Annotated in this window: 51 protein-coding genes and 1 pseudogene (2 of these 52 only partly in view); 37 read left to right on the top strand and 15 right to left on the bottom strand. The window is 62.5% G+C overall.

Going from position 1 to position 56,756, the window contains the following annotated elements; translation table 11 throughout:
• The 4 genes from FLQ44_RS04470 to gap all read left to right on the top strand — a co-directional run.
• Positions 1-996, top strand: the 3' portion of a protein-coding gene (locus FLQ44_RS04470; RefSeq protein WP_240801179.1) for an SIS domain-containing protein. It extends 27 nt beyond the left edge of the window; 996 of the gene's 1,023 nt are visible here — the last part of the coding sequence; its start codon lies beyond the left edge, outside the window; its stop codon occupies positions 994-996.
• Positions 997-1,145: 149 nt separating this feature from the next.
• Complete coding sequence (gene ptsP / locus FLQ44_RS04475; protein WP_147693251.1) at positions 1,146-3,647, top strand: phosphoenolpyruvate--protein phosphotransferase; 2,502 nt, start codon at positions 1,146-1,148, stop codon at positions 3,645-3,647.
• Positions 3,648-3,710: 63 nt separating this feature from the next.
• A complete protein-coding gene (gene nagE / locus FLQ44_RS04480) occupies positions 3,711-5,348 on the top strand; it encodes an N-acetylglucosamine-specific PTS transporter subunit IIBC (protein WP_147693252.1) in 1,638 nt (545 codons plus the stop codon).
• 391 nt (positions 5,349-5,739) lie between these two features.
• On the top strand, positions 5,740-6,750 hold the full coding sequence (gap, locus tag FLQ44_RS04485) for a type I glyceraldehyde-3-phosphate dehydrogenase (RefSeq protein ID WP_147693253.1): 1,011 nt from the start codon (positions 5,740-5,742) through the stop codon (positions 6,748-6,750).
• Positions 6,751-7,044: 294 nt separating this feature from the next.
• On the opposite strand, the gene FLQ44_RS04490 is transcribed toward gap, so the two are convergent.
• From FLQ44_RS04490 to FLQ44_RS04500, 3 genes are all read right to left on the bottom strand, one after another.
• Positions 7,045-7,974, bottom strand: a complete 930-nt coding sequence (locus FLQ44_RS04490) for an alpha/beta hydrolase (RefSeq protein ID WP_170252789.1) — start codon at positions 7,972-7,974, stop codon at positions 7,045-7,047.
• Between the two features lie 168 nt (positions 7,975-8,142).
• A complete protein-coding gene (locus FLQ44_RS04495) occupies positions 8,143-8,586 on the bottom strand; it encodes an Lrp/AsnC family transcriptional regulator (protein WP_147693255.1) in 444 nt (147 codons plus the stop codon).
• A gap of 319 nt (positions 8,587-8,905) precedes the next feature.
• Positions 8,906-9,334, bottom strand: coding sequence for an Lrp/AsnC family transcriptional regulator (locus tag FLQ44_RS04500; RefSeq protein ID WP_147693256.1), 429 nt, complete (start codon positions 9,332-9,334; stop codon positions 8,906-8,908).
• A 118-nt stretch (positions 9,335-9,452) separates the two neighbouring features.
• On the opposite strand from FLQ44_RS04500, the gene ctlX reads away from it, so the two are divergent.
• Positions 9,453-10,418 (top strand): citrulline utilization hydrolase CtlX, encoded by a 966-nt coding sequence (ctlX, locus tag FLQ44_RS04505; RefSeq protein ID WP_147693257.1) that lies wholly within the window; start codon positions 9,453-9,455, stop codon positions 10,416-10,418.
• Here the strand turns inward: ctlX and FLQ44_RS04510 are convergent.
• A complete protein-coding gene (locus tag FLQ44_RS04510) occupies positions 10,363-12,354 on the bottom strand; it encodes a BCCT family transporter (RefSeq protein ID WP_147693258.1) in 1,992 nt (663 codons plus the stop codon). The two genes, ctlX and FLQ44_RS04510, sit on opposite strands and share 56 nt — an antisense overlap.
• A gap of 368 nt (positions 12,355-12,722) precedes the next feature.
• Between FLQ44_RS04510 and phoB the strand changes: the two genes are divergently transcribed.
• The 5 genes from phoB to FLQ44_RS04535 all read left to right on the top strand — a co-directional run bounded on the left by phoB (position 12,723) and on the right by FLQ44_RS04535 (position 16,976).
• Positions 12,723-13,412 (top strand): phosphate regulon transcriptional regulator PhoB, encoded by a 690-nt coding sequence (phoB, locus tag FLQ44_RS04515; RefSeq protein WP_017507884.1) that lies wholly within the window; start codon positions 12,723-12,725, stop codon positions 13,410-13,412.
• A gap of 3 nt (positions 13,413-13,415) precedes the next feature.
• Positions 13,416-14,720 (top strand): phosphate regulon sensor histidine kinase PhoR, encoded by a 1,305-nt coding sequence (phoR, locus tag FLQ44_RS04520; protein WP_147693259.1) that lies wholly within the window; start codon positions 13,416-13,418, stop codon positions 14,718-14,720.
• Positions 14,713-15,018: a Dabb family protein gene (locus FLQ44_RS04525; RefSeq protein WP_147693260.1), complete on the top strand. Its 306-nt coding sequence runs from the start codon at positions 14,713-14,715 to the stop codon at positions 15,016-15,018. Before phoR ends, FLQ44_RS04525 begins: the two co-directional genes overlap by 8 nt.
• Before the next feature lie 243 nt (positions 15,019-15,261).
• Positions 15,262-16,323: a transaldolase gene (tal, locus tag FLQ44_RS04530; RefSeq protein WP_147693261.1), complete on the top strand. Its 1,062-nt coding sequence runs from the start codon at positions 15,262-15,264 to the stop codon at positions 16,321-16,323.
• Positions 16,324-16,448: 125 nt separating this feature from the next.
• Positions 16,449-16,976 (top strand): porin family protein, encoded by a 528-nt coding sequence (locus FLQ44_RS04535; protein WP_147693262.1) that lies wholly within the window; start codon positions 16,449-16,451, stop codon positions 16,974-16,976.
• 73 nt (positions 16,977-17,049) lie between these two features.
• On the opposite strand, the gene FLQ44_RS04540 is transcribed toward FLQ44_RS04535, so the two are convergent.
• A complete protein-coding gene (locus tag FLQ44_RS04540) occupies positions 17,050-17,589 on the bottom strand; it encodes a hemerythrin domain-containing protein (RefSeq protein WP_147693263.1) in 540 nt (179 codons plus the stop codon).
• Positions 17,590-17,737: 148 nt separating this feature from the next.
• On the opposite strand from FLQ44_RS04540, the pseudogene FLQ44_RS25205 reads away from it, so the two are divergent.
• The 4 genes and pseudogenes from FLQ44_RS25205 to FLQ44_RS04555 form a co-directional block, all read left to right on the top strand.
• Positions 17,738-18,169 (top strand): annotated as a pseudogene (locus FLQ44_RS25205) (GNAT family N-acetyltransferase); the annotation flags it as partial.
• Between the two features lie 45 nt (positions 18,170-18,214).
• The gene (gene ampD, locus FLQ44_RS25210) at positions 18,215-18,772 is read left to right on the top strand and encodes a 1,6-anhydro-N-acetylmuramyl-L-alanine amidase AmpD (RefSeq protein ID WP_439144897.1); all 558 of its coding nucleotides are present in this window, start codon (positions 18,215-18,217) and stop codon (positions 18,770-18,772) included.
• A gap of 79 nt (positions 18,773-18,851) precedes the next feature.
• Positions 18,852-19,763 carry a bestrophin family protein gene (locus tag FLQ44_RS04550; protein ID WP_206208653.1) on the top strand — a complete coding sequence of 304 codons (912 nt, stop codon included), beginning with the start codon at positions 18,852-18,854 and terminating at the stop codon, positions 19,761-19,763.
• Positions 19,764-19,841: 78 nt separating this feature from the next.
• A complete protein-coding gene (locus FLQ44_RS04555; RefSeq protein ID WP_147693266.1) occupies positions 19,842-20,732 on the top strand; it encodes a DMT family transporter in 891 nt (296 codons plus the stop codon).
• Between the two features lie 57 nt (positions 20,733-20,789).
• Here FLQ44_RS04555 and kup read toward each other — a convergent pair whose 3' ends face one another.
• Positions 20,790-22,655, bottom strand: coding sequence for a low affinity potassium transporter Kup (kup, locus tag FLQ44_RS04560; RefSeq protein ID WP_147693267.1), 1,866 nt, complete (start codon positions 22,653-22,655; stop codon positions 20,790-20,792).
• Between the two features lie 427 nt (positions 22,656-23,082).
• Here kup and FLQ44_RS04565 point away from each other — a divergent pair, with 427 nt between their 5' ends.
• Entirely contained in the window at positions 23,083-23,739 is a 657-nt protein-coding gene (locus FLQ44_RS04565) for a substrate-binding periplasmic protein (protein ID WP_170252790.1), read from the top strand.
• Here FLQ44_RS04565 and nagK read toward each other — a convergent pair.
• The 7 genes from nagK to FLQ44_RS04600 all read right to left on the bottom strand — a co-directional run bounded on the left by nagK (position 23,726) and on the right by FLQ44_RS04600 (position 31,736).
• The gene (gene nagK / locus FLQ44_RS04570; protein WP_147693269.1) at positions 23,726-24,655 is read right to left on the bottom strand and encodes an N-acetylglucosamine kinase; all 930 of its coding nucleotides are present in this window, start codon (positions 24,653-24,655) and stop codon (positions 23,726-23,728) included. The two genes, FLQ44_RS04565 and nagK, sit on opposite strands and share 14 nt — an antisense overlap.
• A 227-nt stretch (positions 24,656-24,882) precedes the next feature.
• Positions 24,883-25,911: a porin gene (locus FLQ44_RS04575; RefSeq protein WP_147693270.1), complete on the bottom strand. Its 1,029-nt coding sequence runs from the start codon at positions 25,909-25,911 to the stop codon at positions 24,883-24,885.
• 103 nt (positions 25,912-26,014) lie between these two features.
• Positions 26,015-27,100 (bottom strand): ABC transporter ATP-binding protein, encoded by a 1,086-nt coding sequence (locus FLQ44_RS04580; RefSeq protein WP_147693271.1) that lies wholly within the window; start codon positions 27,098-27,100, stop codon positions 26,015-26,017.
• Between the two features lie 20 nt (positions 27,101-27,120).
• Complete coding sequence (gene nagZ / locus FLQ44_RS04585) at positions 27,121-28,605, bottom strand: beta-N-acetylhexosaminidase (protein ID WP_147693272.1); 1,485 nt, start codon at positions 28,603-28,605, stop codon at positions 27,121-27,123.
• Positions 28,602-29,468: a carbohydrate ABC transporter permease gene (locus FLQ44_RS04590; protein WP_147693273.1), complete on the bottom strand. Its 867-nt coding sequence runs from the start codon at positions 29,466-29,468 to the stop codon at positions 28,602-28,604. The genes nagZ and FLQ44_RS04590 overlap by 4 nt, the downstream gene beginning before the upstream one ends.
• An 8-nt stretch (positions 29,469-29,476) precedes the next feature.
• Positions 29,477-30,343 carry a carbohydrate ABC transporter permease gene (locus FLQ44_RS04595; protein ID WP_147693274.1) on the bottom strand — a complete coding sequence of 289 codons (867 nt, stop codon included), beginning with the start codon at positions 30,341-30,343 and terminating at the stop codon, positions 29,477-29,479.
• 139 nt (positions 30,344-30,482) lie between these two features.
• Entirely contained in the window at positions 30,483-31,736 is a 1,254-nt protein-coding gene (locus FLQ44_RS04600) for an ABC transporter substrate-binding protein (protein WP_147693275.1), read from the bottom strand.
• A 586-nt stretch (positions 31,737-32,322) separates the two neighbouring features.
• Between FLQ44_RS04600 and FLQ44_RS04605 the strand changes: the two genes are divergently transcribed.
• The 4 genes from FLQ44_RS04605 to FLQ44_RS04620 all read left to right on the top strand — a co-directional run bounded on the left by FLQ44_RS04605 (position 32,323) and on the right by FLQ44_RS04620 (position 36,873).
• Positions 32,323-33,651: a KAP family P-loop NTPase fold protein gene (locus tag FLQ44_RS04605; RefSeq protein WP_147693276.1), complete on the top strand. Its 1,329-nt coding sequence runs from the start codon at positions 32,323-32,325 to the stop codon at positions 33,649-33,651.
• Between the two features lie 23 nt (positions 33,652-33,674).
• A complete protein-coding gene (locus FLQ44_RS04610; RefSeq protein WP_147693277.1) occupies positions 33,675-34,421 on the top strand; it encodes a hypothetical protein in 747 nt (248 codons plus the stop codon).
• A 98-nt stretch (positions 34,422-34,519) separates the two neighbouring features.
• Positions 34,520-36,226 (top strand): proline--tRNA ligase, encoded by a 1,707-nt coding sequence (locus tag FLQ44_RS04615; protein ID WP_147693278.1) that lies wholly within the window; start codon positions 34,520-34,522, stop codon positions 36,224-36,226.
• Positions 36,227-36,234: 8 nt separating this feature from the next.
• A complete protein-coding gene (locus FLQ44_RS04620) occupies positions 36,235-36,873 on the top strand; it encodes a lytic transglycosylase domain-containing protein (protein ID WP_147693279.1) in 639 nt (212 codons plus the stop codon).
• A gap of 66 nt (positions 36,874-36,939) precedes the next feature.
• Here FLQ44_RS04620 and FLQ44_RS04625 read toward each other — a convergent pair whose 3' ends face one another.
• Positions 36,940-37,455: an RDD family protein gene (locus FLQ44_RS04625; protein ID WP_147693280.1), complete on the bottom strand. Its 516-nt coding sequence runs from the start codon at positions 37,453-37,455 to the stop codon at positions 36,940-36,942.
• Positions 37,456-37,669: 214 nt separating this feature from the next.
• Here FLQ44_RS04625 and ilvB point away from each other — a divergent pair, with 214 nt between their 5' ends.
• The 4 genes from ilvB (at position 37,670) to pssA (ending at position 41,913) form a co-directional block, all read left to right on the top strand.
• The gene (ilvB, locus tag FLQ44_RS04630) at positions 37,670-39,436 is read left to right on the top strand and encodes a biosynthetic-type acetolactate synthase large subunit (protein ID WP_147693281.1); all 1,767 of its coding nucleotides are present in this window, start codon (positions 37,670-37,672) and stop codon (positions 39,434-39,436) included.
• Positions 39,437-39,447: 11 nt separating this feature from the next.
• Entirely contained in the window at positions 39,448-39,939 is a 492-nt protein-coding gene (ilvN, locus tag FLQ44_RS04635; protein ID WP_147686159.1) for an acetolactate synthase small subunit, read from the top strand.
• Positions 39,940-39,987: 48 nt separating this feature from the next.
• Entirely contained in the window at positions 39,988-41,004 is a 1,017-nt protein-coding gene (gene ilvC / locus FLQ44_RS04640) for a ketol-acid reductoisomerase (protein WP_147693282.1), read from the top strand.
• Positions 41,005-41,154: 150 nt separating this feature from the next.
• The gene (pssA, locus tag FLQ44_RS04645) at positions 41,155-41,913 is read left to right on the top strand and encodes a CDP-diacylglycerol--serine O-phosphatidyltransferase (RefSeq protein WP_147693283.1); all 759 of its coding nucleotides are present in this window, start codon (positions 41,155-41,157) and stop codon (positions 41,911-41,913) included.
• Positions 41,914-41,966: 53 nt separating this feature from the next.
• Here pssA and FLQ44_RS04650 read toward each other — a convergent pair whose 3' ends face one another.
• Positions 41,967-42,851, bottom strand: coding sequence for a helix-turn-helix transcriptional regulator (locus tag FLQ44_RS04650; protein ID WP_147693284.1), 885 nt, complete (start codon positions 42,849-42,851; stop codon positions 41,967-41,969).
• Between the two features lie 138 nt (positions 42,852-42,989).
• Between FLQ44_RS04650 and FLQ44_RS04655 the strand changes: the two genes are divergently transcribed.
• The 14 genes from FLQ44_RS04655 to hisC all read left to right on the top strand — a co-directional run.
• Positions 42,990-43,919, top strand: a complete 930-nt coding sequence (locus FLQ44_RS04655; protein ID WP_147693285.1) for an alpha/beta hydrolase — start codon at positions 42,990-42,992, stop codon at positions 43,917-43,919.
• Between the two features lie 48 nt (positions 43,920-43,967).
• Positions 43,968-45,989, top strand: coding sequence for a TonB-dependent receptor (locus FLQ44_RS04660; RefSeq protein ID WP_170252792.1), 2,022 nt, complete (start codon positions 43,968-43,970; stop codon positions 45,987-45,989).
• 206 nt (positions 45,990-46,195) lie between these two features.
• Positions 46,196-47,986 carry a 2-isopropylmalate synthase gene (locus tag FLQ44_RS04665; protein ID WP_147693287.1) on the top strand — a complete coding sequence of 597 codons (1,791 nt, stop codon included), beginning with the start codon at positions 46,196-46,198 and terminating at the stop codon, positions 47,984-47,986.
• Between the two features lie 314 nt (positions 47,987-48,300).
• Positions 48,301-49,083 carry a DUF2242 domain-containing protein gene (locus tag FLQ44_RS04670; protein WP_147693288.1) on the top strand — a complete coding sequence of 261 codons (783 nt, stop codon included), beginning with the start codon at positions 48,301-48,303 and terminating at the stop codon, positions 49,081-49,083.
• Positions 49,084-49,205: 122 nt separating this feature from the next.
• Positions 49,206-49,835: a dethiobiotin synthase gene (gene bioD, locus FLQ44_RS04675; RefSeq protein WP_147693289.1), complete on the top strand. Its 630-nt coding sequence runs from the start codon at positions 49,206-49,208 to the stop codon at positions 49,833-49,835.
• Between the two features lie 207 nt (positions 49,836-50,042).
• Positions 50,043-50,555, top strand: a complete 513-nt coding sequence (locus FLQ44_RS04680) for a cytochrome c oxidase assembly protein (RefSeq protein WP_147693290.1) — start codon at positions 50,043-50,045, stop codon at positions 50,553-50,555.
• Positions 50,552-50,695 carry a hypothetical protein gene (locus tag FLQ44_RS23525; RefSeq protein WP_170252794.1) on the top strand — a complete coding sequence of 48 codons (144 nt, stop codon included), beginning with the start codon at positions 50,552-50,554 and terminating at the stop codon, positions 50,693-50,695. The genes FLQ44_RS04680 and FLQ44_RS23525 overlap by 4 nt, the downstream gene beginning before the upstream one ends.
• A 76-nt stretch (positions 50,696-50,771) precedes the next feature.
• The gene (locus FLQ44_RS04685) at positions 50,772-51,446 is read left to right on the top strand and encodes an SURF1 family cytochrome oxidase biogenesis protein (RefSeq protein WP_147693291.1); all 675 of its coding nucleotides are present in this window, start codon (positions 50,772-50,774) and stop codon (positions 51,444-51,446) included.
• Positions 51,447-51,555: 109 nt separating this feature from the next.
• Positions 51,556-52,140, top strand: a complete 585-nt coding sequence (locus FLQ44_RS04690) for an SCO family protein (protein ID WP_147693292.1) — start codon at positions 51,556-51,558, stop codon at positions 52,138-52,140.
• Between the two features lie 47 nt (positions 52,141-52,187).
• Positions 52,188-52,937: a flagellar brake protein gene (locus tag FLQ44_RS04695; protein WP_147693293.1), complete on the top strand. Its 750-nt coding sequence runs from the start codon at positions 52,188-52,190 to the stop codon at positions 52,935-52,937.
• Positions 52,938-52,967: 30 nt separating this feature from the next.
• The gene (hisG, locus tag FLQ44_RS04700) at positions 52,968-53,609 is read left to right on the top strand and encodes an ATP phosphoribosyltransferase (protein WP_147686138.1); all 642 of its coding nucleotides are present in this window, start codon (positions 52,968-52,970) and stop codon (positions 53,607-53,609) included.
• A gap of 54 nt (positions 53,610-53,663) precedes the next feature.
• Positions 53,664-54,956 carry a histidinol dehydrogenase gene (gene hisD / locus FLQ44_RS04705; protein ID WP_147693294.1) on the top strand — a complete coding sequence of 431 codons (1,293 nt, stop codon included), beginning with the start codon at positions 53,664-53,666 and terminating at the stop codon, positions 54,954-54,956.
• A 50-nt stretch (positions 54,957-55,006) separates the two neighbouring features.
• Positions 55,007-55,987 carry an ABC transporter substrate-binding protein gene (locus FLQ44_RS04710; protein ID WP_147693295.1) on the top strand — a complete coding sequence of 327 codons (981 nt, stop codon included), beginning with the start codon at positions 55,007-55,009 and terminating at the stop codon, positions 55,985-55,987.
• A gap of 104 nt (positions 55,988-56,091) precedes the next feature.
• A protein-coding gene (gene hisC / locus FLQ44_RS04715; protein ID WP_206208654.1) for a histidinol-phosphate transaminase crosses the window boundary here: on the top strand, positions 56,092-56,756 show its 5' portion. The gene runs 397 nt beyond the window's last position; the window shows 665 of its 1,062 coding nt (coding positions 1-665); its start codon is at positions 56,092-56,094; the stop codon falls past the right edge of the window.

A 56,756-nucleotide genomic window follows, 5' to 3' on the forward strand; every position in this document is an offset into this window, starting at 1 on the left:
CTGTTTGCCGCCCAGGCGGTAGCTGCCCAGCACATGTATGCCGATGAAGGGCTGGCTGTCCTGGCGCGCGAACTGGCCAAAGCGCCGCCACAGCTGGCACTGACTGTGGCGCGCGGCAGCTCGGACCATGCGGCCAACTATTTCGCCTACCTGGCGATGCAGCGCACCGGCACCCCGGTGGTATCGCTGCCCATGTCGCTGCTCACGCTGCATCAAGCACCGCTCAATGTAAAAGGCCAGCTGGCCGTGGCCCTGTCGCAATCCGGCCGCAGCCCTGACCTGATCGACACCATGACCGCCCTTGGCCAGGCCGGTGCCCGTACCGTGGCGCTGGTCAATAAGCCCGATTCCCCGCTGGCCGCCGCCTGCGAATGGTCGGTGCCACTATGCGCCGGCGAAGAAAAAAGCGTGGCTGCCACCAAAAGCTATATTGCCACCCTGTCTGCGGTAGCCCGCCTGGTGGCGCACTGGCAGCAAGACACCGCCCTGCTGGCCGCGCTGAACGACCTGCCCGAGCACCTGACCGACGCTACCCGCCAGGACTGGAGCAGCGCGCTGGACGTGCTGGTACCGGCCGAACGCATCATGGTGGTAGGCCGTGGCCTGGGCTTTGCCGTGGCGCTGGAAGCCGCGCTGAAGTTCAAGGAAACCTGCGTCATCCAGGCCGAAGCGTTCTCTGGTGCCGAAATCAAGCACGGCCCGATGGCGCTGGTGGACGATGGCTACCCGCTGCTGATTTTCGCCCCGCGTGGCCCCGAGCAAGCCGGCCTGGTAGCTCTGGCCGACGAAATGCGCGGCCGTGGTGCCAATGTACTGTTGGCCGCACCGGCCAACGTGGCCAGCCGCAACCTCACCCTGGCCACTGCCGGTGACGAAGCGCTGGACCCGCTGCTGGCCATCCAGAGCTTCTACCTGATGGCAGCCCGCCTGTCGGTAGCGCGTGGCCTGAACCCGGACACGCCGCGCCACCTGAAAAAAGAAACCCTCACGGTATAAACCGTGCCAGCCGGGCGGCCGCCCGGCCGGTTTGGCCACACCCATAACACGATCCCGATGCCCAGGCCATGACCCGCGGCACGTATACAGCATGACTTACGCGCATGGCTGCGGGGCAGCGTGCGCGCTTTCAGAGAGAAGGAAACCCGATGTCTGCAACCGTTACCCTGCAAGCGCCGCTGTCCGGCGTGGTATTGCCACTGTCCGCCGTGCCCGACCCGGTGTTTGCCGGTGGCCTGATGGGCCAGGGCCTGGCCATTGAGCCGCTGTCTTCCACCCTGCTGGCGCCGTGCGATGGCGAAATCAGCCAGGTATCCAGTACCGGCCACGCCGTTACCGTGCGTGCGGCCAACGGTGCCGAGGTGCTGATGCATATCGGCATCGACACCGTGAAACTGGGCGGCAGCGGTTTTGTTACCCGCGTGCAAAAAGGCCAGCAGGTTAGCGCCGGCCAGCCGCTGGTAGAGATCGACATCGATAGCGTGGCCCGCCGCGCGCCCTCGCTTATTACCGTCGTTGTGGTCACCAACAGCGACGACATGGCTCTCTCCCTCGACGCGTCCGGACTTGTGGAAGCCGGCGCGTCGTGTTTTCTGACCGTGACGGCTCAGGGTGCTCTCTCCCGCCCTGATGCCGTCCACGGCGCAGAACTGTCCGTTACCGCCGTGGTAGCGCACGAAGGCGGGCTGCATGCGCGCCCGTGTGCGCTGGTGCAGTCGGTAGCCCGCCGCTATCTGAGCCATCTCGAGATCGGTTTTGCCGGCCAGCGCGCCAATGCGCGCAGCGTGGTCAGCATCATGGGTCTGGGGGTGGGCGAACACGATACGGTTACCCTGTATGCCAAAGGTGACGATGCCGACACAGCCCTGGCCGCCCTGGTCGAGGCGCTGCAAACGCATACCCACGCCGGGCATGCACCGGCGCCTGCTGCGGTAGTGGCTACCCGCGACGACGGCAAGCTGGGCGGCGTGTGCGCCGCACCCGGCCTGGCAGTCGGTACGCTGGTATTGCTGGCCGAGCAGGCGCGCCCGGTGCCCGAGCGCGGCCATGGTGTGGAGCCAGAGTTGGCCGCACTGAACGCTGCCCTGCAAAAAGTGCGCGATGCGGTGGCCGCCGACGTGGCCCATGCCGACAAGCGCGGCGCGCACGCCGAAAGCGAGATCTTTGGCGCCCACCTGGCGCTGCTGGACGACCCCGAGCTGGCGCAGGCCGCCGAACGCTACATTCTGGATGGCCGCAGCGCCGCTTACGCCTACCGCAGCGCCATCAGCGCGCAAAGCGCGGTGCTGCTGGGCCTGGGCAATGCCCTGCTGGCCGAACGCGTAGCCGACCTGAAAGACCTGGAGCGCCGCGTGCTGGACGTGCTGCTGGGCGGCGAGCAAGCCGCGCCTGAGTTGCCGGCGCAAGCCATTGTGGTAGCCGACGACCTGACCCCGTCGCAGCTTACCCGCCTGCCGCGCGAGCAGCTGGCCGGTGTGGTGCTGGCCCGTGGCGGCGCCACCAACCACGTGGCCATCCTGTGCCGTGCGCTGGCTATCCCCGCGCTGGTAGCCTGCGGCCCGGCCGCGCTGGCGCTGGCCGCCGGTAGCGAGGCGCTGCTGAACGCCGGTGAAGGCTGGCTGGATGCCCAGCCCGATGCTAGCGAGCTGGCCACCGCCCGCCAGGACATCAGCCAGCGCGAACAGCGCCGCCGCACCCTGCGCGAGCAGTCTGCCGGCCAGGCACGTACCCGCGATGGCCTGGCGATCGAGGTAGCGGCCAACATTGCTAACGCTGCCGAAGCGCGCGACGCGGTGCTGAACGGCGCCGACGGCGTGGGCCTGCTGCGTACCGAATTCCTCTTCATCGACCGACACGACGCCCCCAGCGAAGACGAACAGCGCGCCGCCTGCCAGGACGTGCTGGACGCGCTGGAAGGCCGCCCGGCCATTATTCGCACGCTGGATGCCGGTGGCGACAAAGATGTGCCCTACCTGCCGCTGCCCGCCGAAGACAACCCGGCGCTGGGCCTGCGCGGTATCCGCACCGGCTTTGCCATGCCCGCGGTGCTGGACACCCAGCTGCGCGCCCTGCTGCAAGTGAAGCCGCTGTCGCGCCTGCGCATCCTGCTGCCCATGGTGGCCGACCTGGCCGACCTGCAGCGCGTGCGCCAGCGCCTGGACGAGCTGGCCGCCGAGCTGGGCGTGGCCGAGCGCCCGCAGCTGGGCGTGATGATCGAAGTACCGTCGGCCGCCTTGCTGGCCGACCAGCTGGCCCAGCACGCCGATTTTCTGTCCATCGGTACCAATGACCTCACCCAGTACACCCTGGCCATGGACCGCTGCCACCCGGCACTGGCGGCCAACCTTGACGCCCTGCACCCGGCGCTGCTGCGCCTGATCGCGCTCACCGTGCACGGCGCGGCCAAGCACGGCAAGTGGGTGGGTGTGTGCGGTGCGCTGGCGTCCGACCCGCAGGCCACGCCGGTGCTGGTAGGCCTGGGCGTGACCGAGCTGTCGGTGAGCCCGCAGCTGGTACCGGAAATCAAGGACACGGTACGCCGCCTGGACAGCACCGCCTGCCAGCAGCTGGCACTGGACCTGCAGGCACTGAATTCGGCGCAACAAGTGCGGGCGCGGTTACAAGCCGACGCCGCCGCCTTGCTGCGCTGACCTGGTCAGGCCGCCGCATCCTCCCGCCAGGCGGCCTGCATTAAAACGAAGAGGAGACACACAGTGAGTACTTCAAGCAAGTTTGCCGGCGTACAGCAGCTGGGCCGCGCCCTGATGCTGCCGATCGCCGTCCTGCCGGTGGCAGGTCTGCTACTGCGCCTGGGTCAGCCCGACCTGATGGGCATACCCGTGATGGCGCAGGCCGGTGATGCCATTTTCGGCAACCTGGCACTGCTGTTCGCCATCGGGGTGGCCGTGGGTTTTGCCAAGGACAACAACGGCGCCTCCGGCCTGGCCGGTGCCATTGGCTACCTGGTACTGACCGCCGTGCTGAAAGTGATCGACGCCAAGATCAATATGGGCGTGCTGGCCGGCATTACCGCCGGTATCAGCGCCGGCCTGCTGTACAACCGCTACAAAGATATCGCGCTGCCGTCCTACCTGGCGTTTTTTGGCGGGCGCCGTTTTGTGCCGATCGTCACCGGCTTTGCCATGCTGCTGGCCGGCGTGGTGCTGGGCTATATCTGGCCACCTATCCAGCAGGGTATCGACGCGGTGGGCCACTGGGTCATCGGCGCGGGCGAGTTCGGCCTGTTTGTGTATGGCGTGCTGAACCGCATCCTGATCGTCACCGGCCTGCACCACATCATCAATACCTTTGCCTGGTTCCAGCTGGGCGACTTTACCGACGCTGCCGGCAAGGTGGTACACGGTGACCTGACCCGCTTTTTTGCCGGTGACAAAACCGCCGGCATGTTCATGTCCGGCTTCTTCCCGGTGATGATGTTCGGCCTGCCGGCTGCCTGCCTGGCCATGTACCGTGCCGCGCGCCCGGAAAACAAGGCTGCCGTGGGCGGCGTGCTGCTGTCCATGGGCCTGACCGCCGCGCTGACCGGTGTCACCGAGCCGGTAGAGTTTGCCTTCATGTTCCTGGCCCCGGCGCTGTACGCCATCCACGCGGTGCTCACCGGCATCTCGATGGCGCTGATGCACACCCTGGGCGTGAAGCTGGGCTTTGGCTTCTCGGCTGGCCTGTTCGACTATGTGCTGAACTTCGGTATCGCGCAGAAACCGCTGCTGCTGATCCCCATCGGCCTGGCGTACTTTGCCGTGTACTACGTGCTGTTCACCTTCTTCATCAAGAAATTCAACCTGATGACCATGGGCCGCGAAGAAGCGGTAGCCGGTGCCCCCGCCGCCGCCAGCCTGGGTAGCAAAGGCAGCGACCGTGCGCGCGGTTTCATCGGCGCGCTGGGCGGTGCGGCCAACCTGAAAAGCGTTGACGCCTGCACCACCCGCCTGCGCTTGCAGGTAGTGAGCAACGACGCCATCGACGAAGCCGCGCTGAAAGCGCTGGGTTCGCGCGGCATGATCAAGCCGGCAGCCGGTAGCGTACAAGTGGTCCTGGGGCCGGAAGCCGAGCTGGTAGCAGACGAGATCCGCGCCGCGCTGGCCAACCCGCAAGCCGTGGCAGCCGATGGCGGCGCATTGAAAGCTGCGCTGGGCGGTGCGGCCAACATTCGCGCCGTGGAAGTGGTCGCCGGCAGCCGCCTGCGCGTGGAGCTGGCCGACGCCAGCCGCGTGAACGAAGGCAGCCTGAAAGCCCTGGGCGTGAGCGGCATCATGGCCATGCCAGGCAACCTGGTACACCTGGTGGTAGAAGGCGGCGACCCCGCCGCGCTGGCCAGCCAGCTGCAGTAAGTACGTAGTTCGCCCCGGTGCCTGCATGGCGCCGGTGCATGACAAGACAGGCAGGTGTTTGCCGCCCAGCGGCAGGCGCCGCCCCGTGGTAAGCCTGGGTATCCTGACCCGTGGCTTTGCTCTCCTTCCACCCCGGCGCTGCCGGGGTGTTTTTTTGCGCTATAGTGAAATCGATTCCAATTGGCGGCGGCGGTAGCTTATGCTGCAGCGCAAGGCAAGCCATGTTGGCCGCAAATAGCGTGCGGCAAGGCATGCAGGGCAGCAAAGTGTTGGTAGTACGCCCACTACAGAATTGTAAGGGATTGAGTACAAGCCCGATTGGGACAAGGATGTACCCATAGCAAGCGTGCAGCTGGCACGCAGGATTCACCCGATAATCAGGAGATACAATATGGCACTGAAACTCGCCATCAACGGGTACGGCCGTATCGGCCGCATGGTATTGCGCGCCTGGCAAGAACGTTTTGCCGACAAGGATATTGAAATCGTTGCCATCAACGATCTGGGCAACCCGGAACTGCACGCCCACCTGACCAAATACGACTCCATCCACGGCCCGTTCCCTGGCACCGTGGCGCTGGAAGGCGACAAGCTGGTGATCAACGGCAAGCCTATCCAGCTGCTGTCGGTACGCAACCCGGCCGAGCTGCCGTGGGGCGACATGGGCGTGGACATCGTGCTGGAATGTACCGGCATCTTCACCAAACGCGACAAAGCTGGCCTGCACCTGCAAGCCGGTGCCAAGAAAGTGCTGATCTCTGCCCCGGCAGACGACGCTGACGCCACCATCGTGTACGGCGTAAACCACGACACCCTGCGCGCCGACATGAGCATCGTGTCCAACGCCAGCTGCACCACCAACTGCCTGGCGCCGCTGGTGAAACCGCTGCACGACGCCATCGGCGTCGCGCACGGCCTGATGACTACCGTGCACTCCTACACCAACGACCAGGTGCTGCTGGACACCGAGCACAGCGACCTGCGCCGTGCCCGCTCGGCCGCGCTGTCGATGATCCCTACCAAAACCGGCGCTGCCGCTGCCGTGGGCCTGGTGCTGCCAGAGCTGAAAGGCAAGCTGGATGGCTTTGCCGTGCGCGTGCCAACCGCCAATGTATCGCTGGTAGACCTCACCTTCACCGCCAAACGTGACACCACCGTGGCCGAAGTGAACGAGCTGGTCACCGCTGCGGCCAACGGCGCGCTGCAAGGCGTACTGGCGGTGAATACCCTGCCGCTGGTGTCCATCGACTTCATGCACAACCCGGCGTCCAGCGTGTTTGACGCCACCCTGACCCGCGTGATCGAAGGCCGTCAGGTGAAAGTGCTGTCGTGGTACGACAACGAATGGGGCTTCTCCAACCGCATGCTGGATACCGCCCAGGCCTGGATGGCTGCCAAGTAAGAACCGGCGCGCGGTCTGCTGGTGCGGTGATGTTGGCCGCAAAGCCGGATCGGTGGCGTGTTCTGAAGGCTGCGGCGGCATGGCCCGCCGCACCGATTGCCCGGTGCCCGTGTGGAGACGGGCACCTTGTTCTTTAGGTGTTTTCTGTTGCTTCTTTGTGCATAGTTCCGGCCTGCCCCTGCTAGGGCAGGCCTTTTTTTGTCTGTCACGCGACAAGGTTGGCCGCAGGCGGGGCGTGTTGATCTGTATCAGGTAGGGGGCAGCTACATCGCACAGGGCGATGTAGTGCCGGTATTACACGCGCGCTAAATGCGTGGTGATGAACGCCGCCATCAGCGCCATGGCGTCGTCTGCCGCCTGTAGCAGGCCGGTGGTATTGGGAAACACGTGTGGCATGCCATCCCACACATGCAGCGCCACCGCCACGCCAGCGTCTGCGGCGCGCTCGGCATAGCGCAGGCTGTCGTCCAGCAGGATTTCATCGCGGCCAACGTGCAGCTGCAGCGGCGGCAGGCCGTGCAGGCTGGCGTAGAGCGGCGAGGCGCCGGGGTCCTGCGCGCTCGTGTGGCCCAGATACATGGCGGCACAGGCATCTACCATGGCTTTACTCAGGTATACCTCGGCATCGTGCTGTGTCTGGTGGCTGTGGCCACTATTGCTCAGGTCGGTCCACGGCGACAGGGCGATGGCGGCTACCGGCTGGGTGGTGTCGGCCATGGCTTGCAGCCGTGACAGCAGCGACAGCGTCAGGCCGCCCCCGGCAGAATCGCCGATCAGCAATACGCGCTGACGGCCACTGGCCAGCAGGCCTTGATACACCGCCACGGCATCGTCCAGCGCGGCCGGGTAGGGGTGTTCCGGTGCCAGCCGGTAGTCGGCCACAAACACGGCCTGGCCGCTCAGGCGGGCAAAATGGCCGGCAAAATGGCAGTAGGCTTTGGCCGAGCCCATCACATAGCCGCCGCCGTGCAAAAACAGCAGGGCGCTGTCTGTGGCAGGCTGTGCCGGCAGGCACCAGTAGCCGCTGACCCCGCCAATCGTATCGGCTTGGTAGTGCACGCCGTCCGGCGCGGCCACGGCTTGCATGATGCCATCGTAGGGCGCGCGGCCTGCCGGGCCGAATACGGCACCTTTAAACGGCGCGGTCTGCGCACGCAGCGCGGCCATGGTGGCCGCGTCGCGCGGCGAGAGAGGGTGCTCAATAGTCTGGGTAGCGGGGGGCATGTCGGGCTCCTTTGGCTGCCACCGGTTTGGTGGTTGGCCGCAGCTTAGCCAAAGGCTGCCGGGGCTGGCGGTGCTACCCGTCTGACCAGCGATAGCTGACATAAAAAGCAGTGGATAACTGCCGAGTAATGGCTATCGAACACGTGGCATTTCTGCCACGGCGTGTCCTTAGTCTTCTTCCGGTATTGGTGGCAGGCGGTGGGCGATGGGGGTGTCGATCACCATGGAGGTCTTGGTGTCGCCGTACTGCATCAGGCGGGCGATCAGCGCCTGCAGCGTGCCCATGCTGTCTACCGCCACGCGGATCATTAGCCCGCTGCTGCCGGTGATGGAGTCGCAGTGCACGATTTCCGGCATCTGTTTCAGCAGCTCCAGTACGGTGTAGTACTCCTGGTTTTTTACCGTCAGCTCGATAAGACATTGTATCGGGCAACCCAGCGCTTCCGGGCGGATGATTGCGCGATAACCGGCTATCACGCCGGATCGTTCCAGCTTTTCCACGCGGTCGGCAACGGCGGGGGCGGACAGGTTCACGCGGCGGGCCAGCTCGGCAAAGCTCAGGCGGCCATTTTCGTGCAGCGCAGCGATGATCTTGCGGTCAAACTTGTCCATTTTTCGATTCGAAGGTCAAAGAGTCGTAAATACATTGTATACAAAGTTATGCTGGCTTATAAGCTTCGAATGCCTATTAATAAGCCCCGATAACCCCCGTACAATTCGCCCCGTGTTGAAGCAGCTGGGTCCGCGCCCAGCAGCTTTGACTTCTGGATCCGTTATGAGGGTGCCTGAGCAATCGGCATCTTTGGAACTGTTCTGGTGATCTCTTTGTCCCTGGTCTTAAGCGTTCTTGGCCCCCCTGTGTGGCCGGGAACCGACCCTTAGTGGCCTGTCCCCAACCGGACAGGCCTTTTTTTTGCGCGCTTTTTGCGGCTTACACTTTGTGGGTGGACAGCAGCAGGCTGGTTTCACTGGCGGTAATGCCGGGAATCAGGCGGATGCGGCCCAGCACACGGTCAAACTGCGCCAGCGAGTCGGCGCGCAGCTCGGTGACGATATCCCAGCGCCCGTTGGTGGAGTGCAGCGCGTACACATGCGGCTCGCCGCGTAAGGCCTGCAGTACAGCCGGCGTTTTGTTGCCCTCTACCGCAATGCCCATCCAGGCGCAGATGCGCTGGGCTTCGGCCTGCGGTTTCAGCCGCACGGTATAGCCGATGATGACGCCGGCTTGCTCCAGCTTGTTGATGTGCTTTTGCACGGTGGCGCGCGAGACGCGCAGGCGGGTGGCCAGCTCGGTTACCGGGGTGCGCGCGTTGTCGCGCAGCAGGGCAATGAGCTGCAGGTCGGTGTCGTCAAGTTGCATATTGCTAGCCCAGGTTATCAATATGTGCAGTCTAGCGATAAAACTGCACAGGGTGCCAACTACAAAGTGGCACGCCAGGCCGCCACAATTTCTCCTGCCACGCCACCCAGGAGACACCATGCCACAGCCCGCCTCGCACATCTTGATGGTGCGCCCCGCGCGTTTTCACGCCAACCCGCAAACCCGCGCCAGCAACCATTTCCAGCAGCCTGCGGCCAACGCTGGCGCCAGCGCCACACTGGCGGCGCAGCGCGAATTTGACGGCTACGCCGCTGCCTTGCAGGCCGCCGGGGTGCAGGTACAGGTGTTTCGCCAGCCCGCGGGGCTGGATACCCCGGATGCGCTCTTTCCCAATAACTGGTTTTCTACCCACGCCGACGGCACGCTGGTGCTGTACCCGATGGCAGCGGCCAACCGCAGGCTGGAGCGCCGCGCCGATATCGTGGCCTGGCTACAGCAGCAGTTTGCCGTGCGCGAGCTGCTGGACCTGAGCCCGTACGAGGCGCAGGGGCAGTATCTGGAAGGCACCGGCGCCATCGTGTTCGACCACACGGCACGGCGTGCCTGGCTGTGCCGCTCTGGCCGCAGCCAGCCGGCGCTGCTGGCCCCGCTGGCGGCCCGGCTGGGTTACAGCATGCAGGTGTTCGACGCGGTGGATGGGGCCGGGCGGGCGATTTACCACAGCAATGTGATGATGGCGATCGGGCCGCGCTTTGCGGTGGTCTGCCTGCCGGCCATCCGCGATGTGGGCGAGCGCCAGCGGGTGCAGGCGCAGCTGCGGCGCGATGGCAAACAGGTGATCAGCATCAGCCTGGCGCAAATGGCCAGCTTTTGCGGCAACCTCATCGCCCTGCAAAGCACGGCGGGCGAGGCGATTATTGCGCTGTCCAGCCGTGCCTGGGCGGCCTTCAGCCCGCAGCAGCAGGCCATGTTGGCCGCACACGGGCGCATTGTGTACGCCCCGCTGGACACCATCGAAACCCTGGGTGGTGGCGGGGCGCGCTGTATGGTGGCCGAGCTGTATTTGCCTAGTGCCCCGGCGCACTGCTCAGCAGCTGGCCACGCTGTTGCAGCTGCAGGCTGAGGTAGCGCTCGTACTGCTTGAGCACGTCGGCAATGATCTCGCTCTGGCGCAGGTAGCGGATATCGTAGCCTTCGCGGCCATCGGCAAAGCCGGTTTGCGCCAGGTACTGCATGTCGGCATCGCCGCGGCTGGCGGGCAGAAACGCCGGCAGCGGCTTGCCGTGGCACTGCACGCTGTAGACAAAGTCGCGCTGGTCAGGCTGGTCTATGCGCAGCGTGACTGCACCGTCTTCGCTACGCTTCACGTCGGCGGCGACACCGTTTTGGCGCAGCTCGGCGGCCACGGTAGCCAGCGCGGGCTGCACCTCGGTATCGATAAAGTGCTGCACGTTGGCCGCACTGGGGCGCTGTACCAGCTGGCGCAGGCGCTGCTGCCAGTGCTGGCCGCTCCAGAACTGCGTAGCGGGTGCCGGCTGCTGGGTCTGGTGGCACTGGTCGGACTGCAGCCCGCGCCACAGGCTGTAGCACAGCAGCAGCATGATGGCGGTGAAGGGCAGGGCGCTGAGCAGCGTCATGGCTTGCAGCGCTTTCAGGCCGCCGGCGCTCAGCAGCGCGGCAGCGGTGGCACCCAGCAATACCGCCCAGAACAGGCGCTGCCACAGCGGCGAGTGGGCCGCCCCTACACTGGCTATGCTGTCCAGCACCATGGCGCCAGAGTCGGCCGAGGTGACAAAAAACACGGCGATCAGCAGGATGGCTACGCCGCTGGTGAGCTGCGATAGCGGCAGATAGTCAAAAAAGCGGAACAGCAGGCTGTCGACGTTGGCCGCCGTGGCACCCAGTGCACCGCCTGCCACGTGCAGGTCCAGCCAGATGGCGCTATTGCCGAATACTGTCATCCACAGCAGGTTGAACAGGGTAGGGGCCAACAGCACGCCCACGATGAACTCGCGGATGGTGCGCCCACGCGAAATGCGCGCGATAAACAGGCCGACAAACGGCGACCACGACACCCACCAGGCCCAGTACAACAGCGTCCAGCCGCCCAGCCAGTCTTGCTGCGCCGGCGTGCCGTAGCTAAAGGTGCGGAAAGTCATGGCCACCATGCCGGACAGATAGCCGCCCAGGTTGTCGCTAAACGCCAGCAGCAGGTACACGGTAGGGCCGGCCAGCAGCACAAACAGCAGCAGCGCCAGTGCCAGCCCCAGGTTCAGCTCGCTGAGGCGGCGCACGCCTTTGTCCAGCCCGGTGGCGGCAGACAGCCCGGCCAGGCCCATCACCACGGCAATCAGCCCCAGCTTGAAGCCGCTACCGCTGGTGTCGATACCGGCTACCTGCTGCAGGCCGGCAGCCAGCTGCATCACACCGTAGCCCAGCGTGGTGGCGATACCGAATACGGTAGAGACCAAGGCAAACACATCCACCGCATGCCCCCACGGCCCGTGGATGCGCTCGCCCAGTATCGGGTACAGGCCGGCCCGCAGGCTCAGCGGTAGCTGGTAGCGAAAGCCGAAATAAGCCAGCACCAGCCCCACCACGCCATAAATGGCCCAGGCGTGCAGGCCCCAGTGGTGGAAGGTCAGGTTCATGGCCTGCTGCGCGGCTGCTTGCGGGTTGGCCGCAGCCAGTGGCGGGTTCAGGTAATGTTGCAGCGGCTCGCCCACGCCAAAGTACATCAGCCCGATGCCCATGCCGGCGGCAAACAGCATGGCTAGCCACGAGGGCAGGCTGAAAGCGGGCTGGGCATCGTCCGGCCCCAGCTTGATGTCGCCGTAGCGGCTGGCGGCTATAGCCAGCAGGCTGATCAGGAAAACAGCCACGGCCAGAATGTAAAACCAGCCAAAGTGCTGGCCGATGGCGCGCTGGGCGCTGCCTAGCAGGGTTTCGGCAGAGGCGGGGGCCAGGGTGGCCCAGCCCAGAATGGTGGCTATCAGTAGCAGGCCAGGCAAAAACACTGGCCAGACCAAGGTAGTGCGGAAGGTACGGACGGCTTCCATGCTTTCCCTTTCATGTCTGAAGGTGGCAGGCGTTCCGGGGCTGGGCGGGGTGTGGCCGGATGCAGGGTGGCAGGTGGGGTAAGGGTTGGCCGCAGCAAACAGGCCCGAAACAGATAAGGCCAGTATAGCTGAAAATACTTTTGTATAAAAATAAAATACAAATGCAATAAACGGTAACAAAGCACTCTGGCCGTCAGAAAACGCAAAATGCTTGTACACTGCGGCCATCATTTTTGGCATAAAGCACCAGTGGCGCTACACCGCTGTACTATTTTGGCTATCTTTATCGAAAGCCTTGTGAAGTGTCATATTTCTGTAACCGCTTTTTTCTATCCTTGCCATAATCGTACATGGAAGGACTCCGTCACATGCCCGCCAATATTCTGCTTGTAGAAGACGAACCAGCTATCCAGGAGCTGATTGCGTTCAATCTGGTCCAGGCCGGACACCATGTGCTGCGTGCCAGCACCGCCGAAGTGGCGCTGACACTGGTGAAAAATGCCCTGCCGGACCTGGTCCTGCTGGACTGGATGCTGCCCGGCGCCTCCGGCGTGGAAATCGCGCGCAAGCTGCGCGCCGACGAACGCACGCGCCAGATCCCCATCATCATGCTGACTGCCCGCTCCGAAGAGCAGGACAAAGTACAGGGCCTGGAAGCCGGCGCCGACGACTACATCACCAAACCGTTTTCGCCGCGCGAGCTGCTGGCGCGCATCAAGGCCGTACTGCGCCGCCGCGCCCCGCAAATGACCGACGACGCGGTAGAAGTAAAAGGCCTGCGCCTGGACCCGGTTACCCACCGCGTACAGGGCAACGGCGAAACCGTGGACCTGGGGCCCACCGAATTCCGTCTGCTGCATTTCTTCATGACCCACGCCGAGCGCGTGCACTCGCGCACCCAGCTGCTGGACCAGGTATGGGGCGACCACGTATTTGTGGAAGAGCGCACCGTCGACGTGCACATCCGCCGCCTGCGCAGCGCACTGGAACCCACCGGCCACGATGGCCTGATCCAGACCGTGCGCGGTACCGGCTACCGTTTCTCCGCCCAGGGGTAGGTCTTGGCAGAATTTCTCAAGCGTACGCTGGGCTGGCTGATTGCCATGCTGGTGATCAGCATGGCCTTTGGCCTGGTGTTCAGCCCGGTGACCGGGCTGGCATTAATGCTGGGCCTGCTGCTGCTATGGCTGGCCTTTCACCTGTATCACATAGCCCTGCTGCTGCGCTGGCTGGGCCACCCGGTACCGGGGCGCGTGCCGGACGGCTTTGGCTCCTGGCACGGTATTTTCATGACCCTGTACCGCCAGGCGCGCAAGCAAAAGCAAAGCAAGAAACGCCTGGCCGGCGTGCTGGACCGCTTTGTGAACGCCGGCGAAGCCATGCCGGATGGCGTGGTGGTGCTGGACGAATACGACCACATCGAGTGGATCAACCCCATGGCCGTAGAGCATCTGGGGCTGAACCGCAAAACCGACGTAGGCAGCCAGATACTGAACCTGGTACGCCAGCCGGCGTTTCACGACTACATGGCGGCGCAGAGCTATAGCCAGCCGCTGATCCTGCATAGTGGCACCGGCAGCGAGCTGGTGTTGTCCATCCAGCTGGTACCGTTCGACACCACGCGCAAGCTGCTGCTGTCGCGCGACATCACCCAGCTGGAGCGCGTGCAAACCGTACACCGCGACTTTGTGGCCAACGTATCGCACGAGCTGCGTACCCCGCTGACGGTGGTAGGCGGCTTCCTGGAAACCCTGTCCGAAATGCCGCAGGTAGAAGACGCCACCCTGCGCCAGTTTCTGCCCATGATGCTGGAGCAGTCGCGCCGCATGCACAGCCTGGTAGAAGACCTGCTCACCCTGTCGCGCATAGAAAACGGCCCGCGCACCATGCTGCAAGACCGCGTGCACATGGCCGCGCTGCTGGACACCATGGTGGTAGAAGCCGAAGGCCTGTCGCAAGGCCGGCACCGTATCGTAGTCAAAAACACCTGCCCGCACGACCTGTGGGGCAATGCGCAGGAGCTGCACTCGGCCTTTGGCAACCTGGTGTCCAACGCCGTGCGCTATACGCCGGAAGGCGGCAGCATTTACCTGCGCTGGACGCAAGACGAGGAAGGCCGCGTGGCCTTTACCGTGGCCGATACCGGTATCGGCATCCCGCGCGAGCACCTGCCACGCCTTACCGAACGCTTCTACCGCGTAGACCGCGGCCGCTCGCGCGGCAATGGCGGCACCGGCCTGGGCCTGGCCATCGTCAAGCACGTACTGGCGCGCCACCACGCCAAGCTGGAAATCCAGAGCGAGCCGGACAAGGGCAGCGTGTTCAGCGTGGTTTTCAACGCCGAGCAGGTAGCGCTGAATGATTGAGCACATCGTGCTGTTCCGCTTTGCCCCCCACGCCAGCCGCGCCGATATCGACGCCGTGCTGGCGGCCTTTGCGGCCCTGCCGGCCGCCATCCCGCAGGTACGCGGCTTTCGCGCCGGTACCGACATCAGCCCGGAAAACCTGGCCCAGGGCTATACCCACGGCTGGCTGCTGCGCTTTGACGACGCCGCCGCGCTGCAACACTACTTGGCCCACCCGGCGCACCAGGCGTTTGTGGCCCGCGTGCAGCCGCTGCTGGCGCAGGCGCTGGTGTTCGATTTCGATAGCGGCCAACCCTGATTTCCACCATGCAGATGTGCTGTGCTGAGCGTTGCTGTCGGGCACGCTTGTGCCATTTTTCCGCGCTTGGCGCTGTGCTCATGCCGGCCATGCGGCCATGTCGGGCGATTTGTATCGTTTAATGGCCACCCACCCCGCGCTGTAATGGCTTTGCTACAGACGGTGGGCAAGGTAGCATGTGCCGTACTACACAAGCGCTGCAGCCCGTCTGTATCGCCCTCTAACATAAAGAGCAACACGCCCATGAACCGACTACAAGCCATCCGCCCGTTCGGCCAGCGCATCTGGCTGGATAACCTGTCCCGTGAACTGCTGCAAACCGGCGAGCTGGCCCGCTTGCTGGCCGATGACGGTATTGCCGGTGTGACCTCCAACCCCGCCATCTTCCATAAAGCCATCAGCACCGACCCGCGCTATCAGGCAGAGTTGGCCGCACTGAAAACCGACGCCAGCCTCAGCGCCGAGCAGCGCTACGAAACCCTGGTCATCGCCGATATCCAGGCCGCCTGCGACCTGACCCTGCCGCAATACCAGGCCACCGCCGGTGACGACGGCTACGTATCGCTGGAAGTCTCCCCTGCCCTGTCGCGCGACGAAGCCGGTACCCTGGCCGCCGCGCGCCGCCTGTGGGCCGCCATCAACCGCCCCAACGCCATGATCAAGATCCCGGCCACGCCGGAAGGCATTGCCGCCTTCGGCCAGCTGACCGCCGAGGGCATCAACGTCAACATCACGCTGCTGTTCTCGCTGCCACAGGTAGAAGCGGTATGGGATGCCTACATCGCCGGCCTTACCGCCCGCCACGCCGCTGGCCAGCCGCTGCAGCACGTCAAGGCCGTAGCCAGCTTCTTCCTGTCGCGTGTGGATAGCCTGCTGGATGCGCAGCTGCCGGCCGAGCTGCAGGGCAAGGTAGCGGTATCGCTGTCCAAGGTGGCCTACCAGCGCTACCTGGCGCGCTTCCACGGCGAAGAATTCGCCGCGCTGAAAGCCGCCGGTGCCCGCGCCCAGTTCCTGCTGTGGGCGTCCACCGGCACCAAAAACAAGGCCTACTCCGACGTGCTGTACGTGGAAAGCCTGATTGGTGACGAAACCGTCAACACCGTACCGGATGCCACGCTGGCGCTGTTCCGCGACCACGGCAACGCCGCCGCTACCCTGGCCCAGGGTGCGGACGACGCGCGTGCGGTGCTGGGCGCCGCCGCAGCGGCTGGTGTGGATGTGGTAGCTGCTGGCGAACAGCTGCAGCACGACGGCCTGGTGCTATTCGAGAAAGCCTTTGCCGAGCTGCTGGTACTGACGGCCTGAGCCAGGCGGTAGTAAAGCAAAAGCGCCCTGCGGGGCGCTTTATTTTTTAAAATTTCAAAAGCATATTGAAATAAATATAGTATCTAATTAACATTTGCCCTCATTTCATAAAAGTGCCCATTGTCATGAAAAAAATTGCATTTGCAGCGCTGATCGCTTCCTTGTCTTCCATCGCCTGTGCTGCCGACATGTACATCGGTGCCGGTTTTAACCAGCTTGATATGAGCATTGATGGTGAGCAATCTCTCAATCCGACTGCGCTGAACATCACACTCGGTGCCGAAATCACCCCCAACTTTGCCGTTGAGGCACGTCTGTATACCAAGCTGGCTGATGACAGCGTTCGTGTGAACAACACGACTTCCGTTGACATTGGTCTGGACCATGCAGAAGGTGTTTACGCCAAAGGCATTCTGCCGATCAACGAGCAGTTTTCCGCCTACGGTTTGGTTGGTTATACCAATGGTGCATTGAAGGCCAGCGTCGGTAATTTTAGTGTGACTTCCGATGATGATTCGGACTTCAGCTACGGCGTCGGTGCCACTTTCAAAGTGAACAAGCAGGTGGGTATCAATCTGGAATACGCTCGCCTGTTCAGCGGTTCTGATTACCACATCGACAACATCGGTGCCTCGCTGACTTATCGCTTCTGATATTTACTGCGTCAAGCATGAAAAAAGCGCCCCACGGGGCGCTTTTTTCATGCCTGCGGCCAACCTTGCCTGCCTAGGCGGCCGGTTTGAATGTACGGCGGGCGGCCATGCGCTGGCCGGCATCGGCCAGCTCGCTGTCGTTGATCAGGGCGGCGGCGGTGGGGAACAGCCATTGTTCTTCGCGCGCGGCGTGCTCGCGGTACAGCCGCGCAAACTCATGCACCTCGTCGGCGCTGATCTCGTCCAGCGTGGCGGCGTTATAGGCCAGCAGGTCGTCACGGATGGCGTTCCAGCGCGAGTGCAGGTAGCCGTGTTCGCCCAGCAGCTGCTCGATCTTGGGGGCGGCGTCCGGCTGGCGTGCCAGAATCAGCGGAAACAGCTCGTCTTCTTCATCCTGGTGATGGGCAGGCCCGGCCAGGTCGAAATAGCGCACGATACCGGCGATGGTGTTGATCACCGCCTGGTTGCGGCCGTGCTCGTCGATATACGCCGGTAGCGCATCCAGCTGGTCGCAGAAGCGGCGCACCTTGTCATGGCACGCGTACAGCATGTCCAGCGGCTCGTCGAACGAGGGGGCGGCTGCCGAAGCAGTCAGGGCGTCTAGGCTAAGCATGGCCATCTCCTGGGTAAGGGTTGTGGGCAGTATGGGTGGCTTTGCTGCATTTGCACATGATGTTGCTCAAGCGCCTGCCAGATAGGGCACTCGCAGCAGGCCGCTGCCATGCGGTAAAGTGACGCACCCCTGTTTGCCGGAGCACGCCATGCCTGTGCCGTTTTGCGTATCCCCCCTGCCGCACGATGCGGCCAACCTGGCCGCCGCGCTGGCGCTGCACGACGCCGCCCACGCGCTGGAGGTAGGCTGGCTGGACGGCTACCGCCTGCCGCGGCTGTGGCGCAGCGTAGACGACATCAAGACCAGCCCCTTGCAGATTCTGGCGGCGTGGGACGACGCCGGTACGCTATGCGGGCTGCTGACGCTGGGGCGCTACAAGGATGGCCGCGCCGAGATCGCCCGTACCCTGGTGCACCCGCAGCGCTTGGGCGAGGGCTGGGCAGGGCGGCTGCTGACCGCGGCGCTGCAGCACGAGCAGGGCGCCACGGTGATGACGGCCGCGGCCAACCAGGCGGCAGTGCGCTGCTACCAGAAGGCCGGTTTTGTCGAGAGCAAACGTTTTGCCGCGCCGGACGGCCTGCCGCTGCTGCGCCTGTCGTGGGTGCGCGACGATAGCCCGCTGCCGCTGAGCCTGGGCCGCGATGGCTGGGTGGACCAGGCGCAGCAGATCGCCTCGCCCAACTGTGACGATTACCCCGAACCCGCCGCCACGCCGCTGCTGGTGGTGCACAACATCAGCCTGCCGCCTTACCGTTATGGCGGCAGTGGCGTGGCCGAGCTGTTTACCAATACGCTGGACCCGGCGGCGCACCCGTTTTACGCCGAGATCGCCCACCTGCGCGTGTCTTGCCATTTCTTTATCCGCCGGGACGGCAGCCTGCTGCAGTTTGTGCCGGTACACCGCCGCGCCTGGCACGCCGGGGCGTCGCAATGGCAGGGGCGCGAGCGCTGTAACGACTTTGCGCTGGGGGTAGAGCTGGAAGGCTGCGATGTCGAGCCGTTTGCCCACGCCCAGTACCGTATGCTCACCGCGCTGGCGCAGCTGCTGCAGGCGCGCTGCGGCGTGCAGGCCATTACCGGCCACGAGCACATTGCACCGGGCCGCAAAACCGACCCCGGCCCGTATTTTGACTGGGCGCGGCTATCTGCCGCCCTGGGCCGCGGCCTGCCCGACCCGGCCTGACAGCGCCCGCCCCGCATTGCCAGCCAGGGGCCGCCTTCTTATGATGGTGGCCTTGCCTACCCGCTGGTGTCTTGCTGTCATGATTGTTCTCCCCCGCTATAACTGGCTGCGCCTGCTGTTTGTCTGGCATGGCTCGGTATTGCCGCGCATCGTGTCGCGCCTGGCGATTGTGTTTGCCCTGTCGCTGCTGTCGGCGGTGCTGGACGGCTGGTGGCTAAGCCAGCATGCGGATTCGGCGCTGAACGTCAGCATCTTTACCCTGATGGGCGTGTCGCTGGCCATCTTTCTGGGCTTTCGCAACTCGGCCAGCTACGAGCGCTTCTGGGAAGCGCGCAAGCTGTGGGGCGGCCTGCTGATCGTGAGCCGTTCGCTCACCGGCAAGCTGCAGCCGGTGGCTGCGCCGCAGGGTCGGCCCATGCTGTACGCCGTGTGTGCGCTGACCTACGCGCTGAAAGGCCAGCTGCGCGACGACGATATCCACCCGCACCTGGTGCGCCTGCTGCCGGCCGACCTGGCCGAACAGCTGCGTAGCGGCCGCAATAGACCGGCGCGCATTCTGGGCTGGCTGCACGCACAGAACCACCAGCTGCTGCGCGACGGGCACCTTACCGAGCAGCAGTGGCTGTCGGTAGACCGCAACCTGGACACCCTGGGCGAGGTGATTGGCGGCTGCGAGCGCATACGCAGCACCCCGATACCGTTTACCTACCGCGTGCTGCTGAACCGCACCGTGACCGGCTACTGCCTGCTGCTGCCGCTGGGCCTGGTAACGACCATCGGCTGGCTCACGCCCATCATCGCCGTGTTCATTGCCTACACCTATCTGGCGCTCGACAGCCTGGGCGACGAGCTGGAAGAGCCGTTTGGCAAGGAGGGTAACGACCTGCCGCTGTCGGCGCTGTGCTATGGCATAGAGCAGTCGGTACGCGACATGCTGGGCGAGGCCATGCCGATCGCGCCACCGCCACGCCAGGGCATTTACCAGTTCTAAGCGCACCTGCGCAAGAATCGGGTTGCCGCCCCCGCGGCCAACCCGCATGCTGGGGGCTTATCCATACCGGGGCCCGTCATGGCACTGCCTTCCCTGCTTCGTCTGTTATTGCTGGCTGCCATCTGGGGCAGCAGCTTTCTGTTCATGCGCGTGCTGTCGCCGGTGCTGGGCGCGGTGCCGGTGGCCGCCGGGCGGGTGGCGTTTGCCAGCCTGGGCTTGTGGTTGCTGCTGCGCTGGTGGCGGCTAGCCGTCCCCGGCGGCGCGCGCTGGCGTGCGGCGCTGTGGCTGGGCGTGATCAGCTCGGCCGTACCTTTTCTGATGTATTCCCTGGCCGCCAGGGTGCTGCCCGCCGGCTATAGCGCCATGTTGAATGCCACCACGCCGCTGATGGCGGTGGTGGTAGGCGGGCTGGCGTTTGGCGAGCGCCTGGCACCGGCACGGCTGGCGGGGCTGATGCTGGGGCTGGCCGGGGTAGCGGTGCTGCTGCAAACCGGCCCGGTGGCACTGACGCCTGCCGTGTTGCTGGGCGGGGGCATGTGCCTGCTGGCCACCAGCTGTTACGCCTTGTCCGGCTACCTGACCCGGCGCTGGATCGGCGAGCAGGGCGGCATGGATAGCCGCCTGGTTGCACTGGGCAGCCAGCTGGGTGCGTCGGCTGCCTTATTGCCGCTACTGCTAGTGAGCCTGGCGTGGCAGCCCTTGCCGCTGGCCGCTCTGGACGCCGGCCACTGGCTGGCGTGGCTGGCACTGGGCCTGCTGTGTACCGCCGCGGCGTATGTGCTGTACTTCCGGCTGATCGCCGACGAGGGGCCGCTGAAGGCGATGAGCGTGACCTTTGTCATCCCGGTGTTCGGTGTGTTGTGGGGCGTGCTGTTCTTGCACGAGGCGCTGACGAGCGCGCATCTGGCCGGTGGCGTGCTGATTGCGCTGGCGCTGTGGCTGGTGGTGCGCCAGCCGGTAGCAAAATGAAAAAAGGTTGGCCACGGCCAACCTTTTTTGTCTCGATACCGCCGCAGCGGGGCGGGGTTACAGCTCGACCTGGGCGCCCATTTCCACCACGCGGTTGGACGGAATCTGGAAGAAGTCGGTGGCGCGCAGCGCGTTGCGGCTCATCCACACAAACAGCTTTTCACGCCACGGCGACAGGCCTTCGCGGTCGGTCTGGATCAGCGTTTCGCGCGACAGGAAGAACGAGGTGTCCATCAGCTCGAACTGCATGCCCTGCGCCTCGCACAGGTCCAGCACTTCTTGCACGCTAGGCGTTTCCTTGAAGCCGTAGTAAGCCATGACACGCCAGAAGCTATTGGACAGCTGCTCGATCTCGATGCGCTTTTCCGCCTCGATATACGGCACTTCCTCGCTGCGGATGGTCATCAGCACGATGCGCTCGTGCAGCACCTTGTTGTGCTTCAGGTTGTGCAGCAGCGCGTGTGGTACGCCGTGGGTGGAGTTGGTCAGGAACACGGCGGTGCCCTGCACGCGGTCTGGCGAGTAGGCTTCCATGTTCTCGATGAAACCGTCCAGCGGGATGGCCATTTCGTTCAGGCGGCTCATCAGCAGCTTGCGGCCCTGGCGCCAGGTGCTCATCAGGATAAAGGCGATCACGCCGATCAGCAGCGGCAGCCAGCCACCGGCAAAGATCTTCACCACGTTGGCCGCAAACAGCGGGATATCCACGCACAGCAGCGCTACCAGCAGCGGTGCCACCACCCATACCGGCCATTTCCACTGTTTCAGTGCCACGGTGCAGGCCAGGATGGAGGTAATCACCATGGTGCCGGTGACGGCAATACCGTAGGCACCGGCCAGCGCGCTGGAGGTCTGGAACATGATCACCACGGCAATCACCGCAAACAGCAGGCCCCAGTTCACCAGCGGAATGTAAATCTGGCCGATTTCCTTATCCGAGGTATGGGTGATTTCCATGCGCGGCAAATAGCCCAGCTGCACGGCCTGGCGGGTCAGCGAGAACACGCCGGAAATCACGGCTTGCGACGCAATCACCGTGGCGGCGGTAGACAGGATCACCATAGGCAGCAGCGCCCAGTCTGGTGCCAGATGGAAGAAAGGGTTGGCGCGCGCGGCCGGGTCGGCCAGGATTTCGGCGCCCTGGCCAAAGTAGTTCAGCATCAGCGCGGGCAGCACATAAAAGAACCACGCCAGGCGGATGGGTTTGGGGCCGAAATGGCCCATGTCGGCGTACAGCGCCTCGGCACCGGTGAGCGCCAGCACCACCGAGCCCAGCGCCAGAAAGCCTACGGCCTGGTGTTCCAGCATGAAGTTCAAGCCCCAGGCCGGGTTCAGCGCGGCCAGCACCGCCGGGTTGCCCATGATGCCATGCACACCCAGTGCCGCCAGCGCGGCAAACCACAGCATCATTACCGGGCCAAACAGCTTGCCCACGCTGGCGGTGCCGTGTTTCTGGATGACAAACAGCCCCACCAGCACCGCAATGGCAATGGGCAGGACATAGGGTTTGAAGCTAGGGGTAATCACCTCCAGGCCTTCCAGTGCCGACAGCACCGATACCGCCGGGGTAATCACCACTTCGCCGTAGAAAAAGCCGCCACCCATCAGGCCCAGGGCGGCCAGCAGCCAGCCTTTGCTGCCGATGGCACGGCGTGCCAGTGCCATCAGGGTCAGAATGCCGCCTTCGCCACGGTTATCCGCCCGCAGGACAAAAGCCAGGTATTTCAGCGACACCACCAGAATCAGCCCCCAGACAATCAGGGACAAAATACCCAGTACGTTCGCCTCGTTTGGCGCCAGGCCCAGGTGCGGGCTGAAGCATTCTTTCAGTGTGTAGAGCGGGCTGGTACCGATGTCGCCATAGACCACGCCCAGGGCGGCCAGGGTAATGCCCGCCAGTGCTTGTTTGTTATGCGCTTGCATGATGCTTTGTATTGTTGTTTGAGGGTTTTGCGCAGCCATTTTGCTGCATTGCAAAAGTAAGGCACAGGTGAGCGCGCAGATTACTCTGCTGGCTGCCAAAAGACCATGCGGCCAACTCGGCTTGTTGCGCTTTATGCGTTTCGTGTAGGTGCTTTGCCACAATCGCTCGCTGGTGTGGTGTTTCTGCCGTGCCGTGTACTGCGGGCATGGCATTTATCACGATAAATTCAGAATTTCGATAATTTAACTTGCATATTAGACGGCGTTTTTTTAGCGTCACCTTAATGAATTGCCAAAGGGCTGCCGTGCACTGGCCAGATTGACACAAACCCGGTGCGCTAGCGAGCAGTGAGATCAATCACCAGTGAAGAGGCGGGGTATGCGTAGAGGGCTGCTATGGTTAACGGGCTGCTGCTGGGCGGGCTGGGTGCAGGCCGCCCAACCGCTGCACTTGCTGACGCAAGAGCAAGCCCCCTACGCCATGCAGCTGGCGGGCGGCAGCCAGGCCGGGCTGGCGCTGGACACCGTACGCTGTGCATTTGGCCGCCTGAGCCTGCCGGCAGAGATACGTTTTGCCGCCTGGGCGCGGGCGCAGCGCCGTGTGGAAAACGGCGAGGGCGACGGTTACTTTCCCGCGTCGCGCAATGCCGAGCGCGACGGGCTATCGCAATGGTTTGGCCCGGTTGCGCCGCAGCAGTGGCGCTGGTATCTGCGCCGCGATAGCCGCCTGGACCCGCTGGCGCCAGGGTTTCGCGAGTACGCGCGCGTGGGGGCGTATGCCGGCTCGAATATGCTGCACTGGCTGCAGGAACAACATTATCAAGTCACCGTGTCGCCGCCCGAGCACGACCAGATGCTGGATGTGCTGCTGGCCGGCCGTGCCGATGCGGTACTGGCGGCCAACCTGGCCATGGACAAGCTGCTGGCGCAGCGCGGGGCGGCAGGCAAGGTGCGCTCGGTGCTGGCGCAGGACAAACCATTGGGCTTGTATCTGTCACACCGCTTTATGGCACAACAGCCGGCGGCGTTTGCCGCCAAGCTGCAGCGGGCACTCGCCCGTTGCCAGCCTGCTACACCGCGTTAGTCGCCGCCTGCCTACCCAAGGGCAGGAACGCTGCGCCGCGTACGCCGCCGGCGTCGCCGTGGCGGGCTTTTTCGATGCGCGGCACGCGGGCAAATTTCAGCATATAGCGCGGCAGGCGCTTGGGCAGCTCGCGGTATAGCTCGTCAAAGTTGGATAGCCCGCCGCCCAGCACCACCAGCGCCGGGTCCAGTATGGCCAGGTAGCCGGCAAAGCAGCAGGCGGTCAGCTCGAAGAACTGCTCCACAAACACCACCGTCGCCGGGTGGCCCTCACGGTAGCGCTGGATGATGTCCTGTGCGGCCAACCTTTCGCTGAAACGGTGAAAAAACAGCTGCTCGAAGCCGCGGCCGGACAGGTAGTTGTCTATGCAGCCACGTTGGCCGCAGCCGCAGGAAAACACCGGCAAGTCGCCACCAAAAGCCTGTAGCGCATCGATAGGCAGGCGCATGTGGCCCAGCTCGCCGGCCACGTGGTTCAGGCCGTTGTGGATCTGGCCGCGAAAAATCATGCCGGCACCCACGCCGGTACCCAGGATCACGCCCAGCACCGAGGCCAGATGCTGGTTGGCCGCATCCATGGCTTCGGACAGTGCAAAGCAGTTGGCGTCGTTATCGATATACACCGGGCGGCCCAGGCGTTCTTGCAGGTCTTCCTGCAGGCGGCGGCCATTGGCCGCGGGTACGTTGGCCGTCAGCAGGCTGCCGCTGATGCTGTCGATAATGCCGGGGATCCCCAGCCCCACGCTGCCCTGGCAGCCAAGCTCACTGTCGGCCTGCCGCACGGTATGGCACAGCTCGTCCAGCAGGGTGGCGTAATCTTTGGGGGTAGCAAAGCGGTGCTGGCGTACGCGGCTGAGCGTGCCGTCGAAGGCGCCGAACGCGATTTTGGTACCACCGATGTCAAATCCGTAAAGCATGGTGAAGTCAGTCTTGGCTAGGAGGCCTGGCGTGCCTGCGGTTGGTGTCCGGGGTGCCGGGCAAAGTAATGGCGAAGCAAAAAAGTGCCGTTGCCGGTATATCTGCGCAAGGCGCTACAGGCAACGGCCAAGCTCTGCATGACCTCTCCAGAGGTTGGCAAGGCAGGATTCTACCTTACCCGCCCTGAAAACCGGGCTTGCGCCCGGGTACTACCAATCGGTCTGGTTTAGAAACCGATCCACACACCAGTCAGGAACTGGTTGGTGTCTTTTGCGCCGCTGGCTTTCGGGGCCACCTTGGTCAGGCGGGCGTACCACTCGGCGCCACCGCCGATATCACGGCCGTACTGCACGGCAACGCGGCTGTAGTCGTCTGCCACGCCGGTGTTGTTCTGGTTCATGTAAGCCGCCTTGATATAGCCGGCCTTGCCCATGGTGTAGGTCAGGCCCAGCGAGGTTTCGCTGCCTTTGTTGGTTTGCTTGCCGGCTTTTTCCTGTTTGTAGGACTGCACCATGGCGCGCAGGGTCAGGTCGTCGCTGACGCCTACCGAGGCAGCCAGGTATTGCTGGCTGTTTTCGGTGTCGTTGGTCACGGTAGTGGTTTCAGTAACGACGCCGGTACCCAGATCCGCCTTGGATTCCTTGGTTTTGGTGGCAGGTTTGCCGCCCAGTACACCGGCGTACAGCGTGGCTTTACCCAGGGCCAGGGTACCGGCCAGGTCGTATACGCTGTCTTTGTTGTGTTTCTCGTTGCCCCAGCCGTGCTGTGCGCTAAAGCTGAAGTTGCCCAGCGCGGGCGACTGGTAGCTCAGGGTGTTCGGCAGGTACACCTTGCTGGTGACTTTGCCGGCACCGCCTTCGGCGACAGGCCAGAAGCCGACTTGGCCAAATGGCCAGTCCAGGGTGAGGTAGCTGTTGATGAAGGCGCGGCCGGCCTTCACGGTACCAAAGTCGCCAGACAGGGTGACATACGCTTCGCGGCTGCCGATACCCACTTTGTTCTCTACGGTTTCACCGGTGGCGATCTTTTGCGAGATACGCGCGCCCAGTTTGTTGCCGCCGGCGATTTCCTTGCTGGCGTCAATATTCAGCAGCAGGGCACGGTCCAGCTCGCTGCTGGTGGTTTTGCCGTTGTCGGTCACGATGTAGTTGGCTTCGGCCGAGCCGCTGAGTTTGAAAATATCGGTCCAGCCATCGGCAAAAGCCGGGGTAGCGGTGAGCGAGGCGATGATCAGTGCCAGGGTTTTGCGTTGCATGTGAAATTCTCCGTTTGCTGTGTTGGTGCTGCCTGCTCAATGCCTATGTCATTCAAGGTGGGCGTGACATGGCATTCTTTTGTTGAGCGTGATTTTTCGCCCGTTAAAACGTGTGTTCTGTGCGGCGTATGGCCTGGCCGTCCGGGCCAAACAAATGACACTGCGCGGTATCAATGGCCAGCCAGGCGCGGCTGCCGCTAGCCGGGGCCGTGCTGTCACTGCCCAGCTTCACGGCCAGTGGTTCGCTTTGGCCGGCGGCACGGGCGTACACGATCTGCACATCGCCCAGGTGCTCTACCAGCTCTACCGTCACCGGTACGCCGTGCTCGGCAAAGCGCAGGTGCTCGGCGCGAATGCCCAGCGTCAGCTCGCCTTCGGCGCGGGCGCCCGGCAGGGTGAGCAGCTCGCCGCCTGGCAGCCGGATGCTGGTGCTGTGGCCAAAAATGCTGGCGCTTACCGGCAGGAAGTTCATCTTGGGGCTGCCCAGAAAGCCCGCCACAAACAGGTTGGCCGGGTGCTGGTACAGCGCCAGCGGCGTGCCGACCTGCTCGATGCGGCCAGCGTTGAACACGGCGATGCGGTCGCCCATGGTCATGGCTTCTACCTGGTCGTGCGTCACGTAGATCATGGTGCTGCCCAGGTCCTGGTGCAGGCGGGTCAGCTCGATGCGCATCTGTACGCGCAGCGCGGCGTCCAGGTTGGAGAGCGGTTCGTCAAACAGGAATACATCGGGTTTGCGCACAATGGCGCGGCCAATGGCTACGCGCTGGCGCTGGCCGCCGGATAGCGCCTTGGGTTTGCGCTCCAGCAGGTGGCCGATTTGCAGGATGTCGGACGCGCGGGTGACGGCCTCGTTGATTTCCTGCTTGCTTTTGCCGGCCAGCTTCAGGCCGAAAGCCATGTTTTCGCGCACGGTCATGTGCGGGTACAGCGCGTAGCTCTGGAACACCATGGCCACGCCGCGTTTGGCTGGCGGCACGTCGTTGGCCAGCGTGTCGCCTATCCACACTTCGCCCGCGCTGATGTCTTCCAGGCCGGCAATCATGCGCATCATGGTGGACTTGCCACAGCCGGACGGGCCGACAAACACCATGAATTCGCCATCGCGGATATCCAGATCCACGCCGTGAATCACGGTGGGGCCTTCGTCGTAGGTTTTCTTGATTTGCTTCAGTTTCAGTTCAGCCATGTTCTTTTCCTTGGTGCGGCTCAGGCCAGGCGGGCCGGCATGCGGCCGGTGGCGTCCAGCGTGCCCAGCAGCCAGTCGGCTACCGCGTGCAGGGCAGCGTCGGCAAAACCGTAGGTCAGCAGGGCGGGGGCGTTCAGGTCGGCGGCGGCGTAGGGGTTCCACAGCGCCAGGTGCAGGTCGGGCTGCCAGCTGGCGGCCTCGCGCGCGCCGTAGCGTTCGCGGGTAGTCGATGCCAGTACGGTGTAGCGGCCATCCTGCGGCAGCGTGGCCCAGTCCAGCGCCTGGCGGCTGGCAAAGGTCACCACGTCCAGGTCGAAGTGCTGGCGCAGCACGCCAATCAGCGTGTCGGCCGACAGCCCGGCCTCGGAGACACCGTCGGACGGTGCCTGCTGCTGCAGGACCAGGCGCAGCTGGCGCGATGTTGGCCGCAGCGGCTGGCCGTGGGCGGTGAGCGCGCGGCGCCAGGCGCTGGCAAACAGCGCCACGTCGGCGGCTTCTTGTGCCGGGCTGTAGCTGCGGGTGCGGCTGGGGTGGCGTGCTACCAGGGCGTTAACGCGCTGCTCGGCCTCGGCCAGGCGCGCCGTGCCCAGGCTGCCGTCGTGTACGGCGTCTACTACTGCCTGGCGGCTGGCGGCCATTTCATCGACAAACTGCAGCACCAGCGACAGGTCGGCGCCAGCGCGCAGCGCCTGCGCGGTACCGGCGGCCTGGCCCCAGCGTTCGCGGATGGCTTTCATGTTCATGCCGTCGGTAATGGCCACGCCCTGGTAGCCCCATTGCTGGCGCAGCAGGGTGCCCAGGATGGCGGGCGACAGCGTGGCGGGCCAGGCGTCGTCCAGCTGCGGAAACAGGATGTGCGCGCTCATCAGCGAGGCGCTGTGCGGCAGCAGGGCGCGGAACGGCGCCAGCTCGTAGTCGTCCAGCGCGGCGCGGCTTTTGTCTACCACCGGCAGGTCCAGGTGCGAGTCGGTGTGGGTGTCGCCGTGGCCGGGGAAGTGCTTCACGCAGCAGGCAATGTTTTCCTGCTGGTGGCCGCGCATCCACGCTGCGGCCAACCTCACCGCGCTTTCCGGGTGCTCGCCAAAGCTGCGCTCGCCAATCACCGGGTTTTGCGGGTTGTTGTTCAGGTCCAGCACCGGGCCGTAGTTCAGGTTGATGCCCAGCGAGGCCAGGCCACGCGCCAGCGCCGCGCCCACGTCGTGCGCCAGCGCCTCGTCGCCCACTGCGCCCAGCGCCATGGCCGACGGTGCTTGCGGCAGGAACAGCGTGCGCATCACGGCGCCGCCTTCCTGATCAATGCCGATCAGCACGTCGTCGCCGCAGGCTTCGCGCAGCTGCTGTACCAGCGCACGGGTTTGGGCGGCATCCTGCACATTGCGGCGGAACAGGCAGATGGCGCGGATATGGTTATCGCGCAGAAAGGTTTTTTCGGTGTCGCTCAGCGTGGTGCCGGCCACATCTACCATCAGGGCACGGCCGGCCAGGCGGTTCAGGTCTTGGCTCATTTCACTGCTCCGTCAAAGCCGCGCAGGAAGTAGCGCTGGGTAAACAGAAACACCATCAGGATGGGCAGCACGGTCAGCACCGCACCGGCGGCCACCACGCGAATCTTGAAACTGAAGGCACCAGACAGGTACAGCACGCCCACCGACAGCGGGAATTTGTCCGGGCTGGCCATCACGATGGACGGCCAGATGTACTGGTTCCACGCCGCCACCAGGGTCAGGATGGTGAGGGCGGCCAGCGCCGGGCGCGCCAGCGGCAGCATGATGTGCCAGAAGATTTGCCACTCGGTGGCGCCGTCTACGCGGGCGGCGTCTACCAGGTCGTTTGGCACTGCCTCAAAGGCTTGCTTCATCAGGAAAATGCCCACCGCGCCCGCCAGGCCCGGCAGCACCACGCCGGTATAGGTGTCACCCATGCCCAGCTTGGACACGGTGATGAAGTTCACCAGGAAGTTCACCTCCGACGGCAGGATCATGGTGGCCAGAATGGCGCCAAACACGATATTGCGGCCGGGGAACTGCATGCGCGCCAGCGGGTAGGCCGCCATGCTGCACACAACCAGCGTACCGGCCACGGTGAGTACCGAAATGATGATGGAGTTCTTGTAGAACGCGATCACATCAATGGTCTGGAACACCTCCACAAAGTTGTCCAGGCCCGGGTTTTCCGGCCACATGCGCGGTGGGTAGGTAAACACATCGCCGCTGGTAGACAGTGCCGTCACCAGCGTCCACCAGAACGGGTACACGGTAATCACCGCCAGCAGGGTCAGCACCAGGTAGTGCAGCGTGCGGTTGGCCAGCTTGTTCATATTGATTTTCTTTGCCGTGGCAGCCCGCGGCATGGGCAGGGTTTTTTCCATGGCTTGCCTCATTTCTTGCGCGGTTGCAGGTAGCGGAAGTTCAGCCAGGCCAGCGCCACGCAGAACACCGACATCACCAGGCTGGCAGCCAGTGCCCGGCCAAAGTTCAGCGACTTGATACCGAACTCGTAGGCGTAGAACAGTGCCGTATAGGTAGACTGCATCGGGCCACCCTTGGTCATGATCTGCACCTCCTCAAAGCACTTCACTGCGGCCAACATGGACATCACCGAGCACAGCAGGATGGTGGGCATCAGCAGCGGCACGGTAATTTTCCAGAAGCGCTGCCAGGCATTGGCACCGTCCAGCACCGCCGCTTCGTACACGTCTTGCGGCACGCTCTGCAGGCCGGCCAGGTACAGCACCATGTACCAGCCCAGGCCGCGCCAGATGGTGACAAACATCACCGAAAACAGCGCAATGCGGTCGTCGCTGAGCCAGCCTATGGGCTCGTTGATCACGTGCAGCCAGCGCAGCACCGCATTCAGCGCGCCGTCGTCGGTGTACATGAAGTTCCAGATCACCCCGATGACCGACACCGTGGTGACCACCGGCAGGTAGTACGCCGCGCGGTAAAACTTGATACCCGGCAGCTGGTTGTTCACCAGCACCGCCAGCAAAAGGGCTAGCACCTGGATGGCAGGCACCACCAGCAGGTACAGCGCCGAGTTTTTCAGCGCGCTGATAAACAGTTCGTCGGCGAACAGCTCGCGAAAGTTATCCAGACCCACCCACACCGGGGCGTCGATCAGGTTGTATTGCGTAAACGCCAGGTAAGAGCCAAAGCCCACCGGCCAAAACGAAAACGCCATTAACAGCAGCAGTGCCGGGCCAAGAAACAGCCAGGCCTGCAGCGTATTTTTTCTGGAAGTCATACTCACCGCACTTTGCAAACGTGATCCATAGCCCCCTTGGCCGCAGGCAAAGCCCGGCCAACCCTGCCTGCGCCGGGGCACAGGCAGGGCGGGTGTGAAGTGCCGTTACCGGGGTAACAGCCAGGCAATCACACGCGAATTACAGTTTGCTGTTCCAGAAAGCCACGGCTTCATCCAGTGCCGCTTTCGGGTCTTTGCGGCCGGTGACGGCTTGCTCTACTGCGGCTGCCAGCTTGTTCGACAGCACTTCCGGGTCTTTCACGCCAGACAGGAAAATGGTGCGGGTGCTATCCAGGCTGGAGGCCGCTACCGCTACCGCCTGCTCTACCGCGCCGCCCGGGGCCGCTACGGTCTGGAAGTGCGGGTCTTTGGCCGCCTTGCCGCTGGTAGGCAGGGTGCCGGCCAGCTTGGAGAACGCCAGCTGGTTGGCGTCGTTAGTCAGGTAGTTGGCAAACTTGCCCACCTCCGGCAGCAGTGCCTTGTCCACGTTCTTTGCCACGGCAAAGTTGAACATCCAGCCGCCGGACGCAATGCCGGTCGGGCCTACCGGGGCGGCCGCTACGGCAGTGGCCTTGTACAGCACCGGTGCTTCGTCACGGATACGGGTCAGCGAGGTAGGGGTGGAAACCAGCATGGCCATCTTGCCGGCGTTGTAAGCCTGCATCTGCACCTGGAAGTTATCCTGGGCAAACAGGTTGTCTTTCAGCAGCGCGCCAGCCTTGTAGGCATCGGCCAGCTTTTTCATCATCGCCACGTGTGCCGGGCTGTTGAATACCGCCTTGCCGCCTTTCACCACGTCCAGGCCGTTCTGGATAAAGAAGCCTTCAATCTTGGTGGGGCCCAGCGTCGGGGCAAAGCCTGCTACACCGGTTTTAGCCTTGATGGCCTTGGAGAACGACAGCTGCTCGTCAAACGTCTTTGGCGCAGCCTTCAGGCCGGCGCGGGCAAAGATGTCTTTGTTGTAGGCAATCACGTTGGCGCCGTTGTAGTGCGGGAAGGCGTAGGTCTTGCCTTCAAAGGTCACGTCAGCCAGCGCGCCTTTCACAAACTGTGTCTTGTTGATGATGGCGTCCACCGGCTGGATCAGGCCATCCTGCTTGTAGTCATACGCCCAGGGCACGTTCAGGTTCACCAGTGCCGGCGGTTTGCCGGCGCCTACCGCGGCAGTGAACTTGGCCTGAATCACATCCCACGGGTAGTCCGTCCACTTCACCTCTACGCCAGGGTTCTGCGCGTTGTACTTGCCCACCAGGTCTTTGAAGTAGCCGTCGAATTTGGGCGACAGGCTCATGGTCCACACCTCGATCACCGGTTTGTCGGCGGCCAGGGCGCTAAAAGAGGTAGTCAGGCCAACGGCCAGCAGCGTGGCGCTGGCGATAGATTTCAGTTTCATGCTCGGACTCTCGTTCGGGTTGTGTTGTGGTGGCGGCCGGCCTGCGTGTGTCACGGCTGGCGTTCCTTTGGCAGCATTCGGCTACCGGTCTCTTGTTGGCAGCCACACTGGGCGGTTCTTGTATGGCCTTGGTGTGTCTGCCATTTCAATCTAATACCAGAAAAATACCAGAGCAATACCAATGTAAAACCTTTGTTAAATGTTGCAGTGCAGCTACATCAAAAATGCAACAAAACGGCACTGGTATCGATACCATTCTGCTAAAAACAGCCCATTTGATAACGTGGGTTATTATTTGGTACTTCGCTATTTGGCAGCATTTTTAAGCCATCTATATTCATAAAAATGGTATGTCATGCCTTGTTGGCTTATTGCTAACACGTGTTCAGTCGCATGAGGCCAGGCAGCCAGACAGAGCTGGCAGGGTGGCTTTTATTGGTATGGTTTCTGGTGTGCTAGTGGTATGGGCGGCAGGTGCCTGGCGAGGGTTGGCCACAGGGCCGGTGGGGATGGTTGGCCGCAGGGCACGGCCAATCCTGCGGCAGCCGCATGGCATACTGTGCGCCTGCCCCACAGGTAAACCGCCATGACCGATATCGCTACTGATTCGCCCCAGCTACTGACCGACGCCCCCGCCAACGCCGAAGAAGATCTGCTGGGCTTTGCGCCACACGCAAAAAGGTTGGCCGCATTAATCCAGAAACAGATTCCGGACAAAGCCAGTTTTGTCATCGGCATCGAAGGCGAATGGGGCGAGGGCAAGTCCAGCTTCATCAACTGCCTGAAAGCGGCGTTTCCTACTGACGATACGCGGCCAACCATCGTCGACTTCAACCCGTGGTGGTTTGAAGGCTCCGATCAATTGTTGCGTCATTTCTTTGATGAGCTATTGGGGCAGATCGACTGGACACGTGGTGACGGTCAGAAGCTGTTTGACAGCTTCAGCAAGCTGGCCGCCTTTGCTGGGCGAGTCGGCAAGCTGATGCAGACGGCAACCGAACCGATGCTACAAACGGCTGGCAAAGTCGCCGAAGGCGTGGGTCAGGCTTTCGGTGGTGGTAGCAAGCCGGAGTCATTCCGCAAGTTGCGAGAAGATGCTGCCGCCACGTTGTCGGCACTCAGTTTCAAAACCATTGTCTTCATCGACGATCTAGACCGCCTGCCAGCGCGCGAGATTGTCGAGCTGTTCCGCGTCATCAAGGCGGTGGCCGATCTGCCCAATATCGTTTACGTCATCGCCTACGACCGCGCTATCGTGGCATCTGCGCTTGATCAAGTGCATGAAGGCAGGGGGGAAGCGTATCTGGAAAAGATTATTCAGTACTCTTATTCATTGCCTCGTCCGCATGCTAAGCAGAAGCTTGCTTATAACAAGAAAGTTATTGCCCAATATCTAACTGATTTGCCTGGTGGTATTGACTATCATGGTGTGTCAAGAATTGTGGAAGCATTTTTGCCAGTGCCCAGAAGTGTCAAGCGCCTATCCGCAGCACTACTTGATTATCGCTTGGGTGTGCAGGATGGTATGGAGATGGATGCGCTTGATTATCTTTTTCTGGAAGCGGTACGTCATTTTGACATGGGTGTTTATAATGAACTAGCGCGTGCAATATTTTTCTCGCATGAGTACTGCCAATTAAACCCTGCACATTCGCTATCTGGAGAAGAAACGCCTTCTACACGTCTGGCGTGGGTAAGAGAAAGGTTTGAATATACCCTCAAAAAACACGCTCACCATCCAGAGGTGTTGGATGCTATACATTTCTTTACGGGCTTTGTCTTTTCAGAAAAACAGGAAAATGCTAGGGCGCATGGCTACCGTACCATGGGTAGCAAATTGCTGACCTATATTGTATCGAAGAGGAGGAACCCTGCAGGCAGAAAGGGCTGGGTCATTACATCAGGGCATACCTAGCCAGAAGTCGTGATGAGGGAGAGGTGTCCAGGCAGGAGCTTGAAGCATTCGCCAAGATAAAAAATGTCGATGAATTGGAGTCTTATCTGCAGAGTATCGAGCTGCCGAGAGTCCAAAATCTGATGGAAGATCTATCCAATGGATGGAGTGTAGTTTTTCAGCATGCTTCGAGTAAAGATTTCATCTTGGCGTGGAGTTATGCGTTTCAAAAACATCTTTCTGATGGTGAGAAGTACTTTTATGGGATTGAACTTAGTAATGTACTAAGGGTTTTTACTGAGATAGTTGCAAAAGATTATCGCTATCCATTGGGGTGGTCATCGGGTCCGGTAGATGCTGTGGAAAAATGGTTAGAATGTGGTAATTTGGATGATCTGGTATATAGATTAGTTCTTGATGATTTTATACCGCCTGATTTTTACCATGAAAAGAGATTTGTAATTTCTAAGATTGGTGAAGAGTCCGATTTGTCAAGGATGTTGGCTGGTGGCTATTTTCTACATGCTTGTAATGCAATAAATAGTACTTCAGAGGGAAGTATAAAGGAGTGGTTAATTAATCTGGATGTGAAAGATAAAATCAATGATTGTCAGTTGTGGGAGTTGATAGAATTTATAGTTTCAGATTTTGTCACTAAAGGATATGCTGATCATTTAATTGATAATAAAAATATTCAGAAAATTTTGAAAACAGAAAAAAGGCTACTGGATGCAGCCAAACGTGACCCAGTTCTGCAGCTGGGGATCAACCGCCTGACCGGCGTGGTCTAAGCCACAACTTGGCCGCCCCGTTGCGGCCAACCTTCCCCCCGCCCGCTGCTACCCGCTACAATCAACCCCATTTCGCAGAATTTCCAAGGAACCCGCTCATGCGTGCCTCGCAGTTTTTCATCTCTACCCAGAAAGAAGCCCCCGCCGATGCGGATATCGTTAGCCAGAAGCTGATGCTGCGCGCCGGTTTTATCCGCAAGGTTGCCGCCGGTGTGTACAACTGGATGCCGATGGGCCTGCGCAGCCTGAAAAAGGTAGAAAACATCGTGCGCGAAGAGATGAACCGCGCGGGTGCCATCGAGCTGGTGATGCCTATCGTGCAGCCGGCCGGCCTGTGGCAGGAAACCGGCCGTTTCGACGGCATGGGCGCCGAGCTGCTGCGCTTTAAAGACCGCCACGACCGTGACTTCGTGATTCAGCCGACGTCCGAAGAAGTGATTACCGACATCGCCCGCGCCGAGCTGCGCAGCTACCGCGCGCTGCCGAAAAACTTCTACCAGATCCAGACCAAGTTCCGCGACGAGCGCCGCCCGCGCTTTGGCGTGATGCGTGGCCGCGAGTTCACCATGAAAGATGCGTACTCGTTTGACCGCACTGCCGACGACGCCGGCAAGAGCTACGACAATATGTTTGCCGCCTACTGCCGCATTTTCGACCGCCTGGGCCTGACCTACCGCGCCGTGGCAGCCGATACCGGCGCCATTGGTGGCGACCGTTCGCACGAGTTCCAGGTGATTGCCGAAACCGGCGAAGACGCCATCGTGTACTGCCCGGACAGCGACTACGCGGCCAACATCGAGCTGGCCGAAGCGCTGGCCCCGGCGGGTGAGCGCGCTGCTGCTGCCGCCGAGCTGGCCAAGGTACACACGCCAGGCGTGAAAACCATTGCCGACCTGGTGAGCTTCCTGAACGTGGACATCACCCGCACCGTGAAAGCGGTAGTGGTGGAAGGCGAAGAGGGCGAGGCGGTACTGATGCTGGTACGCGGCGACCACGAGCTGAACGAAGTGAAGGCCGAAAAAGTAGCCGGCATCAAAAAGCCGCTGACCATGGCCAGCCCGGCGCTGATCAAGGACGCGTTTGGCGCCAACCCTGGCTCGCTGGGCCCGGTAGGCTTCAAAGGCCGCGTGGTAGCCGACCGCACCGTGGCGCTGATGGCTGATTTTGTGATTGGTGCCAACGAAGACCACTACCACTACACCGGTGCCAACTTCGTGCGCGATTGCGCCGAGCCGGAAGTGGCCGACATCCGCAATGTGGTGGTGGGCGACCCGTCGCCGTGCGGCAAGGGCGCGCTGGCGATTCAGCGTGGTATCGAGGTGGGCCACGTGTTCTACCTGGGCACCAAGTATTCCCAGGCCATGAACGCCACCTTCCTGGACGAAGACGGTAAGCCGAAGCACTTTGAAATGGGCTGCTACGGTATCGGCGTGAGCCGCATCCTGGGCGCGGCCATCGAGCAGAACTTCGACGACAAGGGCATGATCTGGCCAGACGCCATCGCGCCGTTTGCCGTGGTGATCTGCCCGGTAGGCTACGACCGCTCCGAAGGCGTGAAAGCGGCCGCCGACGCGCTGTACGCCGGCCTGCAGGCACAGGGCGTGGATGTGATCATCGACGACCGTGGCGAGCGCCCGGGCGCGATGTTTGCCGACTGGGAGCTGATCGGTGCACCGCACCGCGTGACCATTGGCGACCGCGGCCTGAAAGAAGGCAAGGTGGAGTACCAGCACCGCCGCGATAGCGAATCGACAGCGGTAGCGCCGGACGCCATCCTGGCACACGTACTGGCCAAGCTGGCCTGATTGCGGCCATGACCCCGCTGCGCTTTGCCCTGCCCCTGTTGCTGGCTGCCCTGGTGGCGGCCCCGGCGTGGGCGGGTGCGCAGCGCGAGGAGGCGCTGGCGGCCAACGTGGCCAGCGCCATGTCGCGCAGCATTGCCGATGTGAACGCGCCAAGGCTGGTGTTTGAAGACCCGCGTGAGGGCCCGCTGTGGCTGGCCGAGATGTCGCGCCGGCTGGAAAAGCGTATTCCCGACCCATGGACGCGCGAGCGCCTGCTGACGGCGATTCACTACGAAGCCACCCGCGCCGGGCTCGACCCGCAAATGGTGCTGGGGCTGATCCAGGTGGAAAGCGGCTTCAAGAAGTACGCCATTTCGCCGGTGGGCGCGCGCGGGCTGATGCAGGTAATGCCGTTCTGGGTGCGCAGTATCGGGGCCAGCGGGCATAACCTGTTCGACCTCACCACCAACCTGCGCTACGGCTGCACCATTTTGCGGCATTACCTGGATATCGAGCGCGGTAATCTGTTTCGTGCGCTGGGCCGCTACAACGGCAGCCTGGGCCGCGCCGAGTACCCGAACCTGGTGGTGGGCGCGTGGAAGGCACACTGGCAGTGGCAGCAGCCCGCCGGCCAGCTGCGGACGGGCTACCAGCCGGCTAGCCGCTAGTTGGCCGCAACGTTTGCGTGCAATAAAAAACCGCCTTCGGGCGGTTTTTTTATTGCCGTGGCAGGCTCAGGCGCGTTCGCCCTTGGCGAGCAGGAAAATGCGCGTACCGGCCAGGCGGTCGTGCAGGAATTGTTTGTCGTTATCCATGAACACCCACAGCAGCGGCAGCAGCCACCACGCCAGCGCTGCCCACAGCGCCAGCTTGGGCGAGCCCAGCGAGGGTAGCCAGGTGATGTACGACAGCACCGGCACGCCGACAAACAGCACCAGCGCTACAGCAAAGCGTATACCGGCTTGCTGCCACGATAGCGGGCGGCCATCGGGCATGGCCACTTTCAGCCGCCACGGCTTCATGGCCAGCGTTTGCCCGCCTTTTACCCAGCAATAGCCAAAGTAGCCAAAGAACACGCCCGCCACAAACAGGCGGTACAGCCATTCCAGCAGCGGGGCATGGTTGCCCAGGGCCAGAATCGGCGTGAAGGCGGCCGCAGCTAGCAGCCACAGGGTGCCAATAAGCAGGGATTCGTACATCAGGCTGGCCAGGCGGCGCGTCAGGCCGGGAAAGTCTGCAGAGCGGGTCATGATGATAGGGAGTGGCAGGGGGGAAAGCCTTGCGGCCAACTCAGCATCTTACCAAAGCCCCCGTGTGCCGCCTACCCCCATAAAAGTGGCTGTTTTTGCTGGTGTTTGCCCTTTTTTTGCACCTGCACAAAAGCGCTTGACCGACTTTGGTGCTTCGGCTAAGTTCGTTCATCACGGGACAAAAAATTAATACCTGAATTAAGAAGAGGCAAAGATGCAGATATCGGGCGCGGAGATCCTGGTTCGCAGCTTGCAGGAAGAAGGAGTCGAATTCGTTTTCGGCTACCCCGGCGGCGCGGTCCTTGAGATATATGATGCTATTTTCCGGCAGCAGCAGTTCAAACACGTACTGGTGCGCCACGAACAGGCGGCTGTGCACGCGGCCGACGCGTACTCGCGTTCCAGCAACAAGGTAGGTGTCGCCCTGGTGACATCCGGCCCTGGCGCGACCAATGCCGTAACCGGCATTGCCACGGCGTACATGGATTCCATCCCCATGGTGGTGATTTCGGGCCAGGTGTCCACACCGGCCATCGGCATGGATGCTTTCCAGGAAGTGGACATGGTGGGCATTACCCGCCCGTGCGTGAAGCACAACTTCCTGGTGAAAGACATTAACGAGCTGGCTGCCACCATCAAGAAGGCGTTCTACATTGCCGCCTCCGGCCGCCCCGGCCCGGTGGTAGTAGACATCCCGAAAGACGTGACCCAGCGCCTGGCCGAGTTCCACTACCCGGAAAGCGTGAGCATCCGCTCCTACGTGCCGGTAACGCGTGGCCACCCTGGCCAGATCAAAAAGGCCGTGAACCTGCTGGCCGAAGCCAAGCGCCCGTACATTTACGTGGGCGGCGGTGCGGTGCAGGGCAATGCCTCGGCCGAAGTCACCGAGCTGGTGAAAATGCTGGGTGTGCCATGTACCAACACCCTGATGGGCCTGGGCGCCTATCCGGGACAGGATCAGCAGTTCCTGGGCATGCTGGGCATGCACGGCACCTACGAAGCCAATATGGCCATGCAGTACTGTGATGTGCTGATTGCCGTGGGCGCGCGTTTTGACGACCGCGTGATCAGCGTGCCGTCGCACTTCCTGTCGCAGCCGAAAAAGATTGTGCACATCGACGTAGACCCGTCCTCCATCGCCAAACGCGTGAAGGTAGACGTGCCTATCGTGGGCGATGTGAAACACGTGCTGCGCGACATGATCGACCTGCTCAAGCAAACCGGCCAGCAAGTGCCACCGCAAAACCTGGCCAACTGGTGGAAGCAGATCGAAGAATGGCGCAGCTACAACAGCCTGCTGTACACCCCGTCTAACGAGTTCATCAAGCCGCAGTACGTGGTGCAGAAGCTGTACGAAATTACCGGCGGCGATGCCATCATCACCTCCGACGTGGGCCAGCACCAGATGTGGGCCGCGCAGTACTACCCGTTCAAGCGCCCGAAACAGTGGCTGAACTCCGGTGGCCTGGGCACCATGGGCTTTGGCTTGCCCGCCGCCATTGGCGCGCAGCTGGCCAACCCGGATGCACAAGTAGCGTGCATTACCGGTGAAGGCTCCATCCAGATGAATATCCAGGAGCTGTCCACCGCCAAGCAGTACCACACCCCGGTGAAGGTGATTGCGCTGAACAACCGCTACCTGGGCATGGTGCGCCAGTGGCAGGAGTTCTTCTACGGCACCCGCTATTCCGAGTCTTACATGGATGCGCTGCCGGACTTCGTGAAGATTGCCGAAGCCTACGGCCACGTGGGTATCAAGGTGGAAAACCCGGCTGACGTAGAGCCGGTGCTGCGCGAAGCGTTCAGCCCGGCGCTGAAAGAGCGCCTGGTATTCCTGGATTTCCGTACCGACCAGTCCGAAAACGTGTTCCCGATGATCCAGAACGGCAAAGGTCTGGACCAGATGGATCTGCCGCCGCACATGCGCGACCTGCAGATTGCCCCGTTCGAGAACAACCGTGACTACGGCAACATGTGTTAAGGCCTAGCAGCATGCGACATATTCTTTCTATTTTGCTGGAAAACGAAGCGGGCGCCCTGTCACGAGTAGTGGGACTTTTTTCCGCGCGCGCATACAATATCGATTCGCTGACCGTGTCGACTACCGAAGACCCGACACTGTCGCGCATGACTATCGTGACCCACGGGTCCGACGAAGTCATCGAGCAGATCACCAAGCAGCTCAACAAGCTGATCGAGGTGGTCAAGGTGATTGACCTCAACGAGTCCGACCATATCGAACGCGAGATGATGCTGATCAAGGTCCGTGCCAATGGCAAGGACCGTGAAGAAATGAAGCGCATGGCTGATATCTTCCGCGGCCGCATCATCGACGTGACGGAAAAGACCTACACCATCGAGCTCACTGGTACCAGCGACAAGCTCAACGCCTTTATCGAGGCGATCGACCGTTCAGTGATCCTGGAAACGGTGCGTACCGGTGCATCCGGAATTGGTCGCGGCGAACGTATTCTGAAGATCTGATATCACCAGGGCGGCTACCCGCTGCCCGAGAACAACTAGGGACATAAAATGAAAGTTTTCTACGACAAAGACGCTGACCTCTCCATCATCAAAGGCAAGCAGGTCGCCATCATCGGTTACGGCTCGCAAGGCCACGCCCACGCCCAGAACCTGAAAGAATCCGGCGTGAACGTGATCGTCGGCCTGCGCAAAGATGGCGCATCGTGGAAAAAAGCTGAAGCAGCCGGTCACCAGGTAAAAGAAGTTGCCGAAGCCGTGAAAGCGGCCGACGTGGTGATGATCCTGCTGCCGGACGAATCGCAGCCGGACGTGTACTACAAGGAAATCGCGGCCAACATCAAACAGGGCGCAGCCCTGGCGTTTGCCCACGGTTTCAACGTGCACTACAACCAGATCGTGCCGCGCGACGACCTGGACGTGATCATGGTTGCCCCGAAAGGCCCGGGCCACACCGTGCGTTCCGAGTACGTGAAGGGTGGTGGTGTACCAACCCTGATCGCTGTGTACCAGGACAAATCCGGCAAAGCCCGTGACATCGCCCTGTCCTATGCTGCAGCCAACGGCGGCACCAAAGGCGGCGTGATCGAAACCAACTTCCGTGAAGAAACCGAAACCGACCTGTTCGGCGAACAAGCCGTACTGTGCGGCGGTGCCGTAGAGCTGGTAAAAGCCGGTTTCGAAACCCTGACCGAAGCCGGTTACGCCCCGGAAATGGCCTACTTCGAATGTCTGCACGAACTGAAACTGATCGTGGACCTGATGTACGAAGGCGGTATCGCCAACATGAACTACTCCATCTCCAATAACGCGGAGTATGGCGAGTACGTGACTGGCCCGGAAGTGGTGACCTCCGCCACCAAGGAAGCCATGAAAAAGGCGCTGTACCGCATCCAGTCCGGTGAATACGCCAAGATGTTCATCCTGGAAGGCAAGACCAACTACCCGAGCATGACTGCCCGCCGCCGCCTGAATGCCGATCACCCGATCGAAAAAGTCGGTGCCGAGCTGCGCGCCATGATGCCTTGGATCGCCAAGAACAAACTGGTAGACCAATCCAAGAACTAAGCCTTGCGGCATTGTTCTGACAAACCGGGCCCTGTGCCCGGTTTTTTCATGCGTGGCCGCCGTGGCTTGGGGCTGGCCGCTAAAGCGCCGTACAATGTCTGATTCTTGGCCTGTGCGGCCAACCTACTGTTTATTTGTGACGGGAAGCCCATGCATCACGATCCTGTACCTGCCAAACCCTCGCTGCGCCGCCAGGGCATTTACCTGCTACCCAACTCGTTTACCCTGGCCGCGCTGTTTGCCGGCTTTTACGCCATCGTGCAGGCGATGAACCAGCGTTTCGAGCTGGCGGCCGTGGCCATTTTCATTGCCATGATTCTGGACGGCATGGATGGCCGCGTGGCGCGCATGACGCACAGCCAGAGTGCCTTCGGGGCCGAGTTCGATAGCCTGTCGGATATGGTGAGTTTTGGCGTGGCACCGGCGCTGGTGGCCTACGAGTGGCTGCTGAAAGACCTGGGCAAGCTGGGCTGGATGGTGGCTTTTATCTACTGTGCCGGTGCGGCGCTGCGCCTGGCGCGTTTCAATACCATGGTCGGCACGGCGGATAAGCGCTGGTTTACCGGCCTGCCCAGCCCGGCGGCGGCGGCGCTGGTGGCGGGGCTGGTGTGGATTTGCCACGCCTACGGTTACCAGCAGCTGCCCGGCCTGCACTGGCTGGCGCTGGCCTTTACTGCCTTTGCCGGTATCACCATGGTGACCAATGTGAAGTACTGGAGCTTCAAGGAAATCCACCTGCGCCGCCGCGTGCCTTTCGTGATGCTGCTGGGCTTGGTGGTGGTGTTGCTGCTGCTGATGTCGGAGCCGCCACTGGTGCTGTTCGGCTTCTTTGTCTGCTACGCGCTGTCGGGTTACGTCATGGCATTGCTGGGCCTGGTGCGCAAATCGCCACCGCCGGCAGCCAGCTAAGCCGCTTGGCCTCAGTACACAAACCGCCTTCGGGCGGTTTTTTCATGGTGTGGCTAACGCAGGCAGGCGCTGGGCGGCTGGCCGAAGCGGCGGCGGAAGGCGGTGGCAAAGTTGGCCGCAGAGCTGTAGCCCGCCCCCAGTGCCACATCGGTAATGCGGTGCTGCCCGCTTAGCAGTAGCTGGCGGGCACTTTCCAGCCGCTGCCCGCGCAGATAGTCCATCACGCTGCAGCTAAAGTGGCGGCGAAAGTGTCGTTGCAGGGTGCTGCTGCTCATGCATGCGGCGTCGGCCAGCTGGTGCAGGCTCCAGTTTTCCCCCTCGCCACTGTCTATCAGGTCTTTTACCCGCTGCAGGTGGCGGTTCAGTTGCGGGGTAGCCGGGCTGTTGGCCGGGGTGTCGCCCAGTGCCTCCAGTACCTGGCCTAGCAGCAGCATGCCCATGCCCTCGCGCTCGATCTGCGTCAGCAGGGGGTTGGCCGCACGGTGTTGCACCATGTGCTGTGCTAGCTGGGTCAATGGCGCGCTGGCCGTCCATTGCCGTGCTGCCAGGTGGCCGCGCGCCAGGCGGGCTAGCGTGGATTGCTTACCCGCTTCGGCCAGACCGTGGCGTTCCAGCCAGGGGTGGTCCAGTGCCATGCATACCTTCAGCTCGATACCAGGTTGGCCGCAGTGGCGCTGGAACAGCGCTTGTTCATTGAGGTTCACCAGTAGCACCTGGGCTTGATGCTGTGGTTGCAGGCGAAAGTCTTGCTGATCGAAGCGCAGCTGCAGCGGCCCCTGTAGTGCCACGATCAGCCGTAGCCCGGCGGCGCTGACATTGCTGTGGCTGTGCGGGTTGGCTCGGCTGCGGTTGGCGCTGATATGCAGACCCGGTGTGGTGTGCTGTACCCAGGCGACGTCGCCACCCATCCCCCTGCTACGTGCTGGCTGCCCCTGCATGCTGCTTTCTCCTTGTTCCCTCAATGCCGCTGGCGCAAACGCGCTTGCGCTTTACGCAAAAGCCCTGCCGCCGACAAAACCGGATACTAGCAGACTTCTTGATAATAAGAATAGTTATCAACAAGTGAGGTGGTAACCATGTGTATCCGATCCCGTCTGGCGGGTTGGCTGGGCGCGGCCTGGCTGCTGCTGGCCATGCTGCCGGCACTGGCCTCGCCCGTCGTGCTGGAAGGCGCCAGCCAGTTTGAGCTGCACTCACGGCATACCGGCCGCGACTACCGCATCTATCTGTCGGTACCCGCCGTACCGCCACCAGCTGGGGGCTACCCGGTGCTGTACGCGCTGGATGGTGACGCCAGCTTTGCCCGCCTGCACCAGGCCAACCCGCGCGAGGCCAGTGTATTGGCGCGCCTGCGCCAGCACGGGCCCGTGGTGCCGCTGCCTGGCGTGGTGGTGGGCATAGGTTATGGCTGCCCGTTTAGCCAGACGATGGATTGGCGCGCCGAAGATTACACCCCGCCACTGTCGTGCCAGGCTTGCGAGCTGTCTTCGCCGCGCCACGGTGGGGCCGACGCCTTTGCCCGTTTCATCAATGAAGAGCTCAAGCCGGAAATCGCCCGCCGCCTGCCAGTGAACACGGCGCGCCAGAGCCTGTTCGGCCATTCCTATGGTGGCCTGTTTACCGTGTACCAGCTGCTGCAACAGCCGCAGCACTTCCAGCATTACTTTGCCATCAGCCCGTCGCTATGGTTTGGCGACCGGGCCCTGTTGGCCGCGCCGCTGCCCGTGCTGCCGGCTACAGCGCCACGCTTGCTGGTGCTGTGGGTAGGGCAAGACGAGCAGCCGGCCAGCTACGACCTGGCGGTTGACCGCCAACGGCAGCAGCGCCTGCAGCAAAACCGCATGGTGAGTAATACCGCCGAGCTACAGGCCCGCTTATACGGCCTGCCTGGCCTGGTAAGTGATTACCGTGTCGTGCCCGGCCATGACCACGGCCAGATGCATGGCTACGCCATCGACCGTGTACTGGCTATTGCCTTTAGCCCGGCCTGGCAGCCAGCCCACTGATTTCATGTGATGGGGTGGCCTGTCACCCCGCTTATTTCGGGAATAAAAATGAAGCAACGCAAACATTCCAGGGCCCGCTTTGCGGCCAACCCGCTGTACGCCATCCTGTTTGGCAGTGCCATGCTGCTGCCGGCCCATACCGCCCTGGCAGCGGAGACCCTGCTGGACAAGGTGACGGTGACCGGTGAAAAAATGAACCGTAGCCTGGCCAAGACCACCACCGCCGTGAGTGTGCTGCAGGGTGAGCGGGTGGATAGCGGCGAGATCAGCTCGGTGAACGAGGTGGCGGCCATGGTGCCCAATATGACCCTGAATGCCGTTGGTGGCGTCAACATCCGTGGCGTAGAAGGCGCCGGGCCGGGCGTGGGCTTTTATTCTTTTGTTGGCGGTGGCCGCCCGCGCATCAGCACCAGCCTGGATGGCGTGGCTGACGTGTGGACCGGCCAGCAATACCTGGACAGCGATGTGTGGGACGTAAAGCAGGTAGAAGTGCTGCGCGGGCCGCAGTCCACCACCCAGGGCCGTAACGCGCTGGGCGGCGCGGTGCTGGTGCAGACCAATGACCCCACCTTCCACCAGGAAGGCGCGCTGCGGCTGGGCTGGGAAGACACCGATGGCCGTGCCAACGTGGCCGGCATGTTGTCTGGTGCGCTGGTAGCAGACGAGCTGGCCTACCGCCTTACCGCCAATGCCTTGAAAGGGCATGGTTTCATCAACTACAGCGGCGCTACCGGCGGGCAGGACCCCTCCGCGCTGCAGCGTAGCAATGTGCGCGGCAAGCTGCTGTGGAAGCCCAAGTCTTTGCCGCAGCTGCAGGCGCGCTTGACGGTAGCGCACCGCGACTACCAGGGCGAGTACCTGAACCTGATCACCGGCCCCGACCTGGGCGCCTATACCTACAAGGCCAGCGCTGCGGCCAACGCCCGCATCCAGGACTCGCAGAACACTACCACCACGCTGGACACCGAGTACGACTTCCAGAACGGCGTTACCGGCCACCTGCAGTACAGCTACAGCGACAACCACATCGGCTTCGAGCAATACCCCAGCCGCATGAGCCTGGCACTGGACGACCAGAACCACACGCTGGAAGGCCGCCTGGTATACCAGCGCCCGCAGAGCGCCCTGAGCGGTGTGCTGGGCGTGTATGCCTACCAGCGTGATCAGGACCTGCATGCCTTTACCGCCACCACCACTACCTTCAAGGGCAATGACAAGGTCACCACGTTGGCCGCCTACACCGACGGCGAGCTGGCGCTGAACGACAGCTGGTCGCTGCTGGCCGGCCTGCGCGCCGAGCGCGAAACGCAACACCGCGATATCCGCTATAACGGCTCGCCGATCAAGGGTGACATTGGCAAGACCACGCTGCTACCCAAGCTGGGTATTAGCCACCAGTGGTCGCCGGCCACGCAGATGAGCTTTACCGTGCGCCAGGGCTACAACCCGGGTGGGGTGTCGGTAGACGAAAACAACGCGGTATTCGAGTACGGCAGCGAGAAGGTCAATGCCTACGAATACGCGCTGAAAACCCGCCAGGGTGGCGTGCTCATAGGGGCCAACCTGTTTTACAACGACTACACCGACTACCAGATGAGCTACGCCAGCCGCCTGCGCAATGTGCCGCAAGCGCATTCGCTGGGGCTGGAGCTGAGCGCCGCCGCCAGCATCATTGGCGGGCTGGAAATCAACGCCGGCCTGGGCCTGCTGCGCAGCAAGGTAGACAAGGCGCCCGCAGGGGCGGCCGGCATTGCCGGCAAGGAGATGACCTACGCCCCGGCTATCACGGCGACGCTGGGCGTGAAAAAGCAGTGGGGTAGCTGGACCGCTGCGGCCAACCTGCAGCACGTGGGCGAGTACTACACCGACACCGCCAATACCAGCACCACCATGGGCGGCGACTACAACCTCCTTAATCTCAACCTGGCCTACGCTGTCAACGACGACACCACGCTGCGTACCTACGTGAAGAACGCGCTGAACGAGGCTGTCGTGCTGGGCAAGCGCACCACCGGCTTTTATGTGGGTGCACCGCGCACCGTGGGCATGAACGTGGACTACCGCTTCTAGCGCAGGTATTGGCCACCCTCAGCAAGGCCCCCGCCCAGGCGGGGGCCTTGCTTTTTGCGGTAACGAGGGTTTAAATTCTACAAAATGTCTAATAAAATGCATTGGACACCATTTTGCAACACAATACCACGCGAAATGCTGCGCTGCATTTGACAGATTGTCGTCGAATTTGTATCGTGAACCCATAACAAGACAGGAGTGGCAGCATGCAATTGGACATCGAACGTCTAATCGAGGATTTTGGTGGCCCCGGTACGCTCGCGGAAGCGTTGACGGCGGCCTTTCCCGATGAGCCGGTGTCCCGTGCGGCCATTTACAAATGGCGCGAGCGCGGCACCTTGCCGCTGGCGCAGCTGAACAAGCTGGCCAAACTCGCCGCCGATCAGGGCAAGCGTTTCGATTTCAACGACTATCTGGCCGGGGCACAACCCGCGGCACAATGGAGATCACCAGACATGGGCGACCGTCTTTACATTTTCGATACCACCCTGCGTGACGGCGAGCAATCGCCCGGCGCAGCCATGACCAAAGAAGAAAAAGTACGTATCGCCCGCCAGCTGGAGCGCCTGGGTGTAGACGTGATCGAGGCCGGTTTTGCCGCCGCCAGCCCGGGTGATGCCGACGCGATCCGCGCCATTGCCGAAGTGGTGAAAGAATCCACCGTCTGTAGCCTGGCCCGTGCCAACGAGCGCGACATTCGCGCCGCCGGCGAAGCCATCGCCCCGGCCCCGAGAAAACGCATTCACACCTTCATCGCCACCAGCCCAATCCACATGGAGAAAAAGCTGCGCATGACGCCGGATGAAGTGGTGGAGGCCGCGATCAAAGCCGTGAAGCTGGCACGCGAGTACACCGACGACGTGGAGTTCTCGGCCGAAGACGCGCTGCGCTCCGACATCGACTTCCTCGCCCGCATTTTTGGCGAAGTCATCAAGGCCGGTGCCACCACGCTGAACGTGCCCGACACCGTGGGCTATGCCGTACCGAAAGTGACCGAAGCGTTCTTCCGCGAGCTGATCGCCAAAACCCCGGGTGGCGACAAGGTCATCTGGTCTGCCCACTGCCACAACGACCTGGGCATGGCCGTGGCCAACAGCCTGGCCGCCGTGCTGGGCGGTGCCCGCCAGGTGGAATGCACCATCAACGGCCTGGGCGAGCGCGCCGGTAATGCCGCCATCGAAGAAATCGTGATGGCCGTGCGTACCCGCAAAGACGTGTTTGGCGTGGAAACCGGTGTGGATGCAACCCAGATCGTACCGGCATCCAAGCTGGTGTCCACCATCACCGGCTACCCGGTGCAGCCGAACAAGGCCATTGTGGGCGCCAACGCTTTTGCCCACGAGTCCGGCATTCACCAAGACGGTGTGCTGAAGCACCGCGAAACCTACGAAATCATGTCGGCCGAGTCGGTAGGCTGGACCGCCAACCGCCTGACGCTGGGCAAACTGTCTGGCCGTAATGCCTTCCGTACCAAGCTCACCGCACTGGGCATTGTGCTGGAAAGCGAAGAAGCACTGAACGCCGCTTTTGCCCGCTTTAAAGAGCTGGCTGACAAGAAACGCGAGATTTTCGACGAAGATCTGCACGCCCTGGTGTCCGACCAGCTGGTGGCGGCCGAGCAGGAAGACTACAAATTCCTGTCGCTGAAAGTGGCTACCGAAACCGGCGAAGAGCCACAGGCGCAGATCGTCTTTGTGGAGCGTGGTAACGAGCACCGCGCCGAGTCCGGCGGTTCTGGCCCGGTAGATGCTGCCTTCAAGGCTATCGAAAGCGTGGTGAAGAGCGAAGCCGAGCTGGAGCTGTACTCGGTGAACGCCATCACCAAGGGCACCGAATCGCAAGGCGAAGTGACCGTGCGCCTGGCCAAAGATGGCCGCATCGTTAACGGTCAGGGTGCCGATACCGACATTATCGTGGCCAGCGCCAAGGCGTACCTGGCTGCACTGAACAAGCTGTCCAGCAAGACCGAGCGCGTACACGCGCAAGGCCCGGTGTAACAGCAAAGCGCGCGCACGCGTTGCGGCAGGCCACCCTACCGGGCCAGGTTGGCCGCAGCGCGAAAGATCAAAGGCTCACAAGGCCGCCCCATTTGGCCCTTGCCCCCACCACGGCAGGCGCTGACAGCCGACCCACGAGGTCGGCCTTGTCGCGTCTGCCGTTTTGCTTGTCGCCACAATGGCTGTGGTAAACGGGGTAACAAGATGCCGTTTCTTTGACTTGGCGCGGCTTCTTTAAATATTACCTAATGAATGAGTTTATTGATTTGTGATATGTTGACCATATATTCAAAACTATATGGTTGAAGCAAAGCATGAGCGCATTCGCACGAGTGGTTGTTCTGGGCAGCCTGGCGTTGCTGGCCGCCTGTTCTGGCACCAAGTACGCGTATCAAAAAGAGGCTTTTGATACCAAAGGCCCGTTTGACCGGCACTTCAATGCGCCGAAAGCCGTGGTCTACCAGGCCATGAAGCGCGTGGCCTTGCGCCAGGGTTTTGCTGTAGAAAAAGACGTCGAGGCGAACTATGCCCTGGTGGTATCCAAACAGTACCAGCAAGATAATCTGAATACCCTGCTGACTATTTCCGGCATTGTGACCGGCGCCGGCAATACCGCCGACGCCTGGGTTGCCGCGCAAGAGGTCACGCTGAAAAGCCACGAAACCAAGCAGACCACCTCGGTAGGCTTCCTGAGCTTGTCCATTCCCATCCCTACCGGCACCACCGCTACGCTGACCAAAGAGCGCGGCGAAACGGTCGTCGACCCGGTGTTCTACGAGCGCATGTTTGCTTCTATCGAAAAAGAAGTGCCGAATGTGCGTACCCAGCTGGAAAACCAGAAGCAGGAAGACGACGCCCGTCTGCGTAGCGAAATCGAACAGAAGCTGCGTATCGAGATGGAAATCAAAGCCCGGCTGGAAGCCGAGCGCGCTGCCAAGCTGGAGGCCGAGCAGCAAGCCAAGCTGCAAAAGCAGGCCGCAGACGCGGCTGCGGCCAACCCTGCGCCCGCGCCGGTGGCGACGCCAGCCGCCACCCCGGCCGTGGCGCCGGCAAGCAGTTCGGCTGCCCCAGCAGCGGCCACGGTAAGCGGTAGCTAAACCAGCCTGCTTGTGGCCGCCTTGCCAAAGCCACCACGCTGCGGGTGTTACCTGCGGCGTGGTGGCTTTGGTTTTGCGTGCCGTGCGCTTATAGTGCCGCTACTTTCTAGCAAGGAGCAGCCATGGGCCAGGCATTTTTCATTACCGGTACCGATACCGAAATCGGCAAGACCCACAGTGCGGTAAAGCTGGCGCAGCACTACCAGGGGCAAGGCTTGCGCGTGCTGGCGATGAAACCGGTAGCCAGTGGCTGCGAGGTGTTGCCCGACGGCAGCTGGCACAACGACGACGTGGCGCGGCTGTGCGCCGCCACCGGCCAGACCGACACGGCGCTGATGAACCCTTATCGCTTTTTGCCGCCAGTATCACCGCATATCGCGGCACGGCAGGCGGGTGTTACCGTGTCGCTGGATGTGATGGCCGACCATGCCCACAGGTTGGCCGCAGACTGCGACGTGCTGCTGGTGGAAGGCGCGGGCGGCTGGATGGCCCCACTGCGCGACGACTGCCTGATGCAGGACCTGGCACGCCACCTGGGCCTGCCGGTGATTCTGGTGGTGGGCATGCGCTTGGGTTGTATCAACCACGCGCTGCTGACGGCGCAGGCTATCCGTGCGGCAGGCTGCCAGCTGGCCGGCTGGGTGGCCAACCGTGTGGTGCCGCAGCAGCTGGCATTCGAGGATAACTTGGCCACGCTGGTACAACACCTGGGCGAGCCCATGTTGCTGTTGCCGTATGAGCCGCAGGCTTGAGTTAATGCACTGCAATATGCGGCGTGCTTGTATTTATATTGCCAGCAGCTAAGCTGCCAGCAGAGCAGCCCACCCGATAAGGGCTGCCGCCCGGGTTCCCCGGCCAACACGAGACGCGGGGGCGCCAGCCCCCTGCAGGATGCAAGGGGCGTGGTGCTCCTTGCTGTCCTACCCGGTTCATGCCAGCTGTTTTTGCGCGGGTTCGCCATGCCAGATCACCATTCCTCCCCCCCTTCTATTCTTATCCTGCTGCTCAAATTACTGCTGCTGCTGTGCGTGCTGGGCATGTTGGCCGTAGGGTTGTCACCTTTGTATCAGGCATTCATGCGCCTGACCGGCCTGGGGGCTACGGTGCCGGCCCCGGCCAGGGTAGCCAGCCAGCCGGTGTCGCTCAGCATTGATGAAACGGCGCCTGGCCAGGCATGGCAGGTGCGCCCGCTGCAGGGCCCGCAGCAGGTCAAGCCGGGGCAGTTTGTGCAGTTGATGGTAGAGGTGCGCAATAACCAGCCGCATTTTGCCGCCATGCAGGCGCTGCCGCAGTACCAGCCGGTTTCAGCGGCTGCGTATGTGCAAAAGCTCGACTGTTTCTGTTTCTCGCAGCAGTTGTTCTCGCCCGGCCAGGTGCGCCGTTTCCCTGTGGTGCTGGTGATTGGCAAGCAGCTACCGGCGCAGCTGCGCCGCATAAGCCTGTCGTACCAGATACAGGATCAGCCGGCATGACCTGCCCGCCACCCCGGCGCGCTTGGCTGGCGCGCTACCGGCCACGCTGGCAGCTGGCCGACTGGGTAGCTGCAGCGATTGTGCTGGGGGCTGGGCTGGTGACAATTTTGCTGCTGTTATGGCATTACTGCCTGGCGTGACGGCCAGCAGCGTGCTGGTGTTATGCCGCGCTGGCCACTAAGGTAAGAGCGTCTTTTCCATTCTGTGGCCCCCTTCATGTCCAAGCTTGCTGCTCTGCGTACCCCGTGTTGGCGATGTGCCTTGCCGTGGCTGGCGCTGGTGGCGCTGTGCTGGGCGCTATGGCAGTGGCAGCAGGGCGTGCAGGCTGGCCAGCTGCAGGTGGCGTTTGCCCGTGCGGCCAACTTGCCGCCGCAGGCGCTGGCCGAGGTGGCGCAGGGGGCGGTGCCGCAGGGGCAGCGTGTGTGGCTGGCGGTGCGGGATAGCGCGGCCAGTGTGCGCATTGCCAATGCCTGGCTGCAGGGCAGGGAAGGGGTGCGGCAATGGCAGGCGGTGCAATTGGCTGATGGTAGCTGGGTGGTGATAGATCGCGGCTGGCTGGCCAGGCCCGCTGGCGTGTTGTTACTGCCGTTGCCCACCGGGCGTTTGCTGGGCCGCTGGGTGCCCCGCCCGCCCACGCCTGCGGCGCCCCCGGCCAGGCTGGGGCTAAGCGGGGAAGTAGACGGCCTGGACTGGCCCGCGCTGGCCGCACAGCTACCCGGGCCGCTGCGCCAGGGGCTGGTGGTGCTGGACCCGGCACTGCGCCCGCATACCAGCTGGCCGGTTACCGCTGCGGCCAACCCCGCCTGGCACTATCGGCAAGCGGCGCTGGCTTTGCTGCTGGCCCTGTTGCTGTTATTGCTATCGCGCCTGCTACCCCGCCGATTTGCTTGACCTATCCGCTTGCCGCCGTGCGCGGCTACGCCTATGCTGCTGCCCGTTCCCTGCTGTGTGCTGTGGCCAGCCGGGCTGAATCAACGCTATTTTGCTGGTGAGCTTCCCCATGAAACCGTTTGGCAAACTATTGGCTGTGGCGGCGCTGGCCTTGTCTTTGCTGGCCTGTACGCCAGCCGACACCTTGTCGTTCAAGGGCACGGATATCAGTACCGCCGATTTTGGCCAACCCTTTACCCTGACCGGGCAGGATGGCAAGCCGCATAGCCTGGCCGATTATCAGGGCAAGGCGGTGGCGCTGTTTTTTGGCTATACCCACTGCCCGGATATCTGCCCGACCACCATGCTGGAATACCAGCAGGTGATGAAGCTGCTGGGCAAGGACGCCGACCGCGTGCAGGTGCTGTTTGTCAGTATCGACCCGCAGCGCGATACACCGCCTGTGCTGGCCGGCTATGTGCCGTTCTTCGATAAGCGCTTCATGGGGCTGACCGGCAGCCCGGCGCAGGTGCAGGCGGTGGCTAGCCAGTACAAGATCGTGGCGCAGCGGCAGGCGCGCCAGGATGGTGGCTACACCATGGACCACAGCGCGGGCAGCTATTTGTTCGATACCCGGGGCCAACTGCGTGTTTATGTGCCTTATGGCACACCGTCTGCGGATATCGCGCATGATTTGCAGCAGCTGTTGCGCTAGACTTGGGTGTCATTTTTAGCCAGTAGCTGGCGGCGGATAAGCAGATTGTGACTGAAGAAAAACATAGCGGCAGCGAGCCCGCAGACCTGTCCCGGTTTACCCTGTCTTCGCGGGCCGAAATCGTGCAGCACTTGCGTTCGATTATCGCGCTGCGGCAGAACGTAACGGTGTTTTCCAACAAGGGTAAGTCGTTCATCATTACCCGGCTGCTGGATATCGACCCGCAGCGTGGCGTGATGGTGCTGGACTGGGGCGCGAAAGAGCACGAAAACCGCATGTTGCTGCAAAGCGAGCGCAATGTGTTTGTCAGTGCGCCGTCTGGTGTCAAAACCCAGTTTGCTACCGGCGGGGTGCGCGAGATCAGTTTTGAAGGCACGCCGGCGTTTGAAGCCCCGCTGCCAGAGCAGGTGATCCGGCTGCAGCGCCGCGACTTTTTCCGTATTCATACCCCGGTAGCGCAGCCGGTTATCTGCCGGCTGTCTGATCACCCGGACGGCGAAAAGCACATCCCGCTGTTTGACATCAGCCTGGGCGGCATGGCACTGACGCTGACCCCGGCGCAGGCGGGCTGGCTCAGCGAGGGCATGGTGTTGCGGCAGGCGGTGATCGAACTTAAACCGTTTGGCACTTTGCAAGTGGGTGTAGAAGTGCGTCACATCATGCGTATCCAGCTGAAAAATGGCATGGAAATGCTGCGTGCGGGCTGTTTGTTCCAAGGTATGAACACGCCGCGCGAAACGCTGGTGCAGCGCTACATCGCGCAGCTTGAGCGGGAGCGCCGTGCTCTGGTACGCTGAGGCCAACCTATTGCAACGCAGCACGCCATCATGACCCTGACCATTGCCCTGTCCAAGGGCCGCATTTTTGAAGAAACCCTTCCCTTGTTGGCCGCAGCAGGCATTGTGCCCGCCGAAGCGCCCGAATCGTCGCGCAAGCTCATCATCGGTACCAACCGCCCAGACGTGCAGCTGGTCATCGTGCGCGCCTCCGACGTGCCCACCTACGTGCAGTACGGCGCGGCCGATCTGGGCATTGCCGGGCGCGACGTGCTGATCGAGCACGGCGGCGCCGGCCTGTACCAGCCGCTGGACCTGAATATTGCCAAGTGCAAGATGATGGTGGCGGTGGAAAACGGCTTTGACTACGAGGCCGCCGTCAAGCACGGTGCCCGCCTGAAAGTGGCCACCAAATACCCGCAGATCGCCCGCGAGCACTTTGCCGCCAAAGGCGTGCACGTGGACATCATCAAGCTGTACGGCTCCATGGAGCTGGCCCCGCTGGTGGGCCTGGCCGACGCCATCGTCGACCTGGTATCCACTGGTGGCACGCTGAAGGCCAACAACCTGGTGGCCGTGGAGCACATCATCGATATCAGCTCGCGTCTGGTGGTGAACCAGGCGGCGCTGAAACTCAAGTACGACACCATCCAGCCCGTGCTGGATGCCTTCGCTGGCGCCGTCCAGCCGTAACTGTCCCCGCTGCGGCCAACCTTGTGGTGGGTCGCGGCCCCCGGAGCCGCACGCATGCAACGCCTGTCTTCTACCCAAGCCGACTTTGACGCCCGCCTGAAAGCCCTGCTGGCGTTTGAAACCGCCCAGGACCCCGCCGTGGATACGGCCGTCGCCGCCATCTGCGAAGACGTCAAAGCCCGTGGTGATGCCGCGGTGGTGGAATACACCAACCGCTTCGACCGCATGAACGCCGCCAGCATGGCCGAGCTCACCCTCAGCCGCGACACGCTGAAAGCTGCGCACGACCGCCTGCCGGCCCATGTGCGCGAGGCACTGCTGGCCGCCGCCGAGCGCGTACGCCGCTACCACGAGAAGCAGCTGGCGCACTCCTGGAGCTACGAGGACGAAGACGGCACCCTGCTGGGCCAGCAAGTCACCCCGCTGGACCGCGTGGGTATCTACGTACCCGGTGGCAAGGCAGCCTACCCCAGCTCGGTACTGATGAACGCCATGCCGGCCAAAGTGGCCGGTGTGGGCGAAATCATCATGGTGGTGCCCACCCCCAATGGCGAGCAGAACGACCTGGTGTTGGCCGCAGCCTACATTGCCGGTGTGGACAAGGTGTTTACCTGTGGCGGCGCGCAGGCGGTAGCTGCCCTGGCTTACGGCACCCAGAGCGTGCCGCAAGTGGACAAAATCACCGGCCCGGGCAATGCCTACGTGGCGGCTGCCAAGCGCCGCGTGTTCGGCGTGGTGGGCATCGACATGGTGGCCGGCCCGTCCGAGATTCTGGTGATCTGCGATGGCGACACCGACCCGGACTGGATCGCCATGGACTTGTTTAGCCAGGCCGAGCACGACGAAATCGCCCAGGCCATCCTGCTGTGCCCGTCGGCCGACTACATTGCCCGCGTGGAAGCCAGCATCGCCAAGCTGCTGCCCGGCATGCCGCGCCGCGCCATCATCGAGCAGAGCCTGGCCAACCGTGGCGCGCTGATCCAGGTACGCGACCTGGCCGAAGCCTGCGAGATCTCGAATTACATTGCGCCAGAACACCTGGAGCTGTCGGTGGCCGAGCCCGAAGCCTGGCTACCCAGCCTGCGCCACGCCGGTGCCATCTTCATGGGGCGCTTTACCTCGGAAAGCCTGGGCGACTACTGTGCCGGCCCCAACCACGTGCTGCCCACCAGCCGCACGGCGCGTTTTGCCAGCCCGCTGGGGGTGTACGACTTCCAGAAGCGCAGCAGCCTGATTCGCGTGTCGCACGCCGGGGCGCAAAAGCTGGGCAAAATTGCCAGCATCCTGGCGCACGGTGAAGGCCTGACGGCGCACGCACGCGCGGCAGAATTACGCCTGGACGAATGAAAATTTAACGAAACTGGCCTACGCTCCAAAGCACAAGGAGCCAAACGCCAATGACACGTTATCTGGCCAGACTCTGTCTGGCCTTTCTTTTTGCCCAAGCCCACGCCGCTGCCCCCACAGTATTGTTGGTGGACAGCTATCACGCAGGCTATGCCTGGAGTCAGGCGTGGCGTGGTGCGCTGATGCGCACACTGGGCAGCTCGGTGCAGTTTTCCTATATCGAGCTCGATAGTAAACGCCAGCCGCGCGACCAGATGGAACCCCGTGCCGAGCAGGTATTGAGCCAGATCCGGCGTCAGCGGCCAGACCTGGTGGTGGTGGCGGACGACGCCGCCCTGCGCTTTGTGGGCGCCCGGCTGGCCGGCAGCAAGACGCCGGTGGTGTACCTGGGTATCAACCAGAACCCGCGCCATTATCTGCAAGACCATGCGGCCAACGTGACCGGCGTGCTGGAGCGGCCGCTGCTACGCCGCAACGTCAGCCTGATGCGCCAGATGGTGCCGGGCGTACAGCGTGTCTTGCTGCTGTTTGATAATGACCTGACCTCGGAAGTGCTGAAGGAGGAGCTGTTCGGCCGCGCCAGCAGCCTGCAGGACGGCAGCGTGCAGATCGACCTGGTGCGCGCCATCGATTACGCCGACTGGCAGCGCCAGGTCAGCCAGGCTGGTAGCCGCTATCAGGCGATCTGGACCGGCCTCTACCAGACGCTGCGCGACAGCAACGGCAAGCTGGTGCCGGATAGCGAAGTCATTGCCTGGACAGCGGCCAACAGCAAGCTGCCGCTGTTTGCGTTCTGGGATTTTGCCATCGGGCCGGACAAGGCCATTGGCGGGCTGGTGTTGTCCGGTAGCGACCAGGGCAGCTTGGCCGCAGGCCTGGTGCGGCAGATCCTGTTTCAGCGCCGCCAGCCCGGCAGCCTGTTTCCGCTGAACGGGGGCAATGGCCGGCTACTGTTCAGCCGTGGTGCGCTGCAGCGTTTTGGCCTGACCCTGCCGCCAGCCTGGGCCGGGCAAGTGCAGTTGATCGAGTAGCCGACCCGGCAGAATCCGGTTAGGATGACGGTTCTGTGAATTGATTGCGTCGGGCGTTGCCGGCAGTTCCAACCGGCCCCGCCGGTATTGAAATGTCGAGCAAAATGTCTATACAGCAGTGGTTCCGCCCCGATGTCCTGGCCATGCAGGCCTACCATGTTGCCGATGCAACGGGCTATCTCAAGCTCGATGCAATGGAAAACCCCTATCGTTTGCCCGAAGCCCTGCGCGCCGAGCTAGGCCAGCAGCTGGCCGAGGTGGCGCTAAACCGCTACCCGGACCCGCACGGCGCTGGCCTGAAAGACCAGCTCAAAGCGGCTTTTGCCATCCCCGCTGCTGCCGATGTGGTGCTGGGCAATGGCTCCGACGAGCTGATTACCCTGCTGACCCAGGCGCTACCCGCCGATAGCGTGGTGCTGGCGCTGGAGCCTTCCTTCGTGATGTACCGCATGAACGCACAGCTGTCGCGCATGCGCTATGTGGGCGTGCCGCTTAACGATGATTTCAGCTTGAATCTGGACGCCACGCTGGCCGCCATCGCGGCGCACCAGCCCGCTGTGGTGTTCGTGTCCTACCCCAACAACCCCACCGGCCCGCGCTTTGCCCGCCAGCAGGTAGAAGCCATTCTGGCTGCTGCACCTGGCCTGGTGGTAGTGGACGAGGCCTACCAGGCCTTTGCCGCCGATACGTTTATGGATCTGGCCGGCCAGCACCCGCAGCTCATTGTGATGCGTACGCTGTCCAAAATCGGCCTGGCTGGCCTGCGCCT

This window comes from Vogesella mureinivorans, from assembly GCF_007644035.1.
Taxonomy (GTDB): Bacteria; Pseudomonadota; Gammaproteobacteria; order Burkholderiales; family Chromobacteriaceae; genus Vogesella; species Vogesella mureinivorans.

What these genes read in the sequence shown, in the direction of transcription:
- ilvB (WP_147693281.1), top strand. Translation starts at nt 37,670, where the DNA reads ATGCAGATATCGGGCGCGGAGATCCTGGTTCGCAGCTTGCAGGAAGAA.
- gap (WP_147693253.1), top strand. Translation starts at nt 5,740, where the DNA reads ATGGCACTGAAACTCGCCATCAACGGGTACGGCCGTATCGGCCGCATG.
- nagK (WP_147693269.1), bottom strand. Translation starts at nt 24,655, where the DNA reads ATGCTTTACGGATTTGACATCGGTGGTACCAAAATCGCGTTCGGCGCC.
- FLQ44_RS04495 (WP_147693255.1), bottom strand. Translation starts at nt 8,586, where the DNA reads ATGGACAAGTTTGACCGCAAGATCATCGCTGCGCTGCACGAAAATGGC.
- bioD (WP_147693289.1), top strand. Translation starts at nt 49,206, where the DNA reads ATGGGCCAGGCATTTTTCATTACCGGTACCGATACCGAAATCGGCAAG.
- FLQ44_RS04670 (WP_147693288.1), top strand. Translation starts at nt 48,301, where the DNA reads ATGAGCGCATTCGCACGAGTGGTTGTTCTGGGCAGCCTGGCGTTGCTG.
- FLQ44_RS04580 (WP_147693271.1), bottom strand. Translation starts at nt 27,100, where the DNA reads ATGGCTGAACTGAAACTGAAGCAAATCAAGAAAACCTACGACGAAGGC.
- FLQ44_RS04600 (WP_147693275.1), bottom strand. Translation starts at nt 31,736, where the DNA reads ATGAAACTGAAATCTATCGCCAGCGCCACGCTGCTGGCCGTTGGCCTG.
- FLQ44_RS04655 (WP_147693285.1), top strand. Translation starts at nt 42,990, where the DNA reads ATGTGTATCCGATCCCGTCTGGCGGGTTGGCTGGGCGCGGCCTGGCTG.
- FLQ44_RS04685 (WP_147693291.1), top strand. Translation starts at nt 50,772, where the DNA reads ATGTCCAAGCTTGCTGCTCTGCGTACCCCGTGTTGGCGATGTGCCTTG.
- FLQ44_RS04620 (WP_147693279.1), top strand. Translation starts at nt 36,235, where the DNA reads ATGACCCCGCTGCGCTTTGCCCTGCCCCTGTTGCTGGCTGCCCTGGTG.
- FLQ44_RS04510 (WP_147693258.1), bottom strand. Translation starts at nt 12,354, where the DNA reads ATGGAAGCCGTCCGTACCTTCCGCACTACCTTGGTCTGGCCAGTGTTT.
- FLQ44_RS04590 (WP_147693273.1), bottom strand. Translation starts at nt 29,468, where the DNA reads ATGGAAAAAACCCTGCCCATGCCGCGGGCTGCCACGGCAAAGAAAATC.
- kup (WP_147693267.1), bottom strand. Translation starts at nt 22,655, where the DNA reads ATGCAAGCGCATAACAAACAAGCACTGGCGGGCATTACCCTGGCCGCC.
- FLQ44_RS04625 (WP_147693280.1), bottom strand. Translation starts at nt 37,455, where the DNA reads ATGACCCGCTCTGCAGACTTTCCCGGCCTGACGCGCCGCCTGGCCAGC.
- pssA (WP_147693283.1), top strand. Translation starts at nt 41,155, where the DNA reads ATGCATCACGATCCTGTACCTGCCAAACCCTCGCTGCGCCGCCAGGGC.
- FLQ44_RS04490 (WP_170252789.1), bottom strand. Translation starts at nt 7,974, where the DNA reads ATGCCCCCCGCTACCCAGACTATTGAGCACCCTCTCTCGCCGCGCGAC.
- nagZ (WP_147693272.1), bottom strand. Translation starts at nt 28,605, where the DNA reads ATGAGCCAAGACCTGAACCGCCTGGCCGGCCGTGCCCTGATGGTAGAT.
- FLQ44_RS04555 (WP_147693266.1), top strand. Translation starts at nt 19,842, where the DNA reads ATGGCACTGCCTTCCCTGCTTCGTCTGTTATTGCTGGCTGCCATCTGG.
- FLQ44_RS23525 (WP_170252794.1), top strand. Translation starts at nt 50,552, where the DNA reads ATGACCTGCCCGCCACCCCGGCGCGCTTGGCTGGCGCGCTACCGGCCA.
- ptsP (WP_147693251.1), top strand. Translation starts at nt 1,146, where the DNA reads ATGTCTGCAACCGTTACCCTGCAAGCGCCGCTGTCCGGCGTGGTATTG.
- tal (WP_147693261.1), top strand. Translation starts at nt 15,262, where the DNA reads ATGAACCGACTACAAGCCATCCGCCCGTTCGGCCAGCGCATCTGGCTG.
- hisG (WP_147686138.1), top strand. Translation starts at nt 52,968, where the DNA reads ATGACCCTGACCATTGCCCTGTCCAAGGGCCGCATTTTTGAAGAAACC.
- FLQ44_RS04660 (WP_170252792.1), top strand. Translation starts at nt 43,968, where the DNA reads ATGAAGCAACGCAAACATTCCAGGGCCCGCTTTGCGGCCAACCCGCTG.
- FLQ44_RS04665 (WP_147693287.1), top strand. Translation starts at nt 46,196, where the DNA reads ATGCAATTGGACATCGAACGTCTAATCGAGGATTTTGGTGGCCCCGGT.
- FLQ44_RS04710 (WP_147693295.1), top strand. Translation starts at nt 55,007, where the DNA reads ATGACACGTTATCTGGCCAGACTCTGTCTGGCCTTTCTTTTTGCCCAA.
- FLQ44_RS04615 (WP_147693278.1), top strand. Translation starts at nt 34,520, where the DNA reads ATGCGTGCCTCGCAGTTTTTCATCTCTACCCAGAAAGAAGCCCCCGCC.
- FLQ44_RS04525 (WP_147693260.1), top strand. Translation starts at nt 14,713, where the DNA reads ATGATTGAGCACATCGTGCTGTTCCGCTTTGCCCCCCACGCCAGCCGC.
- ctlX (WP_147693257.1), top strand. Translation starts at nt 9,453, where the DNA reads ATGCCACAGCCCGCCTCGCACATCTTGATGGTGCGCCCCGCGCGTTTT.
- FLQ44_RS04550 (WP_206208653.1), top strand. Translation starts at nt 18,852, where the DNA reads ATGATTGTTCTCCCCCGCTATAACTGGCTGCGCCTGCTGTTTGTCTGG.
- FLQ44_RS04540 (WP_147693263.1), bottom strand. Translation starts at nt 17,589, where the DNA reads ATGCTTAGCCTAGACGCCCTGACTGCTTCGGCAGCCGCCCCCTCGTTC.
- FLQ44_RS04535 (WP_147693262.1), top strand. Translation starts at nt 16,449, where the DNA reads ATGAAAAAAATTGCATTTGCAGCGCTGATCGCTTCCTTGTCTTCCATC.
- FLQ44_RS04500 (WP_147693256.1), bottom strand. Translation starts at nt 9,334, where the DNA reads ATGCAACTTGACGACACCGACCTGCAGCTCATTGCCCTGCTGCGCGAC.
- FLQ44_RS04680 (WP_147693290.1), top strand. Translation starts at nt 50,043, where the DNA reads ATGCCAGATCACCATTCCTCCCCCCCTTCTATTCTTATCCTGCTGCTC.
- FLQ44_RS04595 (WP_147693274.1), bottom strand. Translation starts at nt 30,343, where the DNA reads ATGACTTCCAGAAAAAATACGCTGCAGGCCTGGCTGTTTCTTGGCCCG.
- FLQ44_RS04605 (WP_147693276.1), top strand. Translation starts at nt 32,323, where the DNA reads ATGACCGATATCGCTACTGATTCGCCCCAGCTACTGACCGACGCCCCC.
- FLQ44_RS04575 (WP_147693270.1), bottom strand. Translation starts at nt 25,911, where the DNA reads ATGCAACGCAAAACCCTGGCACTGATCATCGCCTCGCTCACCGCTACC.
- ilvN (WP_147686159.1), top strand. Translation starts at nt 39,448, where the DNA reads ATGCGACATATTCTTTCTATTTTGCTGGAAAACGAAGCGGGCGCCCTG.
- FLQ44_RS04690 (WP_147693292.1), top strand. Translation starts at nt 51,556, where the DNA reads ATGAAACCGTTTGGCAAACTATTGGCTGTGGCGGCGCTGGCCTTGTCT.
- ilvC (WP_147693282.1), top strand. Translation starts at nt 39,988, where the DNA reads ATGAAAGTTTTCTACGACAAAGACGCTGACCTCTCCATCATCAAAGGC.
- FLQ44_RS04650 (WP_147693284.1), bottom strand. Translation starts at nt 42,851, where the DNA reads ATGCAGGGGCAGCCAGCACGTAGCAGGGGGATGGGTGGCGACGTCGCC.
- hisD (WP_147693294.1), top strand. Translation starts at nt 53,664, where the DNA reads ATGCAACGCCTGTCTTCTACCCAAGCCGACTTTGACGCCCGCCTGAAA.
- phoB (WP_017507884.1), top strand. Translation starts at nt 12,723, where the DNA reads ATGCCCGCCAATATTCTGCTTGTAGAAGACGAACCAGCTATCCAGGAG.